This window comes from Citrobacter cronae (genome assembly GCF_016893685.1).
GTDB lineage: Bacteria > Pseudomonadota > Gammaproteobacteria > Enterobacterales > Enterobacteriaceae > Citrobacter > Citrobacter werkmanii.
Map to the genome: position 1 here is coordinate 4,616,731 of NZ_CP069763.1, position 57,671 is coordinate 4,674,401.

Consider the following 57,671-nt stretch of genomic DNA (forward strand, 5'->3'; position numbering starts at 1 on the left):
AACTTATTCAGTAAACAGATGATTTATAATAGTTTAATTTTAAAGGATTCAGAATTTATCCCGGAAAGAAACATTCCCAATGCTTTAGGGTAGGAGTACCATTAGCGCATAAAACAATACAAATAATATGGATATACTATGTCCGTAAACGGAACAATAAATCCCACGTCGGGAACTCCTATAGCCCCCGGAGGGGTCAGGCTACTTACAATAGGAGAGATTGCACTAGCCAGGACGCTGTTTGGTGAGAGCATTATCTATAGCAAGGTGTGGGTACACCGTGAAAGCTATCTCCCCTTCAACTTACAACCCGTAGATATTGCCATGACACCAAACGGTGAACTTTGGTTTAGAGAGGGTACGTATTCACCTGATTTTTCATTAGATATACTAGAGAAAAAACACAGATTCATGCATGAGATGGTTCACGCCTGGCAAGCACAGAAAGGTATGTTTGTTAGAACCAGAGGTTTATTCTCTCGTTTCGCTGATTACAGTTACAGTTTAGATAAGGCTGACTTTCTTCATTACGGATTAGAACAGCAAGCATCAATAGCCAGTGATTATTGGTTGATACAAGCATTTGGGCTTAACAGAGATACTTACGCCCTGGTTAAATACCGTAACCTCAATTCTAATGACTCTATTCATTCAATATTATCTATATATAAATCTGTTATGAAAGGATTCCCTGGATGAAAAGATTAATAATAATGCCATTGGTATTAATGCTATCTGGATGCCCCGGAGGTATGCCTGCACCACACCCAAGAGTTACTTTTATAAATGGCAATTATCTTTGTTTTAGCACTGATCAAAAAGATGTATTGAACTACTACCGAATCGAATCGAGTCGGAGCAAGGGATATCACATTGAAAAATCCGAATATGACTTACAACTTTCATATCCGAGTGATTGCATTGATTTTAAATGGAGTTATGGTTATTCCTATACAGTGTCATATGGATTGAATGGCAAGGACTATGTACATAAATTTTTTATTGATAATAATGGACAGCTAACAAATATGGTGTATTAATTATGTCATTACCAGCTTATTTATTTTTATATGATGAAAACGGAATGCAGATTCCGGGAGATTGTTTATCCTTAGGCCGTGAAGGTGCTATTGAAGTCATGAATAGTAGTTACGGTGTGAGACAGCCTGTTGATAGCAACACTGGCAGCATGACAGGCTGTAGGCAGCATAATCCCGTAATTGTGCATAAGCAACTTGATAAAGTCAGCCCTTACCTGGCTGTAGCTGTTTGTGAAGGGAAGAGACTGCAAAAGGCAGTCATTAAATATTATGAGACTATAGAAGCAGGGATCGAAGTAGAGATTTATAATATTACTCTGGAAGATGTCGTTATATCCTCTGTAGATTTTACACATGTCTACTATCCCGGTAGTTCATCTCCTAATATGCATGAGGTAGTAGGTCTTAGATTCCGTGACATTGAATGGAATTATGTTAGAGGGAATATTAAATACAATGATGCCTGGATGAAACCAGCAAAAAAAGAACAGCAACAATAAATAAACGGGCATCACGCGCCCTCTATTTCATCAATCAATTTTAAACTCAACAATATCAGAACGTGGGTAACGTTTTTGTACCTGGGTACCCATTCCTGATGAAGAACGACGGCTGATGCGTAAAGACGTACGGGTCGATCCTCAATGCTCCAGATTGTTACACCATAACCATTTGTGAACGTTGGTTCTCAGTAAGTCGCTGTAACTATACATTACTGACAGAACCGTAACCGTATGCAGGATCGGCCCGATTACAGACACTGAAAAGTTATGCCATAGCCTGATCCCATTTTCCCCCGCCCCCCAGCACCCTCACGGCGTCTTACCGTTCTCGAACCTCACATTGTCCATGTATTCTCCCTCTCTTCAGCACAGGTTTTACTACTTACCCATGCACAAATTGGGGTAAAATTTATCCTCTCATCAGCGCGATGAATCTGGACGATTGATGCGCTGAAAACAATAATGATACTAATAAAACTCAGGAGAATAGTATGCCTGAAGCAACGCCTTTTCGGGTGCTGATTGTCGATGACCACCCACTGATGCGGCGGGGAATTAGTCAATTATTGCAACTGGATCCCGCATTTAACGTAGTAGCTGAAGCAGGTGACGGCGCAAGTGCGATCGATCTGGCAAACCGTCTGGACCTTGACGTGATCCTGTTGGATCTCAATATGAAAGGTATGAGTGGGCTGGATACCCTGAATGCGCTGCGTCGGGACGGTGTGACCGCACAAATTATCATTCTGACCGTTTCGGATGCCGCCAGCGATGTATACGCCCTAATTGACGCGGGTGCGGATGGTTATTTGCTCAAAGACAGCGATCCTGAAGTCCTGCTGGAGGCCATTCGCAGCGGAGCCAAAGGCGGTAAAGCGTTCAGTACACGCGTCAGTGAATATCTGCGCGAACGCGACCTGTTCGGCGCACAAGAAGATCCGTTCAGCATTCTCACCGAACGCGAGCTGGATGTCTTGCATGAACTGGCTCAGGGGCTGTCGAATAAACAGATTGCTTCAGTGCTGAATATTTCCGAACAGACGGTGAAGGTGCATATTCGCAACCTGCTGCGCAAACTCAACGTGCGCTCTCGCGTTGCTGCCACTATTCTGTTTTTGCAAACGCGCGGTATGCAATAACCAGATATTGCCCGATAGCGCTACGCTTATCGGGCCTACACGTCATGTGCATCGCCAGGCCGGATAAGACGCGTTGCGTCGCCATCCGGCATCTTCCACTCTTACTTCTCCTGCGGCGTTAGCTGCTCCATCGCCTGTTTAATACTGCGCTCGATTACCGCCCGACGGGTATCGTTGGCGGGTAATAATTTCAGCATCATCTCCCACGCCGCAACCGCTTCGCCGAAGCGCTGCTGTTCGAAAGCGTTAAACGCGTACATGCTCAATACGCGCACGTTGGCATGTTCGCCGCGTATTAGTTGACGTAACAGCTCCCCGCCCCGACGGTTATCATCAGGATCGGATGAACGGGTCAGCGCTTCCGCATAGCCCAGCGCCGCATCGCTGTTTTTCGGATCCAGCCGATAAGCATTGGCATAGGCTTCAGTAGCCGTGCTGGCGTTGCCGAGCACCATGCCAATGCGTCCAAGCATAATCCAGCCTTCAACGTTTGCGGGATCGGCCTGTAAGCGAGTGCGCAGCCCCAACGCCAGACGCATCATGTCTTCTTCATTCAACGGGTCGGCTTTTGGATCCAATGCCCGCTCCAGCAGCGCTGGGGCCTGAGCGGTGGCCTGCTGCCAGACCTGCACCTGTTTATAGTTCCCGGTTTGATAATAGCTCACCGCGCCGACCACCAGCGCCACCACGATGCCGGGCACAAAGAGTCCGAATCCACCGCGCTTGCCATCCGGGATGATGTCATCAGGAAACTCTTCTTGTTTCACCCGCACGCGTCGGCGAGTACGGGCGAAAATAATCCAGCCCCCGAGACCAATGGCTACCACCGGCATCACCCACAGCAGCACGGTCAGCGGAGTTAACGGCGGATCGTAAGTGACGAAGTTACCGTAGCGCGCCACCATATAGTCAACAATTTCTTTCTGACTTTTGCCTTCCTGCATCAGTTCGTACACTTTCTGCCGCAGGTCGGTGGCAATCATTGAGTTAGAGTCGGCAATGCTGTTGTTCTGACACTTAGGACAACGCAGTTGCTCGGTAAGCTGGCGGAACTGCTGCTCCTGCGCTTCATCCTTAAACTGCATTACGTCGATAGTCGCCAGCGCGGATCCCGAGATAACCAGCATCAGCAGGCCCAATAAAAATCTCATTGCGCAGCCTCCTTACTGTACTTGTCCCACAACGGTTTGATCTCGCTTTCCCACACCCGGGCGTTAAGATCACCGGCATGGCGATAGCGAATAATACCTTTCCCGTCGATCAGGAATGTCTCCGGCGCGCCGTACACGCCAAGATCGAGGCCGAGCATACCGTCGCCGTCAAACAGACTTAATGAGTAAGGATTGCCCAGCTCTTTCAGCCAGACAATGGCTTTCTGACGATCGTCTTTATAGTTCAGACCCACTACCCTTACGCCTTGCGCAGACAGCTGATTCAGATACTGATGCTCGGCGCGACAGGTCGGACACCAGGTCGCCCAGACGTTCAGCAACACTGGCTTGCCCTGCGTCAGCACATCGGCCTGATAATGCTGACCCGGGTTTTCCAGCGATTCCAGGCGGAACGTCGGAACAGGTTTGCCGATCAACGCCGACTCCAGATTGGTAGGGTCGTCTCCCTGCGCGTTACGCGCTAACTGCCACAGCAGCGCCGCCGCAATAATGAGAAAAATAATAAACGGAATTAACAGTGCGTTGCGCTTCATACAGCCTCCGACGCATTTTTTTGCACCGCGGCGCGAGGGCGCGTGCGCTGGCGATAGCGTGGATCAAACAGGCAGAACACCCCGCCCAGCGCCATCAGCAATCCTCCGGCCCAAATCCAGCGAATAAACGGTTTGTAATACAAACGTACAGCCCATGCGCCGTTATCCAGCTCTTCACCCAGCGCAGCATACAGATCGCGCGTGAACCCGCCGTCAATCGCCGCTTCAGTCATCATCGAACTGGTGCTGTTATAGAAACGTTTTTCCGCATGCAGCGTGGCTGCCGGTTTACCATCACGCGTGACGCCAATAATGGCGACCCCGCCCCGGTAGTTTGGTCCGGTAATATCTTTCACTTCACGGAAAGTAAACTGATAGTCATGGATGCTGACGCTATCACCCGCTTTCATACGGACATCGCGTTCCACGCTGTAATTCTGGCTAAAGGCAATACCAACAATGGTAATCGCCAGCCCAACGTGAGCCGATACCATCCCCCAGTAGCTGGGCGTCAGCTTCGTTCCACGAGAAATGCGCAGGTACGCTTCGGACATGGCCAGCACAAAAATCCAGCACGCCATCGCCAGCCCCACCACCGTCATGGCGGCAATACGATCCTCAAACAGCCACGGCAGCAGCAGCGACAGAATAAGCGTGGTGACAAACGCGATAATCAGTAACGTTTTCAGTTTACGCGGTCGGTCACGGCCCCAGCGCACTAATGGCCCAATGCCCAGCAGCAGCGCAAACGGCGCCATCAGCCAGGTAAACATGGTATTGAAGAACGGCTCGCCAATCGAAATGCTGCCCAGCCCAAGCTGTTTGTGCACCAGCGGCAGTAGCGTGCCCAATAACACCACCAGCATAGCGGCGATCAGCAGGACGTTGTTGCCCAACAGCAGCGATTCACGCGACCACAGCGCGTTGTTTACCCGCGAGCGAACCTTATGCCCACGCACTGCAAACAGCAGCAGGGAACCGCCAATCACCAGCACCATGAAGGCCAGTATAAACATCCCTCGCGACGGGTCTGAGGCGAAAGCATGCACCGAAACCAGTACGCCGGAGCGCACCAGGAAAGTCCCCAACAGGCACAGCGAGAAGGCGCTGATTGACAGCAGCAGGGTCCAGGCTTTGAAGCTGGCGCGCTGTTCGGTTACCGACAGCGAGTGCATCAGGGCTGTGCCCACCAGCCATGGCATAAAGGAGGCGTTCTCAACCGGATCCCAGAACCACCAGCCGCCCCAGCCCAGCTCGTAATAGGCCCAGGCCGAACCGAGTACAATCCCCAGCGTCAGAAACACCCACGCCGCCAGCGTCCATGGACGCGAAAAGCGAGCGAAGGTGCTGTCCAGACGCCCGCTCATCAACGCGGCGATCGCAAACGCGAAAGCTACCGAGAAACCGACATACCCCATGTACAGCAACGGCGGATGGAAAATCAGTCCCGGATCCTGCAACAGCGGATTCAGATCTCGCCCTTCAACAGGGAAATTGGGCAACGTGCGGGCAAACGGATTAGAGGTAAACAGGATAAACAGCAGGAAGCCGACGCTGACCATCCCCATCACCGCCAACACGCGGGCGACGATATCCAGCGGCATGCGCTGGCTGAACGCCGCGACGGCGAACGTCCAGCCGCTCATCAGCAGCACCCACAGCAGCAGCGAGCCTTCATGCGCGCCCCATGTCGCTGCCACCCGGTACCAGACAGGAAGCTGGGTATTGGAGTTACTGGCGACGTAGGTCACGGTAAAGTCATTAACCACGAAGGCATTAACCAGAATCAGGAACGCCCCCATCACGCAGATAAACAAGACCCAGGCAAAGGGCCGTGCGGAGGCCATCATCCGCACGTCGCCGCGCGCCACGCCCCACAACGGATAGACCGACAGCAGTAGTGCAACGCCAAGCGCAAGGCACAACAGCGCATTGCCAATTTCCGGCATCATGACGTTTTATCCTTATAAACACTTTCCGGGCGACGGTGGTTTTCCTGCATCGCTTTTTCGACTTCCGGCGGGGTGTAATTTTCATCATGTTTGGCCAGAACCTCTTTAGCCTGCACATGATTTCCCTTGTCCAGCTCGCCCTGAACAACAACCCCCTGCCCTTCGCGGAACAGGTCCGGCAAAATGCCTTCATAGGTCACATCCACCACACCTTCGGCGTCATAGATGCTGAAAGTTACTTTAAGCGATTGCGGGTCGCGCTTCACGCTGCCCGGCATCACCATCCCACCCACGCGCAGACGCTGACCGACTTCAGGCATCTGCTGTGTCTCGCGCTTACCGTAGAGTATCTCTCCCGGGGTGTAGAACAGATCGATATTGGAACGCAGCGCGTAGAGCACCAGCGAAATGGTCAACGCCAGACCTGCCAGTACCGCGCAGGCTATCCATAGCCGATTTTTACGTCGAATATTCACGCCGCCTCCCGTTGTACTTGCGCTGCGCGCATGCGCGCTTCCCTCGCCCGCTGCTGGGCCACGCCGCGTAAGATTGCGCGATGCTGTAATGTTGAATGCAGCACCAACACCAGCAGCGGAATAACGCTCATGGCAACAGCCAGCCAGACATACAAGGCGTAACCGCCCATCGCGAAAAAATCACTCCATGATGCAAATGCAGGGGTCATTGGCGGCCTCTTTTTAAGATCAGTTCACTCACCCACGGGCGGCGTTTTTCCATCATCAAAATCAGGTTACGCATGCGCATTAGCGCCAGCGTGACAAACAGCAACAGGTAACCGACAATCGCCAGACGCAGCGGTGCGCGCATTGCCGGATCGATGCTTTGCTGCATACGGGTTGACCCCTGATGCAGCGTGTTCCACCACTCGACCGAGTAGTGAATAATCGGTAAGTTGACCACACCAATCAACACCAGAATACCGGCGGCACGCCCTGCCAGGCGGCGGTCGTCAAACGCATGCCACAATGCAATGACGCCAACGTAGAGAAACAGCAACACCAGTTCAGAGGTGAGTCGGGCATCCCAGACCCACCAGGTTCCCCACATCGGTTTGCCCCATGCGGACCCCGTCACCAGCGCAATAAAGGTAAACACAGCGCCAATGGGCGCCATCGCAGCCAGCGCCAGATTGGCCATTTTCATCTGCCAGACCAGGCCGATAAACGCCGCAACAGCCATCGAGGCATAAATTCCCATCGACCAGATTGCCGCCGGAACGTGCAGATAAATGATGCGATAGCTCTGTCCCTGCTGATAATCAGCTGGCGCGAAGCCAAAGCCCCACACCCATCCGGTTATCAGTACCACCGCGCTGGCAATCGCCAGCCACGGAATAAACCAGCCGCAGATCTGATAGAGCCGAGGGGGCATCGCCAATTGATGAAGTGTTTTCCACATAGTTCAGTCACCAGACTCCATTAATTAATATCCGTTTTGCCGGAGCGCCTTGCCCGGCCTGCAAATCCTGTCGCATTACTGCACGCTGATCCGTAACGCCGCAGCCGTGGCAAACGGGCTTAACGTGGCGCTGCCTACCAACAACGCCCCCAGAATCGCCATGTATCCTTCAACAGGCAAGTGCATGGAGGCCGCATCCATCGCCGCGGTCGCAAAAATCAGTAGTGGAATAGTAAGCGGGAGAACCAGCACGCTTAACAGCACGCCGCCGCGCTTTAAACCCACCGTCAGACCTACGCCAGGCGCGCCGAGAAAACCCAACGTCGGCGTGCCGAGCAGCAAAGTCAGCGCCATAATTTTCCAGCCGTACATATCCATGCCCAGCAGTAATGCCACCAGCGGAGAGAGGATTAACAGCGGCAAACCGGTTACGACCCAGTGCGCCATCACTTTCGCCAGCACGACCGCCGGAAGCGGCAGCGACAGCAGCATCAACTGCTCAAGGCTGCCGTCCTGTAAGTCATCACGAAACAAGCGCTCCAGCGCCAGCAATGACGCCAGCAGCGCCGCAACCCAGATAATGCCCGGCGCAATACGCGCCAGCAGCTGTGGCTCCGGCCCAATGCTCAGAGGAAACAACGTGATAACAATCAGAAAGAACCATAAAGGATTGGCGATTTCCGCACTATGACGAAACGCAACTCGCAGTTCTAAACGGAAGATTCGCCACATCATTGCGTTGCCCTCTCGCTGGTCAGCGCAATACGTCGCACTTTATTGGTCTCAACATTAAGCGGCTGGTGGGTAGTGAGAATGACAATACCGCCCTGTTCCGTATGCTGTGCCATACGCTGAGTCAGTCGCTCAACGCCGTTTACATCAATGGCGGTAAAGGGTTCATCGAGGATCCACAGCCGGGCGCGGGTCAGCCACAAACGGGCCAGCGCCACGCGCCGCTGTTGTCCGGCGGAAAGTTGATTCACCGGAATATCTTCGTATCCGGCAAGTCCCGCCTGCGCCAGCGCGTCCAGACACTGTGCGATGTCGCCATCGTGATGGAAAAAACGCAGGTTCTCCAACGCCGAAAGCCGGGTTTTTATCCCCGGCTGATGTCCGATCCACAGCAATTGCTGATGGTAGCTGTCCCGCACGTGATGCAGGGGTTGCTCTTGCCAGCAAACCTCCCCTGCGTCGGGACGCGCCAGCCCGGTAAGCAACCGCAGCAAAGTGGTTTTCCCCGCGCCGTTGCTGCCGGTAATTTGTACCCATTCCCCTGCGTTGACGCGAAATGACAGATCGCTGAACAGTATTCTGTCATCCCGCTCGCAAAGTAATTCTCTGGCTTCAAGCATACCTGGTTATCTACATCCTGTTAAAAGCCCGGTTTGACTTCGCGCATATCAGGCAGTTTGTGCGCTATCCCTTTATGACAGTCAATACAGGTTTGCCCGTCTTTCACGGCCTGGTCATGCATTTTGGCCGCAACGCCTTTCTGGGCGGTTAAATCCATAAACTCGAAGTTGTGACAGTTGCGACACTCTTGCGAATTATTATCTTTCATACGCCGCCACTCATTTTGCGCCATCGTCAGACGATGATCTTCAAATTTCTGCGGTGTATCTATTAACCCCAGCGCCTTCGCGTACAGCTCTTTACTGGCCTTGATCTTACGGATCATTTTCGGGCCCCACTCATGTGGGACGTGGCAATCAGGACAAGTCGCACGCACACCGCTGCGGTTGTTGTAGTGTACGGTTTCCATATATTCCTGGTACACCGTATTGCGCATTTCGTGACAGCTAATGCAGAACTCTTCCGTATTGGCCTTTTCCATACCGGTATTAAAGCCGCCCCAGAAAATAATGCCGCCCACAAAGCCGATTAACAACAGCGTGCCGAGCGCCAGACGGCTGGGGCGACGCCACCATTGCCAGACGCGCTTAATCCAGCCTGGTTTACGGTTAGAATTTTCCATAATGACCTCTTATTTCCCGTAACCTTTCGAGGGGGTGAAGGTATTTTCAACAATCGGCGCAGCGTCAGCCTGCGGGACGTGACATTGCAGACAGAAATAACGACGCGGCGCGACTTCAGCCAATACCTTGCCGTCGCTGTCCATAAAGTGCGTCGGACTGATGCGCGGCGCGCCGGTGGTGCGATAGCTTTCCACACCGTGGCACTGCAGGCAGCGGTTAGTATTGGTCGTCACCTGATACCCTTCAACGCTGTGCGGAACCATTGGCGGTTGATTCACATAGTTCAGCGGCATACGCTCCTGCTCTTTCGGCATGCGAATCGCCCCTTCCTGCGTCCCTGAGACTTCCGGTGACTGGCTTAGGTCCACTCCATTTGCAGCCCAAACGGCCCCACTAACGACCAGGGCAAGCAGGGCCGTCCATTGACTCAGCTTTTTAATCAGGTCATGGCTTTTCATGATTTCGCTCCCGAACTCCATCGTGTTGTTATTGTAAAAACATCCTCAGAACAGACATCCACGCAGCGACCGCAGGCCATGCAATCGCGACTGGTTACCTGCACCGGGCTTTGCTCATCCAGCACCGGCGCACGTAGCACATGCGGTTCCGGGCAAACATGAAAACAATCCATACAGCGGTTACATCTGTTACGTTCTTTTGCCGAAACGGTTAATGCGCCTTTACTTCCCACTACGCTATACAGTGCGCCCAGTGGGCAGAGATGCCCGCACCAGCCATGCTCAACGACCAGTAGATCAAATAAAAACAGCGCCAGAATCAGCAGCGCTCCACTGCCAAATCCCATTATCAGACTCCGTCCGAGCAGAGAGACGGGATTTATCCATTCCCACAGCAGCGTACCGGTCAAGGCGGAACCGACCAGGATAACCACCAGCAGGACATACCGTATATAGCGCGGTAGGGTCGCGGACTGATTCAGGTCAAACCTTCTGCGTAACCAACTGGCTAAATCGGTGACCGGGTTCATCGGACAAACCCAGCTGCAAAACAGACGCTTACCCGCAAGGGCATACAGCACCGTGATGACGACCGCCCCCGTTAACGCAACCGTTGCCGGCAGGTGTCCGCTGGCCAGGCTTTGCAACGTAATTAGCGGATCGGTGAATGGGACAGTATCCAACAGCAGGCTGCCACTGTAATTGCCATGCAGGATCCATACGCCAAACCACGGGCCGCTCAGGAACATCGCCAGTATCAGAAACTGACTCAGACGACGCAGCAGCAGCCAGCGATGACTCTTCCACCACCCTTTTTTTGCCTGCGCTTCACGCCCGGCGTCACGTTTACGATTTGCCATTGTTCCCCTCCAGCCAGCCGAAGCGGTAATGGTGTCCTAACTCCCCTTTCGCCAGCGACAGCGGCAGCACTTTTATTGCTGGCTGCTCCAGTACGCAGACTTTTTCGCATTTCCCGCAGCCGGTACAGGCATCGCTATGGACGGTTGGAATAAACCGCGCATGCTTGCCGGTACGCATATTGCGGTCCAGCTCAAGGGTGATAGCCTCATCGATTTTCGGGCACTCGCGATAGCAAACATCGCAGCGTAGCCCTTGATAGTTGAGGCAGTTTTCGTGATCCAGCAGTACCGCCAGCCCCATACGCGAATCGTCAATGGATTCAATTTCCTTGTCCAACGCGCCGCTGGGGCAGACTTTGGCGCACGGAATGTCCTCACACATTTCGCAAGGAATATCGCGGGCGACAAAATACGGTGTACCTGCTGCCAGCCCGGAGGCCAGCGTCGCCAGTTTCAGCGTGTCATACGGGCATGCCTGAACGCACTGACCGCAGCGCACACAGGCGCTGGCGAATGCCTCCTCGCTCAATGCGCCAGGCGGGCGTAACCGCACGCCGGTTGCACGTGCGGTTTGCTGTTGTAACCCCAGCGCCACGCCAACGACGGCCAGCCCGCCCGCCGCGCGAACCATATCGCGCAGAAAGCGGCGGCGGCCATTTTGGGGTTTTGCTGACCGGGACATAACGCGTTACACCTTCGCCAGTTTCACAGCGCACTTCTTGAAATCCGTCTCTTTGGAGAGCGGATCCGTCGCATCCAGCGTCAGATTGTTCACCAGTTGTGCGGCATCGAAGAACGGCATGTATACCAGCCCCTGCGGCGGACGGTTACGCCCGCGCGTTTCAACAATCGAGATAACTTCGCCACGGCGGGAAACCACTTTGACTTTATCGCCACGGCGCAGATCGCGCGCTTTTGCATCCAGCGGGTGGATAAACAGCACCGCTTCCGGGAAGGCGCGGTGCAGTTCAGGCACACGACGCGTCATGCTGCCGGTATGCCAGTGCTCCAGCACACGTCCAGTGGAAAGCCACAGGTCATACTCTTTATCCGGCGCTTCAGCGGCAGGTTCAAATGGCAGCGCGAAGATGACTGCTTTGCCGTCCGGCTTACCATAGAACTTGTAGCTTTCCCCCGCTTTCACGTACGGGTCGTTGCCTTCGCTGTAGCGCCACTGGGTCTCTTTGCCCTCAACGACCGGCCAGCGTAAACCGCGCGCTTTGTGGTAATCGTCGAATGGTGCGAGATCGTGCCCGTGGCCACGGCCAAACCAGGCGTACTCTTCGAACAGCCCTTTTTGCAGATAGAAGCCCAGCTCGCGGGATTCATCGTTGAGCTGATCTTCAGCCAGTTCAGCTACCGGGAATTTGGTCACGGCTGGCGTGGCGAACAGCACGTCATACAGCGTTTTGCCGCGCAGCTCCGGTTTCTGCGCCAGTAGTTCTTCCGGCCATACCTCTTCTGTTTTGAAGCGACGGGAAAACTGCACCAGTTGCCACAGATCCGATTTCGATTCACCCGGCGCTTTAATCTGCTGACGCCAGAACTGAGTGCGGCGTTCCGCGTTACCGTAAGCCCCTTCTTTCTCTACCCACATTGCGGTCGGTAGGATCAGATCGGCTGACAGGGCGCTGACCGTCGGGTACGGATCGGAGACGATGATGAAGTTGCGCGGATCGCGCCAGCCCGGCATACGCTCTTCGTTGATGTTCGGACCGGCCTGCATGTTGTTGGTGCACATCGTCCAGTAGACATTGAGTTTGCCATCTTTCAGCGCACGGTCTTGCGCCACGGCATGCAGCCCGACTTTTGCCGGAATGGTCCCTGATGGGATATTCCAGTGCTTCTCACAGATATCGCGGTGTTTTTCGTTGGTGACCACCATGTCCGCAGGCAGACGATGGGAGAACGTCCCAACTTCACGCGCGGTACCGCAGGCGGAAGGCTGACCGGTCAATGAGAACGGACCACAGCCTGGCTGAGAAATTTTACCGGTCAGCAGGTGCAGGTTATAGACCAGGTTGTTGGCCCACACGCCGCGGGTATGCTGGTTAAAGCCCATCGTCCAGTAGGAGATGACTTTTTTCTTCGGATCGGCATACAACTGCGCCAACTGTTCCAGTTGATCTTTCGGTACGCCGGTCATTTCGGCGGTTTTATCCAGCGTGTACTCAGCAACGAAGGCTTTGTAATCCTCAAAGCTCATCGGTTCAGAGGCATCGGAACCTGGATTCTTCGCCGCTTTTTCCAGCGGATGAGTTGGACGCAGGCCGTAGCCGATGTCCGTCACCCCTTTACGCAGGTTAACGTGCTTGCTAAAGAAATCCTGGTTGATCGCATTGTTTTGAATGATGTAGTTTGCGATGTAGTTGAGGATCACCAGATCGGTTTGCGGCGTGAAGACCATACCGTTATCCGCCAGCTCAAAACTACGATGCTGGAAGGTGGAGAGCACCGCGACGGTAACATTCGGATCGGACAGACGACGGTTGGTGATGCGCGACCACAGAATCGGGTGCATCTCCGCCATATTCGCGCCCCACAAGACGAAAGCATCGGCATGCTCAATATCGTCATAACAGCCCATCGGCTCATCCATACCAAAGGTACGCATAAAACCAACCACCGCTGACGCCATGCAGTGACGCGCGTTCGGGTCGATGTTATTAGAACGGAAGCCGGCTTTAAACAATTTGGCGGCGGCGTAACCTTCCCAAATCGTCCACTGACCCGAGCCGAACATGCCGATAGACTCTGGGCCTTTTTCTTTCATGGACGTTTTGAATTTCTCTTCCATCACGTCAAAGGCCTGCTCCCAGCTAATCGGCGTGAATTCACCTTCTTTGTGATACTTCCCGTCCTTCATGCGCAGCATCGGCTGTGTTAAACGGTCTTTTCCGTACATGATTTTCGGCAGGAAGTAACCTTTGATGCAGTTAAGCCCACGGTTAACCGGCGCATCCGGATCGCCCTGGCATGCCACTACACGCCCTTGCTGCGTCCCGACCAATACGCCACAGCCTGTCCCGCAGAAACGGCACGGGGCTTTGTCCCATTTGATGGCTTCTTGCTGACCGACTACCGCGCGGGCTACGCCCGGCACGCTTAACCCGGCAGCCGCCGCAGCGGCCGCAACGGCGTTAGCTTTCATAAAGCTACGACGACTGAGTTTCATGGTGTTTCCTCACCTTGCTCATCCTGCTGGTGATAAACCAGCGACACCGCCAGCACGCCCGCAACGTTGCGCACTGACTCAATAGTTTTCATTAGCGTTTCACTTTGCTCTGCTTCCACCACCACAATGAGCTGGCCGCTTTCCACATCGCTAAGTGCAACTTCGCAACCCGGAAACGAACGCAACTGCGTGGCGATATCATTGATATGCTGACTTTTGGCCTGAACGACCAGGCTGCAGACCTGCCAGTTACTGTCCATGGTTGTACTCCGCATTAATGGCTGATACCGGGCAAATCGCGACACACGCGCCGCATCCGTTACAGGCCTGATTGTCGAGCTGTGGCTGATAAATACCGGACAGCATGGGGCGAAAGGTTATGGCCATGGGTTCACAGCTATCCTGACAGCGATGACACTCAACTGATTGGTGTGCGAGACAGTTTTCCCCGATCCTAAAATTCAGATCCCATGCCCTGGTGTGGCGCGGAAGAAAAAGTGATTCGGGACAGGCCTCTGCGCAGGCATAACAAAAGCTGCACTCGCCGTGTTTGAAATTTACGCTCGGATAACCACCCTGGCCTCGCTGCAGGATGTCGGTTTCACACGCCTGGATGCAGGCGTCACAACGAAGGCAATGGGCCAGAAAGTGAGAGTCTTCCTTGCTCCACGGCGGACGGATCCCTGCGTTGGCGTTACGCCAACTGCCTGTCAACATGCCTCGACGGGATAAATCAACCATGACATTGTCCTTCCATAATGACGCTCTCCCCCGGCGGGTTGAACGACATAAAAAACTGCACTATTTATGAGTAGTTATTTTTAGTCGTAAGATATTTCAGGATGTGTAAGAGGAGCATACCCCGATCGGGGTAAATGCTGTTGCCGGATCAAAAGAGTGTTGAGTTGACGGGAAAAAATGCGCTTTTGCTCACGTTTCAATGAGTTATATAATAAATTATATAACGAAAACACTATAAAGAGAATAATCTTAAAATTAAGATAAACCTTAGAATATATCACTACACACAACCGACAACACTCAAATACTCACTGAAAATATAAGTAAATAAAGATTAATAGATAATGCAAATATGTTAACCTGCCCCAGACTCGTTCATAAGACAGAAGAAAGGAAACACTGTGAACAATAAGATGAAGACAATTGTCCCTGCCGTGCTTTTCGCCGCCTTTGCCAGCACCTCTGCCTGGGCTGGCAGTAACGATACCGGTGCTCAGCCGCTGGAAAAAGTCGCCCCGTATCCTAAAGCGGAAAAGGGTATGAAGCGCCAGGTAATCCAGCTTCCCCCTGAGAAAGATGAATCTACCCTGAAAGTAGAACTATTGATCGGCCAGACGCTGGAGGTCGACTGCAACCAACATCGCCTGGGCGGAGAACTGGATAGCAAAACGCTGGAAGGTTGGGGATACGACTACTATGTTTTCGACAAAGTCACCTCTCCGGTTTCAACCATGATGGCCTGCCCTGACGGTAAAAAAGAGAAGAAATTTATTACCGCGTATCTGGGTGATGACGGTATGCTGCGCTACAACAGCAAGTTGCCGATTGTGGTCTACACCCCGGAAAACGTGGAAGTGAAATACCGTATCTGGAAAGCGGAAGAGAAGATTCAGGACGCAGTCGCGCGCTAAGTGAGAATGTGCCGGATGGCGGCGTTCCGCCTTATCCGGCCTACAGACGCGTGAACCAGGCCGGATAAGCGCAGCGCTTATCCGGCATTTTATTTACAGCGCAATATCCGCCACAGCTTTCTGCTCAGGCTGCGGTTGAGCCTGAGGTTTCAACTGCGGTTTTGGCGCTTCATCGGCAACCTGCGGCTTGTCGTATTTCAGACCCAGAACTTCGCTGGTGTATTGCAGCTCTTGTTCAGTTGCCTCAACGTTTCCGTTCAGCTTAGTACCATAAGATGGAATAATCGTTTTCAGCTTCGCCTGCCACTCGGGGCTGGCGACTTTATCTTTAAACACTTTTTCCATCAGATGCAGCATGATCGGCGCCGCGGTTGATGCACCAGGCGAAGCGCCCAGCAGTGCAGCAATCGTACCTTCTTTATCGCTGACCACTTCAGTTCCCAGACGTAGCACGCCGCCCTTTTCTGCATCACTTTTAATGATCTGCACACGCTGACCCGCCTGCCATAGACGCCAGTCCTCTTTTTTCGCCTGCGGATAGTATTCTTGCAGTGCGGCAAAACGGTCGTCATCGCTCAGCATCACCTGACTTACCAGATATTTCACCAGATCGAAGTTATCCAGACCTACGTTGACCATCGGCATAAAGTTCGACGTCGTGGTCGAGCTGAGCAGATCCCACAATGAACCGTTTTTCAGGAACTTGGTGGAGAATGTCGCGAATGGCCCAAACAGCACGACACGCTTGCCATCCAGGATACGGGTATCGATGTGCGGTACCGACATCGGCGGCGCGCCCACAGAGGCCTGACCATACACTTTCGCCAGGTGGCGATTCACTACGTCCGGGTTTTCCGCCACCAGGAACTGGCCGCCAACCGGGAATCCGGCATAGCCTTTCGCTTCTGGAATGTCGGTTTCCTGCAACAGCTTCAGCGCCGCGCCACCGGCACCGATAAAGACAAACTTCGCCTTGATATCATGTTCCGCTTCGTTGTTTTTCAGATCGGCGACCGTAACGGTCCAGCTATTGTCTGCATTACGCTTAAAGCCTCGTACTTCGGTGCTCAGTTGCAGCGCAAAGTTGGGCTTCTTCTGCAACGAGGCAATCAGTTGGCGCGTGATTTCACCATAGTTAACGTCAGTACCAATATCGGTGCGCGTTGCCGCGACTTTCTGTTTCGGATCGCGACCTTCCATAACCAGCGGCGCCCACTCTTTAATCTGCGCGTGATCTTCGGAATAACGCATACCACGGAATAAAGTGCTCTGCTGCAGTGCGGTGTAACGGGCGCGCAGGAAATTCACGTTCTCGTCGCCCCAGACAAAACTCATATGCGGGACGGTAGTGATAAATGAGCGTGGTTCATGCATCACGCCATTATTGACCTGATAAGCCCAAAACTGACGGGAAATCTGGAAGGCTTCGTTGATTTCGACTGCCTTTTCAATGCTGATGCTACCGTCGGCCTTTTTAGGCGTGTAGTTCAGCTCCATCAGTGCGGAGTGGCCGGTTCCGGCGTTGTTCCAGCCGTTCGAACTTTCCTGAGCGACGCCATCCAGTCGCTCGACCATGGTCATTGACCATTGTGGCTCCAGCTCTTGTAAATAGGTTCCCAGCGTGGCGCTCATGATACCGCCGCCAATCAACAGTACATCCGTTTCCTGCTCTTCCGCCGCTTTCGCTTTTGCTGCCATTGAGACAACGTTCAGCCCTACAGCCATGGTGAAGAGCATGGCAGTCACTTTTTTCATAATGTTAATGCCTTACTTTTAGTATCGCTTTTTGCTTTTAATGCAGGTGAAAATCGAGCGGCACCAACGGTAACACTTAAGTAAAAATAATTAAATATTGTTTATAAATTATATTTTAATTTTAAAAATGTTATTAATACGTTGATAAGTTATACGGTTATTGACAATCACTTCTGGAAACCTGCCCGTCAGACGCGTACTATGCTGCGCTTTGCTATTCACGCACGGATGCCTGTCGGTCTGCTGTTATCAGGCCCTTTCTGACCTGAGAGTTACTATGTCTGCAACACACTCCTCCCCTGCGGTGACAGAACAGAGCACCCGCGCCGTACTGCGACAACCCCGCCTGTTGGTACGAGAAACGCTGGCGGGGGTGGTAACCGCCCTGGCGCTGATCCCGGAAGTGATCTCTTTTTCCGTTATTGCGGGCGTCGATCCTAAAGTCAGCCTGATAGCTTCCGTCGTGTTGTGCCTGGCAATGTCTTTTTTAGGCGGCCGTCCGGCAATGGTTACCGCCGCGGCAGGGTCGGTTGCGCTGGTGATTGGTCCGATGGTGCATCAACATGGCGTGCAGTACATTCTGCCTGCGGTGGTGCTGGCTGGGATGATTCAGATCCTGTTTGGCGTATCAGGGATGGCGCGTCTGATGCGATTCATTCCTACAGCCGTCATGACCGGCTTTGTCAACGCCCTGGGCATTTTGATTTTCTTTGCCCAGGTCCCGCATTTCTGGGGGAAAAGCCCGCTAATCTGGGGACTGTTTATCCTGACGCTGCTGATTGTGCTGTGGGTTCCGCGATTGATTAAAACAATCCCCGCGCCGCTTATCGCCATCGTGCTGCTGACGATATTTACTGTAAGCAGTGGGCAACTGTTACCAACCGTCGGTGATGGAGGTTCAATGAGCGATAGCCTTCCGGGGTTAACGCAGTTGTTAGTGCCGCTCAACCTGCAAACATTGGCCATTATCTGGCCCTGTGCGCTGAGCATCGCTTTTGTCGGTTTGATGGAGTCGCTGTTAACCGCCCGTCTGGTGGATGATCTGACGGTGACACCGTCGAATAAGAATCGAGAGAGCACTGGACTGGGGATAGCCAATATTCTGGCCGGATTTTATGGCGGCATTGCCGGGTGCGCGATGATTGGTCAAACCATCGTTAACGTCGAGATGGGCAAAGGACGCAGCCGCGTTTCGACGATTGCCGCCGGGCTGGTGTTGCTGCTGCTAGTCACCGCGTTGAGCGAAGTCATGGCGAAAATACCCATGTCGGTGCTGGCGGGAATTATGGTGATTGTGGCGGTGAAAACCTTCAGTTGGCAGAGTATCCAGCCCGCGACACTGACAAAAATCCCCGTTACTGAAACGCTGGTCATGCTGATAACCGTCGGCGCAACGGTCGCTACCGGCAACCTGGCGATTGGCGTGGTTGCCGGGGTGATGACGATGTTCATCCTGCCGCGCATCGTCAGACGTAAACGCGCGGCTACATCAGAAATAGCGTTGCCAGACCGAGAAAAATAAAGAAACCGCCGGTATCGGTGATTGCCGTAATCATGACGCTTGAGCCGACCGCCGGGTCGCGCCCGAGCTTCACCATCGTCATGGGAATAATCACCCCCATCAACGCCGCCATCAGCAGATTAAGCATCATCGCCAGGGTCATCACGCCGCCGAGCGCCATATCATCGTACAGCCACCAGGTAATGCCGCCCATAATCCCACCCCAGACGAGGCCATTTACCAGCGCCACGCCCATCTCGCGCAGGATCAAAAATGTCAGGTTTCCCGGCTGAATATTTTGTAGCGCCAGCGCGCGAACGATCATGGTGATAGTTTGATTTCCGGTATTGCCGCCGATCCCTGCCACAATCGGCATCAGCGAGGCCAGCGCCACCAGTTGCGAGATCGTATGTTCAAAGCCATCAATGACCCGCGAGGCGATAAAGGCGGTACAGAGATTAATGGCCAACCATGCCCAGCGGGTTTTTACCGCTTTGGTAACAGGAGCAAACACATCCTCTTCGGCGCTCAAGCCCCCCATTCGACGCAGATCGGTATCGGTTTCTTCGTATACCACATCAACGATCTCATCAATGGTCAAACGGCCCATCAACTTACCGGCAGGATCAACCACCGCGGCACTGACCAGGTTGTCACGTTCGAATGTACGCGCGGCGTTTTCGGCAATGTCTTCCGGGGAAAAGGTGAGTGGGTCATCTTCCATCACCTCGCTGACTTTACGCTGCACATCATTGAGCAGGATACAGGTTAGCGTCAGTTCGCCGACCAGCACCTTATTGCGATCGGTCACGAAAAGTTTATCGGTGTTCTCCGGCATCCTGCCCAGCCGCCGTAAATAGCGCTGCACCACTTCCAGCGTCACGTCCGGGCGCACGGTGATGACTTCGAACTCCATAATCGCACCGACGCGATTCTTCTCGTAGTGCAGTACCTGGCGCACGCGCGCCCGCTCCTCTGCGGGTAACGTTGCCAGCAGACGGCCTGTGAGATTACGCGGCAGATGCTGGACCAGATAAATCTGTTCATCGATGTCGAGATATTGCAGGGCATCCAGCAGCTCGCGGTCGCTCATCTCATCAATCAGATCGTCCCAGACGTTTTCTGACGCCTCAAGCAGGACGTTACCGCGTTTTTCATTTTGGACCAGCCGCCACAGGGCGTGGCGCTCTTCAGAAGGTAATGCTTCGAGGGTATCGGCCAGATCGGGCGGCGGCAGGTGCGCCACCAGCGCCCCTACCTCAGCAATATCGTCGGCTAAGGTGCCGACGTCATATTGCTCAGCCAGGGTAAGCTTGCCCAACAGCGTGGAAATAATGGCTTTATCAGTGGTCAGCAGCCAGATGAGGCGCGCGCGCTCTTCATCACGCAGTCTGGCGCTGTTTTTGTTGAATGCGGACATTAATCATAAATCCATGATATGAAATATCATTAATCATGATGCCGATTTATGTAAATAACAATAAACGCAACCGCCGGGCGGCTAAAAAACCGGCGGTTGCAGGGATTACGCAGTACGAGCGACGGCATCTCGCGAGGCGGCGTCACGCTCATCGCCCACTAATTCACTTAACTGTCCGTTACGCATCTCCAACAGACGATCGGCGTGAATAAAATAGTGATCGTCATGGCTAATAGCGAAGATGGTTTTACCCATTTCCTGCATCAGCGGCAATAACACCTGATAGAACTCACGGCGAAAGTGCGGGTCCTGATCGGCAGCCCATTCATCCAGCAGAATAATGTCACGCTCCTCCGCCAGCGCCAGCAGCAGCGCTACGCGTTTTTTCTGCCCTTTCGACAGCTTGAGATTGAGAATACGCCCATCGTTCAGCTCAAGCTTGTGCCCCATCTTCAGATGTTCCAGCCACTTCGCCACCAGCGCCGGATCGGCCTCTTTACCTTCCGGACCGAGCAGTTTGTCGAACAACCAGACGTCGGTAAACACGGCGGAGAACAGCTTGCGATAGTCCTCTGGTTTTTCGACAGCAACCGCTTTGCCGTCGAGCAGGATCTCGCCTGACTGCGGCTGATACAACCCGGTGAGTAACATAGCCAGTGTGGATTTCCCGCTACCATTGCCGCCAATCAGGAAGATCAGTTCCCCGCGACGAATAGTCAGATTTACCGGTCCGACAGAGAACGCATTATCCTGATAGTGGAATACCACGTTACGCAGCTCCAGCGTTTGCCAGTCCGGGAACGCGGTTGGTCGCGGGAATTCGGCCTTAAAGGGCGCCAGTGAGAACTTATTCAGCTTGTTAAAAGCGACCTGTGCGGTGAGCAGCGTCGGCAATGCGCCAACGGCAGAAAGCAGCGGCGTACGCAGGAATAACAGCGTCAGCGAATAGGTCGCCGCCACGGCGGTATCCGCCCAGCCCAGACTGTTAGCCATCCAGAACACCAGGCCAATGGCGCCCAGCATCATAATGTTCGACCAGTTCACCGCGCTGAGGTGGAAGGTATCGGCACGGATAATATGGTGACGATATTCTTTAGCGTCCGGGACGTATAATTGATTAAAGATATGCTCGGCGCGCTCGCGGTTGAGCGTCAACTCTTTGCGCCCTTCCAGCACCGTCTGGTAATCGTTGTACAATTTGTCTTCTGTTTCGCGCAGGGTCGCCATATGTTTATATACCCGCGCGACCAGCACAAACCCGCCCCAGATGGTGATTGCCATCCAGATTGCCGTCACCAGCAGCATTTTGGTTGATAGCATCGCCAGATACGCCGCCGACCCGATGGTCAGGATAATCCCCTGCACCAGCTCAGGCAGACGAACAAAAGCAATGGTGATGTTGCGGATATCGCTGGTTAAACCGGCCAGCAACGAGGCGCTGCCAAGCTGTTCGATACGCTCGACGTGGGTGTCCAGAATACGCTTGATAAATTCACTACGCAGGCGGTAAACAAAGTGGTGTCCCAGCGTGGTTAACGCCAACTGTGAGCCGAGGGTGACAATCATCAACAATAGCAGCAGGCCAAGAAACTCCGGCAGCACCATCAATGTGGTGTCGACCGTTTCAATCAGGCGCTGGTTAATAAACGCAATCAGCCCAATTCCCAATGCAGCGCTGGCGAGGCTGAGCGCCATGACGCTGATAAATGGCCAGCGATACTGCCGCCAGACAAGAAATAAAAGTTCCATGCAAACAACCCGGACAAGTAATAACAGCCCGCAGTTTAAACATCTCTTTGCCGACAGCAATAATAATTCTTATTTTTATTCTTTTTTACCAGCCTGGCGAAACGTCAGATTGTAACGACAGTCACCGGTTAACGGATGATACCCTGTCTTAAGTGGCTGGATCCCATGATAAAACAACCGTGAGTTCCCACCCCATACCACGACATCGCCATGCTCCAGCAGTAAACGTTTTAAAGGGTCATTACGGCGCAAACCGCCAAACTGAAAGATGGCCGGTAACCCCAGCGAGACAGAAACGATAGGCGCCCGCAGGTCAGGTTCGTCTTTATCCTGATGTAATGACAGTTTCGCCCCTGGCGTGTAGCGGTTAATAAGGCAGGCATCGGGTTGAAAATCGGCATAGCCCGCCGCCGTTGCCGCCTGCTGGCACAGTGCAGCGAAAGCATCCGGCATCGGCGGCCATGGCGCACCGGAAAGCGGGTCAAACGGAGAATAAAGGTAACCATGTTGATCCGTCGTCCAGCCCAAATGACCGCAGTTGGTCATCGCCACCGACATCGTGTAACCGCCGGGCGTCACCATCTGGCGAAACGGCGACTGTCGGGCGACAGCCGCGATCGCCTGCAGCAAAGACGGCGCGGACTCAAAGGCAAAACGCCGCAAAATTACCGCGCCGGATGCCAGCGGTTCCTGCCAGGGTTTCTCATCCGCAAAGAGATCAAGCATTACGTTTCCTCCCCAGTAGTTTCTCGTTGCAGTAACTGCGCCTTGCGCGCAATACCCCAGCGGTAGCCCGAAAGCGCGCCATCATTACGGATCACCCGGTGACACGGGATGACAATCGCCAGTTTGTTGGCTCCGCAGGCGCTGGCCACCGCGCGCACCGCTTTCGGTTTACCGATGGCGCTGGCTAACTGCTGGTAACTAACCGTCTTCCCACATGGGATTGCGCGCAGCGCCTGCCACACCTGCAGTTGGAATGCGGTCCCGCGGACATCCAGCGGCAGCGACAGCGGCGTATTGCGCGTATTAATCACGGCGATGACCTCACGCACATGCTGCTGGAAATCGGCATCGGCTGCTTCATCCTGAGCGGCGGGAAACAGCTCATGCAGTTCCGCGACCAATGTAGCATCATCATCACCCAGCAAGATCGCGCAGATACCGCGTTCGCTTTCCGCCACCAGGCAACGACCCAGGGCGCAATCTGCCAAGGTATAGCGCACAGAAACGTTGTCGCCGCCTTTGCGAAATTGCCTGGCGGTCATCCCTAGTGCCTGATCCGCTTGCCGGTAATAGCTGCTGCTGTCGGGGAATCCGGCGTTCAGAATCGCCTCGGTTACTGGTGCTCCTTTTGCCAGGGCATCGCGCAGACGACGAGCGCGCCAGGACTGCTGCCACGCTTTCGGGGTCATGCCCGTCGTGGCTTTAAACAGACGGTGCAAGTGATACGGGCTCATCGCCACCTGCTGCGCCAGCTCATCCAGCGTGAGGGGCGACTCCTGCTCCAGCAACTGACAGGCGTGGGCTATTTTGTCCAGCCGATGCTGCTGCGCGCTGTCTTTATCCGGCTGGCAGCGTTTACAGGGCCGAAACCCGGCGGCCTGCGCCTGCTGGGCATCAGCAAAGAAACTGACATTTTTGCGCAGCGCATGTTTCGCCCGACAGGACGGACGGCAGAAAATACCGGTGGTGTGAACGGCGAAAACAAACTGACCGTCGGCGTCAGCATCACGATCCACAACAGACTGCCAGCGGTCATCATCAGTTATGTGTAAACGACTTTTCATTATGGACTCCTTTGTTAAGCATAGCGCTTAGCCTCAGTGTGTCCTGATAGCCAGGTATAAAAACCCGCAATCTTGCTTTTTAATTTTTTTCGCTGAGCAGAAAGCTTTTAAACTGCGGCGACATCCAGGTTTTAAACCCTTGCCCCTCTTTCACAATCATATACACCGCCAGCCCTTCACGACGCACCACTTCTTTAGCCTTTTCCGGGCCGAGCACCATCAAACCGGTATCCCAGCCGTCAGCCTCCAGCGCCGTAGGGGCTATCACCGTCACAGACACCAGATTGTGTTCGATCGGACGACCGGTTTGCGGATCGATAACATGCGACAGGCGTTTACCGTCCAGCTCGTAATAGTTACGGTAGCTACCGGAGGTGCTGATGCCGTGCCCGTTAATGTCGACAACCGCTTGCACCGCGTTTTCTCGATCGGTGGGTTTCTGGATCGCCACCCGCCATGGATGGCCTTCCGCATTCATACCACGGCTGTTTAGCGCACCGCCAACGGAAACCAGATAACGGGCGATCCCCTCTTGCTCCATCAGTCGCGCCAGATGATCGGCGGCATAACCTTCACCAACGGTAGACAGATCCACATACAGATCCGGCAAGTCTTTTTGCAGGTAATCCCGATGAGCCTCATTAATCACTTTCAAATGTGAAAGTCCGGTTTGCGCTTTTGCGGCGTCAATTTGCGCCTGAGTGGGAATGTGTACGGGTTGCTGATCCGGACCGAAACCCCACAGGTTGACCAACGGTCCCACGGTGATATCCATCGCCCCATCGGTTTTCGCGCCAATTCGCAGCGCCGACGTGACGATATCCGCCATAGCGTCATTGACCGGCCACGGCGACAGACTTTTCGACAGATTAAAGCGCATCAGGGCAGAATCATTTTTATAGGTTGAAAGAAGCTGATCGTCAGCATCAAGCTGAGTCTGGATCTTCGCCTGCAACTCCCTGGCGCGTTTGGCATCCACGCCCACCGCGCTGACCCGCCAGAAAGTGCCCATCGTTTTACCTTCCAGAACGGTGGCGGATTGTGCGGTCTGAGCCGGTTTCGGGGCCTCATCGCACCCGACAAAAAAGATCGTCACAGCCAGCAGCGCTGCGCGATAAAAATTCATTTCCATACGTAATTATCCTCATGCGAACGGGCGCAAGAGTACACCAAAAATCGTTGTTTGTACGGCGAAAAAAAAGCATTAAAAAAGGCCCCGCAGGGCCTTTTAACAACATGAACGCAGATTAGAACTGGTAAACCAGGCCCAGTGCTACGATGTCATCGGTAGAGATACCGGCACGTTGGGTGAACTGGTTGTCATCCAGCAGGTTGATTTTGTAATCAACATAAGTGGACATGTTTTTGTTGAAGTAGTAGGTTGCGCCAACATCAACATATTTCACGATGTCCTGGTCACCGTAACCATTGTTCAGGTCTTTACCTTTAGACTGCAGGTAAGCCACAGACGGACGCAGACCGAAGTCGAACTGGTACTGCGCAACAGCTTCGAAGTTCTGCGCTTTGTTAGCCCAGCCCAGGTTACCCGCACGCGTTGCGTTGTAGGTCTGGGTGTACTGTGCTGCCAGGTACACGTTGTTCGCGTCGTATTTCAGACCACCAGTGTAAGTTTCAGCACGATCGCCAGTACCGAAATTCAGCTTGTTCTGCTCGTCAGTACGTTTAGAGCTGGTGACTGCAGTACCCAGGGAGAAGCCTTCACCGATATCATAAGTGATAGATCCGCCAACGCCGTCGCCGTTCTGATTCAGTGCATCACGACCGTTGCCGGTCACACCCGTCATGCCTTCGCCTTCCGGGCTACCGTTTTTACCCTGGTACTGAATGGCAAAGTTCAGGCCATCAACCAGACCGAAGAAGTCGGTGTTACGGTAGGTCGCGAAGCCGTTACCACGCTGCTGCATGAAGTTGTCCGCACCATAGGTGTCACCGCCGAATTCCGGCAGAACGTCGGTCCAGGAGGTTACGTCGTAAACCACGCCGTAGTTACGACCGTAGTCGAAAGAACCTGCATCAGCGAACTTCAGACCAGCAAACGCCACACGGGTCCAGGCGTTGTTTTCGTTTTCAGAGGAGTTACCCATGATCTGGTATTCCCACTGGCCGTAACCGGTCAGTTGGTCGTTAACCTGGGTTTCGCCTTTGAAGCCGATACGCATATAGGTCTGATCACCATCTTTAGAAGAGTCATCAGAGAAATAGTGCAGACCATCGACTTTACCGTACAGGTCTAATTTGTTGCCGTCTTTGTTGTAAATTTCAGCCGCATTTGCTGCGCCTGCTACCAGCAGAGCCGGTACCAGGAGGGACAGTACTTTAACTTTCATGTTATTAACCCTCTGTTATATGCCTTTATTGCTTTTTTATGCCACTGCTCACTGGCTAACCCTCATTAACCAGTCGGCAACTTCATTCTCCGCAAAAACACAGAATAATCCAACACGAATATGATACTAATACTTTAAAGATGTTTCATTTATCTATGTAGATGTTTCAAAATATTAACAAAAGGGAACTTTTTTTAATTAAGAAAATGGAGAGAATAAGCACAAATAGTCAAGAATTATTATAAAATATATATAAATCAATAAATTAAACAAAGAGCAACCATAGCACTGAATGATAAAAAAAAATCTTCACTCGCAACTAAAATAGACTCGCTATCATCATTAACTTTATTTATTACCGTCATTCATTCATGAATGTCTGTTTACCCCTATTTCAACCGAATGCTCTGCGTTCGGTTTTTTTTTACTCTTCTTTACACAAAGCTGACTGCTCTGTGCTACCGATGAAAAACTATCACGTCTATTAATCACCCCGTCACGTCGAGATCAGAAATAAACCTTATTATTAATTTCTTGTTATTTAATGCTAAATGTATACATTCACTACAAAATATTTGTACCCGTTATTATCCACTGTACACTTTTGCACCATCGGGGGTTGCAGCAAAATGTGACGTAGACAATGCAAACTCTGTGGCATGGTCCAGGTATGGCAATTCATACATTACCCTTTATACTGCCCCTTCAACTTTCGCGTCGTTTAACAGGTCATAAACACGAATGAGTCAGTCTGACACAACGGCTTCTACCCGATTCTCCCTACTACCGGGAAATATTACCCGTTACTTCTTATTACTGATCGTGGTGCTGTTGGTGATGATGGGCGTCATGGTCCAGAGCGCCGTCAATACCTGGCTAAAGGATAAGAGCTATCAGATTGTCGATATCACCCATGCCATTCATAAAAGGGTCGATACCTGGCGATACGTGACCTGGCAAATTTATGACAATATTGCCGCCACGCCGAGCTCGCCTGGCGCAGAAGGGCTGCAGGAAACTCGCCTGAAACAAGATGTCTACTATCTTGAAAAACCTCGCAGAAAAACCGAGGCGCTGATTTTCGGCTCGCATGACAGCTCTACGCTGGAGATGACCCAACGAATCTCAACCTATCTGGATACGCTGTGGGGCGCGGAAAATATTCCATGGTCAATGTATTACCTTAATGGTCAGGACAATAGCCTGATCCTTATCTCAACATTGCCGCTAAAAGATCTGACTTCCGGCTTTAAGGAATCGACGATCGGTAATATTGTCGACTCCCGGCGCGCTGAAATGTTGCAGCAGGCCAATGCGCTGGATGAGCGCGAAAGCTTCTCGTCGTTGCGCCGTCTGGTCTGGCAAAACGGACATTACTTCACGCTGCGCACGACCTTTAATCAGCCGGGACATCTGGCAACGGTTGTCGCCTTTGACCTGCCGATTAATGACCTGATCCCTGCCGGCATGCCGCTGGACAGTTTCCATCTGGTCCCTGATGCCAGTTCAACGACTGAACACGTCAATGAAAAAGAGTCGCCTGACAGCGTCAGTATTAGCTTCAACAACAGTAAAATTGAGATCTCATCGGCGCTGGACACGACGGATATGCGGCTGGTCTGGCAGGTTCCATTTGGCTCATTGCTACTCGATACGCTGCAAAACATTCTGCTGCCGCTGTTACTGAACATCGCGTTGCTGGCCCTGGCGCTGTTTGGTTATACCACCTTTCGTCACCTCCCTGCCCGTTCAACCGAAGTGGCGCCAAATCATGCGGCAAATAATGAACTGCGGATCCTGCGTGCGATCAATGAAGAGATTGTTTCCCTGCTGCCGCTGGGATTGTTGGTGCACGATCAAGAAGCCAACCGCACGGTAATTAGCAATAAAATTGCCGACCACCTGCTGCCGCATTTAAATCTGCAAAATATTACCAGTATGGCGGAACAACATCAGGGCGTTATTCAGGCCACTATCAATAATGAACTGTATGAAATCAGGCTGTTTCGCAGCCAGATCTCATCGCGAACGCAGATCTTTATCATTCGTGACCAGGACCGTGAAGTACTGGTTAATAAGAAGTTGAAGCAAGCGCAGCGGCTGTATGAGAAAAACCAGCAGGCCCGCGCGGCCTTTATGCAGAATATTGGTAATGCGCTGAAGGACCCGGCTAAAACACTGGCTGCTAATGCCGCCGCGCTCAATACCCCCGACAGCCAAAAACTGGCCAATCAGGCCGACGTTCTGGTTCGCATGGTGGATGAAATCCAGTTGGCTAACTTGCTGGAAAGCGACGCCTGGAAAGGTGAATCGACGCTGTTTTCCGTGCAGGCCTTGATTGACGACGTGGTCCCGGAGGTGTTGCCGGCCATTAAGCGTAAAGGGCTGCAGCTACTGATTAAAAATCACCTTAGCGCTCATGACGAACGCCGTGGCGACCGCGATGCCCTGCGTCGTATTTTGCTGTTGCTGATTCAATATGCGGTAACCACCACGCAGATTGGTAAAATCACACTGGAGGTCGACCAGGATGAATCGGAAGCTGAACGTCTGACTTTCCGCATTCTGGACACCGGGGAAGGCGTCACGTTACAGGAAGTTGATAACCTGCATTTCCCGTTCATTAATGACACACAAGGCGATCGTTATGGCAAAGCCAACCCGTTAACGTTTTGGCTGTGCGATCAGTTAGCCCGTAAGCTGGGTGGACACCTGAACATTAAAGCGCGGGAAGAGCTTGGAACACGTTATATAGTCCATGTTAAAATGCCACTGCACGATCAACATGCTGATAGTGAAGAGCGCCTGTTAGATGACGTCTGCGTGATGGTTGATGTGACCTCTAATGACGTACGGAGCATCGTATTACGTCAACTGGAAAACTGGGGGGCAACCTGCATCACGCCCGACGAACGGTTGAATAGTCAAGAATATGATCTCTTTTTAACAGATAATCCGTCTAATCTTACTGCCTCGGGCTTGCTTTTAAGCGATGATGAGTCTGGCGTACGGAAAATTGGCCCCGGCCAGCTGCGCGTCAACTTTAATATGAGCAATGCTATGCAGGAAGCTGTCCTCGAGCTGATAGAAGAGCAGTTGGCACAAGAAGAGCTCCAGGAGCTCCCCCTCGGCGGAGATGCAAACGCCGAACTTCATGCCAGCGGTTACTATGCACTCTTTGTAGACACAGTACCGGATGATGTTAAGAGGTTGTATACTGAGGCAGCAATCAGTGATTTCGCTGCGTTAGCCCAAACGGCTCATCGCCTGAAAGGCGTGTTTGCCATGCTTAATCTGGTACCCGGCAAGCAGTTATGTGAAGCGCTGGAACATCTTATTCAAGAGAAAGATGCTCCAGGTATAGAAAAATACATCAGCGACATTGACGCATACGTCAAGAGCTTGCTGTAGCAAGGTAGCCCAATACATGAACACTATGAACGTAATTATTGCCGATGACCACCCGATTGTACTGTTCGGTATTCGTAAATCACTTGAACAGATCGAGTGGGTTAATGTTGTCGGCGAATTTGAAGACTCCACAGCACTGATCAACAATTTGCCTAAGTTAGATGCTCATGTGTTGATTACCGACCTCTCCATGCCGGGAGATAAATACGGTGATGGGATCACGTTAATAAAATACATCAAGCGCCATTTCCCGAGCCTGTCGATTATTGTACTGACCATGAACAATAACCCGGCCATCCTGAGCGCGGTGCTGGATCTCGATATTGAAGGGATTGTCCTGAAGCAAGGCGCGCCAACAGACCTGCCGAAAGCGCTGGCCGCGCTGCAAAAGGGGAAGAAATTTACTCCGGAAAGCGTTTCTCGTCTGCTGGAAAAAATCAGCGCCAGTGGCTATGGCGACAAACGCCTGTCACCGAAAGAGAGCGAAGTTCTGCGCCTGTTTGCCGAAGGTTTCCTGGTGACTGAAATTGCCAAAAAGCTCAACCGCAGTATTAAAACCATCAGCAGCCAGAAAAAATCGGCGATGATGAAACTCGGTGTGGAAAACGATATCGCGCTGTTGAATTACCTCTCTTCCGTGACGCTGAGTCCTTCAGATAAAGAGTAATTAACTGCCTGATGGCACTGCGTTTACCAGGCCTACGAACAGTTTGTTCCGTAGGCCTGGTAAGGCAAACCCCGCTATCCGGCATCTTTATCCCCGCGCCTTCCTCACTCTTTCCGCATAGACCGTCAGCGTTTGCTTCAATACATCTAATGTCACTGGCTTGGAAAGACAGCTATCCATACCGGATTCCAGACACCGCTGCTTCTCTTCAGCCAGCGCGTTTGCCGTCACGCCCACAACCGGCAACGTTAAACCTAACTGGCGGATGCGCTGAGTCAGGCGATAACCATCCATGTTTGGCATGTTGACGTCGCTCAGCACGATGTCGATATGGTTTTTACTCAGTACATTGAGGGCATCGACACCGTCATTCGCCGTTTTACACTGATATCCCAACGATCCCAGTTGATCGGCCAGTAAACGCCGGTTGATAGGATGATCGTCGACCACCAGTATCATCATGTCATCGTTGGTAGCGCCGACTTTATCCGGGGCGGGTAGCGCCGTCGAGAGTTCTTCACTCCCCAGATCAACGCTGTAAATATGCGCCAGCAGCGCGGGCAGTTCGTGCGGTGACGCCACGCTGTGCACCCACTCCCCTGGCCCCCTTTCCAACGGAATCCCAATATGGCGACGGCATAAAATCACCGCGGCACGTCCTTGCCACGCCTGTTCCAGCACATCATCGGCAACCAACAAGTCATCAGCATCCGGGCGCTGCCCCTCATAACGCAGCACGGTCACCCCGCTACGCATCAAACTGGATTCGACAAAGCGATACAGCGATGCGTTACGCACCGCCAGCCAGCAACGGGTGCCAGCCAGTCCTTCTACGCCTTTTTTCTGCGGATACTGGGCGCCATAAAGAGGAATACGGAGCGTAAACTGGCTGCCCATTCCCGGTTCTGAATCAACGGAAATGTCGCCATCCATCATGCTGATCAGTTTTTCACAGATAGCCAAACCGAGCCCGGTTCCCTGGAAATTACGCTGTACGCCAGTGCCCACCTGGAAGAAAGGATCGAACAAACGGACCACTTCTTTGGCGGGGATACCCACCCCGGTATCACGCACACGGATACTGAGGTAATCACCGTCACACTGCACATGCAGCACAATGCAGCCGGTATCGGTAAACTTGATCGCGTTACTCAGCAGATTGGAGATCACCTGCTGTAAACGCATAGGATCGCCATTCAACGCGACGGGCACATCCGGGTCGATAAAACAGTACAATCCCAACTGCTTACGCACCACCAGCGGCAGATAGTTTGCCGTAATATGGCTCATCACTTCACGCGGTGAGAACTCGCGCGGTTCAATCTTCAACTGTTCAGATTCAATTTTCGAGAAATCGAGAATATCGCTGATAATTTTCAACAGCAGGCTGGAAGAGTTATTCATCGCCGTCACCAGGCGATCCACCCCGTTGGGTAACTCTTTGGTTTGCAACAAATCGAGGTTACCGATAATGCCATACAGCGGCGTACGCAGCTCATGGCTCACTGTCGCAAGGAACATCGATTTGGACTGACTCGCCTGTTCCGCCGCCTGGGCCATCTCCTGCAACGACTCTTCCATTTTAACGCGCGCACTGACGTCAACCAGGACGCAAATTGCCACGTTTTCATTGCGATAGCGCGAATGCACAAAGCTGATTTGCAGATTGGTATTGTTACTGGTCAGCACATCGACAAAATTAACCTGCTGGCCGCAGATGATCTGCGTTAACCGTTGCCGGTCTTCATGCGTCAGCATGTTCAGATAGGTATGCGCCAGTTCATTACTCAGGATGTTAATGCCATCCAGCGTGCGCAAAATACAAATCCCCACCGGCGCGGAAGCCACGATTTTACGGTTAAATTGCTCGTGTTCCTCCAGGCGCTGAGCATCGCTTTCCGCAGGAATAAAAATACGCCGCTCATACATACGCGTAAGCATAAACAATGCCGCGCCGACCAGCACATTCAGCAGAATAGCGTTCAGGATCATCATGCGGATCCGCTCCAGCACCAGATCAACCGGAACAGAGTACACAATGCTCAGCGATGACGGCGGGAGATTTTTCTTCAGCACCAGATCGCGAAAACCCGGCGTATAACCAAACCAGGAACGCTCCTGCATCCAGCGTGGTTCAGCCTTAATATTCCCCTCAGGGCCGGTGAGCGAAATCAGCGCATGACCATTTTCATCGAGAATGGTCACCCCCATAGGCAAACTGCCCGGCGTGAAGAAGTTCTCCATGCGAATAGGTTGTTCCACGCCCAGCAGCGCCTGCAGACGGTTGGCAAGATAAACCGGCGTCAGCGCATAGAAATAGCCCACTCCAGGACGCGGCCCCTGGCTAATCCAGAACAGGTTATTACCGTTTTCATCCTGCGGCGCATTGCGATACTTAATAATGCGCTCATGCAGCGCTTTCAGGGCCTGGTCACGTTCGACGGGCATCTCACGCAGACCAAAGTTCGCCATACAGAGATTATCGCTGCCGATCAGGAATATGCGATTCAAATCATAGGCAGCAGAAAAATTGTCGCGCCAGTAGCGCATAAACCACGCCAGCGACTCCAGAGAACCTCGCCAGGCGTTGCCCATCACCGAACAGTCGGAGTCGGCAAACAGCGGCTCAAAATTAGGTACGACGGTTTTGTCATCCCGCGCCCGCAGCGACATCACGCCGTTTTCCGCCGTTAAGCGATTCTCGGCAATATATTTCAGCTCTTTAATAACATCCGATGTGCGCTGGATATAACGCTGGGCCTGATCGGAGCTGAGGTTAAGTTCCTGATGGATCTCAGACTCTCTCTGGTGCAGCGCGTTCACAATGTAGAACACGGAGGCAAAAGCGATCAGACACCAGATCAGGAGCGCCAACGCTCTGAACAGGTAGCGTGAGACTTTTAGGGTTGAATGAACGGAAGCAAGGTATTTCAAAGGGGCGAAGCTCCGCCTCAGGGCATTAATAGAGTGTGGTTAAGGTAGCGGTAAATGTCCGGCGTCGCAATGCCCTCTCTTTACGGGAATATGATACACCGCTCTGAAACCGTTGTCTTAACCCGTGATAATCGTCGTTTGCCTGAAACACACAGCACGGATGTCAGAATGCGCGACCTGAGATGGCTGGCTCGTCGGTTATATCCACGACGATTACGCAACCAAATGATCATGATGGCCATTCTGATGGTCATCATTCCGACGATATCCATAGGTTATATCGTAGAAACTGAAGGCCGTTCAGCAGTCTTATCTGAAAAAGAGAAAAAACTGTCATCAGTCATAGCGCTGCTAAATGATGCACTGGGCGACAGCTTTAACGACTACGATAACCTGCCGCGCGAAGAGCGCATTCGGGCGCTTAATCATGAGTTAGCTCCTGTTACCGAGCGAATTACCCGGGCGTTTCCCGGCGTTGGCGCAGGGTATTACCACAAAGCGCTGGATGCCATTATCACCTACGCGCCCTCTGCGCTGTATCAGAGCAATGTAGGTATCACTATCACCGACGATCATCCGGGACGCGAAGTGATGAGTAGCAATGCGCCAGTGGTCTATTCAGGGCGACAGGTGCGTGGCGACATACTCAACTCCATGATCCCAATAGAGCGCCAGGGAGAGGTTATTGGGTATATCTGGGCCAATGAACTAACCCAAGATATTCGCCAGCAGGCCTGGAGAATGGACGTCAGGATAATTGCCGTACTGGTTACCGGGCTCATTTTTAGCCTGCTGCTGATCGTGCATTTTTCACGCCGACTCAGCGCGAATATCGACATTATCACTGATGGACTCTCAACGCTGGCACAAAAAACGCCCGCCCGACTGCCTGAACTCCCCGGCGAGTTGGGACAAATCAGCCGTAGCGTTAATGCGCTGGCGCAAACGCTACGGGACACCAAAACCCTCAACGATCTGATTATTGAAAATGCCGCAGATGGTGTGATCGCCATCGACAGACAAGGCGACGTCACCACCATGAACCCGGCGGCAGAGCAGATAACGGGCTACTCGCTGCATGAGCTGGTGGGTCAATCTTATGCGACGCTGTTTGCCAATACGCAGTTTCATAGCCCGGTACTGGATACTCTCGAGCACGGTACTGAGCACGTGGCTCAGGAGATTAGCTTTCCGGGACGTGAACGCACCATCGAGATAAGTGTTACCACCAGCCGGATCCATAACGCACACGGCGAACTGATTGGCGCGCTGGTTATTTTCTCCGATTTAACTGCCCGGAAAGAGACCCAGCGTCGGTTGGCGCAAACCGAAAGGCTCGCCACTCTGGGTGAACTGATGGCCGGAGTCGCGCATGAAGTGAGAAACCCGCTGACCGCAATCCGTGGCTACGTCCAGATCATCCGCCAGCAAACCTCCCTACCGGAACATCAGGAGTATTTATCTGTTGTGCTTAACGAAATTGATTCCATCAATAAAGTTATTCAACAGCTGTTAGATTTTTCACGTCCGCGACAAAGCCAGTGGCAGCAGATTCAGCTCAATGCGTTGATTGAAGAGACGCTAATCCTGGTGCAAACCGCCGGCCTTCAGGCACGGATTGGTTTTACCACGGAATTAGATCCCAGCCTGCCGCCGATCGTCGCCGATCGCGAACTCCTCAAGCAGGTGATCCTCAACATTTTAATCAATGCAGTACAGGCGATCGCTGCGCGAGGCGAAATTCGCATTCGCACCTGGCAATACTCGGCCTCACAACAGGCCGTGATGATTGAAGATAATGGCAATGGTATCGATCTCGCCATTCAGAAGAAAATATTCGATCCCTTTTTTACGACGAAAGCATCAGGCACTGGTCTTGGACTGGCGCTGAGCCAGCGCATTATCAATGCGCATCAGGGGGATATCCACGTAACCAGCCAGCCTGGCTGTGGGGCGATATTTACCCTGATTTTACCTCTTAACCCGCTGGGAAATCCGTCAGAATGAAAACGACATACCGTATTCTCATCGTTGATGATGAAGAAAATGTTCGCCGTATGCTTGCCACCGCATTTTCCCTGCAAGGACATGAAACGCATTGCGCCAGCGACGGGAAAGCCGCGCTGAGCCTGTTTAGCGAAACGCAGCCAGACGTCGTGCTGATGGATATTCGCATGCCGGAGATGGACGGCATCGACGCGCTGAAAGTGATGCGCGCCCAGCAACCCCGTATCCCTGTCATTCTGATGACCGCGTATGCCGAAGTCGAAACCGCCGTAGAAGCGCTACGTAGCGGCGCATTTGATTACGTGATTAAGCCCTTTGATCTCGACGAGCTAAGCATGGTGATTCAACGCGCATTGCAACTGCAGGAGATGAAACAGGAAATCCGCAATCTACACAAAGCGTTGAGCACCAGCTGGCAGTGGGGGCATATTCTGACCAACAGTCCGCGTATGATGGATATCTGTAAAGACACGGCGAAAATCGCCCTCTCACAGGCCAATGTTCTGATAAGCGGTGAAAGCGGCACAGGAAAAGAGCTGATCGCCCGCGCCATTCACTACAACAGCAAACGCGCCAATGGCCCATTTATCAAAGTTAACTGCGCGGCTCTGCCGGAGTCGCTGCTGGAAAGCGAGCTATTTGGTCACGAAAAAGGCGCTTTCACCGGAGCACAGACGTTGCGTCAGGGGTTATTCGAGCGCGCTCATCAGGGAACGCTGTTGCTTGATGAAATTGGTGAGATGCCGCTGGTGTTGCAGGCCAAACTGCTGCGTATTTTGCAGGAGAGAGAGTTTGAACGCATCGGCGGGCACCAGACCATTCGCGTTGATATTCGTATCGTCGCCGCCACCAACCGCTGCCTGCAAACCATGGTGAAGGAAGGAACGTTTCGCGAAGACCTGTTTTACCGGCTCAACGTTATCCATTTAACTTTGCCTCCCTTACGCGAGCGTCGTGAAGACATTGCCTTACTCGCCAACCACTTTTTACAAAAATTCAGCGCTGAAAATCAGCGCGATATTATCGAGATCGACCCGACGGCAATGTCGATGCTCACCGCCTGGTCCTGGCCGGGTAACATTCGTGAACTGTCAAACGTCATCGAACGTGCCGTCATTATGAATACTGGCGCGATAATTTTTGCCGACGATCTCCCCGACGCTTTCCGCAACCCGGTGAGCGCCACGACAGAGACAAAACCGACTCACTCCGGGGAGCGCAATCTGAAAGAAGAGATTAAGCGTGAGGAAAAACGCATTATCCTCGAAGTCCTCGACAGTCAGGACGGCAACCGCACCCGCACGGCGTTGATGCTGGGGATTAGCCGACGCGCCCTGATGTATAAATTACAAGAGTACGGCATCGACCCTTCGGGTTCCTGATACGCAAATTTGCTATGCAGAATTTTGCACACTGCGCAAAATCCTGCATAGCCCCTCGCTTTACCTCCCCGTTAGAAATATAGAAATACATTAATAAATTCAAACGATTAAAGATTAATACGTCTTTTAAAGCATCCTGGCATTCTGCTTGCACTTCCCTGAGCGTACCCAAAATGGAGTATGCAAAAGGGAAACATAATGAAAACAAAACTGATTACCTTACAAGACGCTGCAGGCTTCTTTCGTGACGGCATGACCATCATGGTCGGTGGTTTTATGGGGGTTGGCACACCGCCTCGCCTGGTTGAAGCCCTACTGGAATCCGGCGTCAGAGATCTGACGCTGATTGCTAACGATACTGCATTTGTCGATACCGGTATCGGGCCACTGATCGTCAATGGGCGGGTGAGCAAAGTCATTGCCTCGCACATTGGCACCAACCCGGAAACCGGTCGTCGCATGATTGCTGGCGAGATGGACGTACAGTTGGTTCCGCAAGGTACCCTGATCGAGCAAATTCGCTGCGGCGGCGCGGGTCTTGGTGGTTTTCTGACGCCTACCGGCGTTGGCACCATCGTGGAAGATGGTAAGCAGACCATCACGCTCGAGGGCAAAACCTGGCTTCTTGAACGCCCATTGCGCGCCGATTTAGCGCTTATTCGCGCCCATCGCTCTGACATGCTTGGCAACCTCACCTACCAGCTCAGCGCCCGAAACTTTAACCCTCTGATTGCTCTCGCCGCTGACATCACGCTGGTTGAACCGGATGAAATGGTTGAAACAGGCGAGCTGCAGCCTGACCAGATTGTTACCCCCGGCGCCGTTATCGACCATATCGTCATTCCACAGGAGAGCTAATCATGGATGCTAAACACCGTATTGCGCGCCGGGTGGCGCAAGAGCTTCGCGATGGCGATATCGTCAACTTAGGTATTGGCCTGCCAACCATGGTAGCCAACTACTTGCCTGCAGATATTCACATTACGCTGCAATCTGAGAATGGTTTTCTGGGACTGGGCCCAGTGACCACCGCGCATCCTGACCTGGTAAACGCGGGCGGCCAACCGTGCGGTATTTTGCCAGGCGCGGCGATGTTTGATAGCGCCATGTCGTTCGCGTTGATTCGCGGCGGTCACGTTGATGCCTGTGTGCTGGGTGGGTTACAGGTCGATGAGCAGGCAAACCTTGCCAACTGGGTGGTTCCCGGCAAGATGGTGCCCGGCATGGGGGGCGCTATGGATCTGGTGACCGGTGCACGGAAAGTCATTATTGCCATGGAGCATTGCGCGAAAGACGGCTCAGCAAAAATCCTGCGGCAATGCACCATGCCACTCACCGCGCAGCATGCTGTGCACATGCTGGTCACTGAACTTGCCGTATTCCGCTTTATTGACGGCAAAATGTGGCTAACTGAAATTGTCGAAGGATGTGATATCGCCACGCTGCGTGAAAAAACCGAAGCGCAGTTTGCTATTGCCGACGATCTGCTCATCCTGCGAGGTGACGCATGATTGGCCGCATCGCTCGCTTTATGACACGGGTGGTCAGCCGCTGGCTGCCCGACCCGCTGATTTTCGCCATGTTGTTAACATTGCTGACCTTCGGCATCGCGCTATGGTTAACGCCACAGACGCCCATCAGCATGGTGAAATTCTGGGGTGACGGTTTCTGGAACCTGCTGGCGTTTGGTATGCAGATGGCGCTAATCATCGTGACCGGCCATGCGTTAGCCAGTTCCGGGCCGGTGAAAAGCCTGCTGCGTACGGCGGCATCCGCTGCCAAAACCCCCGCCCAGGGCGTAATGCTGGTCACTTTTTTTGGTTCGGTTGCCTGCGTTATCAACTGGGGATTCGGTCTGGTGGTCGGGGCGATGTTCGCCCGCGAAGTCGCTCGTCGGGTACCGGGTTCCGATTATCCGTTACTGATTGCCTGCGCCTACATCGGCTTCCTGACCTGGGGCGGTGGTTTTTCCGGCTCAATGCCTTTGTTGGCGGCAACGCCTGGCAACCCGGTCGAGCACATAGCGGGATTAATTCCCGTCGCGGATACCCTGTTCACCGGCTTCAATATCTTCATCACCGTGGCGCTGATTGTGGTAATGCCGTTCATCACGCGCATGATGACGCCAAAACCTACAGATGTGGTGAGCATCGATCCGAAACTATTACTGGAAGAAGCTGATTTTCAGAAGAAGCTGCCGCCAGACGCGCCGCCGTCGGAAAAACTGGAAGAAAGCCGCATTCTGGCACTGATCATCGGTGCATTAGGTATTGCCTATCTGGGCATCTACTTTGCTGAGAAAGGTTTCAACATCACCATCAATACCGTCAACCTGATGTTTATGATTGCCGGTCTGCTGCTGCATAAAACACCGATGGCCTATATGCGCGCCGTCAGCGCTGCCGCACGTAGCACCGCCGGGATTCTGGTGCAATTCCCCTTCTACGCCGGTATTCAGTTGATGATGGAGCACTCCGGTCTCGGCGGGCTTATTACCGAATTTTTCATTAACGTCGCCAACAAAGATACCTTCCCGCTGATGACCTTCTTCAGTTCAGCGCTGATTAACTTTGCCGTGCCGTCCGGCGGCGGCCATTGGGTTATTCAGGGACCGTTCGTCATGCCTGCGGCGCAGGCGCTGGGTGCCGATCTTGGCAAATCAGTGATGGCCATCGCCTACGGGGAGCAGTGGATGAACATGGCACAACCATTCTGGGCGCTACCGGCTCTGGCCATCGCCGGGCTGGGCGTGCGCGACATTATGGGGTACTGCATCACCGCCCTGCTCTTCTCCGGCGTCATTTTTGTTATTGGATTGACCCTGTTCTGACGGCAACAACTTCTTAAAAGGAACTGAAAAATGAAAAACTGTGTCATCGTCAGCGCGGCACGTACCGCAATCGGCAGTTTTAACGGCGCACTGGCAACAACGGGTGCCGTCGAGCTTGGAGCCACCGTCATTAGAGCCGCCCTTGAGCGTGCTCACCTTGACCCTCAACGCGTGGACGAGGTGATTATGGGCAACGTGTTGCAGTCAGGACTCGGACAAAATCCGGCGCGTCAGGCATTGTTAAAAAGCGGCCTGTCCGACACCGTTTGCGGCTTTACCGTCAACAAAGTGTGCGGCTCGGGCCTGAAAAGCGTAGCGCTTGCTGCCCTCGCAATTAAGGCAGGACAAGCTCAGGCGATCGTGGCGGGAGGGATGGAAAACATGAGCCAGGCCCCCTACCTGTTAGACGCAAAGGCCCGCTGGGGATATCGTCTTGGTGATGGGCAATTGTCAGACGTTATTCTGCGCGACGGCCTGATCTGCGCCGAGCATGGGTACCACATGGGGATCACCGCAGAAAATGTCGCCAAAGAGTACGGCATCAGCCGCGAAATGCAGGATGAACTGGCACTGCAGTCACAACGTAAAGCCGTGGCTGCCATCACATCCGGCGCATTCGAGGCTGAAATCGTGCCCGTCAGCGTGTCGTCCCGTAAAAAAACCATCATCTTTGAGCGCGACGAGTTCCCCAAAGCTGACTCAACGGCGGAAGGGCTCGCCGCCTTACGCCCGGCCTTTGATAAAACAGGAACCGTCACCGCAGGCAACGCTTCGGGGATCAACGACGGTGCGGCGGCATTAGTGGTAATGGAAGAGTCTGCGGCACTGGCGGCAGGGCTGAAACCGCTGGCGCGGATCAAAGCCTGGGCCAGCGGCGGCGTGGCACCGGCGATGATGGGGATGGGGCCGGTTCCGGCCACGCAAAAAGCGCTACAGCTGAGCGGGCTGCAGCTGTCCGATATCGATCTTATCGAAGCCAACGAGGCATTTGCCGCGCAGTTTCTTGCCGTCGGCAAAACGCTGGGGTTCGATCCGCAAAAGGTTAACGTCAACGGCGGGGCCATTGCGCTGGGACATCCTATTGGCGCCAGCGGCGCACGAATTCTGGTTACGCTGCTGCATGCGCTACAGGCACGCGATCAAACGCTTGGGCTTGCCACGCTGTGCATTGGCGGCGGTCAGGGAATCGCAATGATTGTGGAACGCATGAATTAAAAAAAGGGCCGGATTTCTCCGGCCCTTTTCATAACATCTCAATTACTCGTCAGCGTCATCCGCTGCATCATCATCGGTTTCTGCTTCAGGCGCGATATCCTCGTCGCCCTCAGCGGCACTTCCGTCGATGGAGTCGAGTTCTTCATCATCAACCGGCTCAGCAACGCGTTGCAGACCCACAACGTTTTCATCTTCCGCAGTACGGATGAGGATCACGCCCTGGGTGTTACGCCCTACTACGCTGATTTCCGACACGCGAGTACGCACCAGCGTACCTGCATCGGTGATCATCATGATCTGGTCGGTATCTTCAACCTGTACCGCGCCAACAACAGAGCCGTTGCGCTCGGTCACTTTGATGGAGATAACGCCCTGAGTCGCACGAGACTTGGTCGGATACTCTTCTGCCGCGGTACGCTTACCGTAGCCGTTTTGCGTCACGGTCAGGATAGCGCCTTCGCCGCGCGGAATAATCAGAGAAACGACTTTGTCTTCGCCTGCCAGCTTGATACCGCGTACGCCGGTCGCGGTACGACCCATCGCACGAACGGCATCTTCTTTAAAGCGCACTACTTTACCCGCGGCAGAGAACAGCATGACTTCGTCACTACCGGACGTCAGGTCAACGCCAATCAGCTCGTCGCCTTCGTTCAGGTTAACCGCAATGATACCGGCGGAACGCGGACGGCTGAACTCGGTCAGCGCGGTTTTCTTCACGGTACCGCTGGCGGTCGCCATAAAGACGTTCACACCTTCTTCGTACTCGCGTACCGGCAGAATAGCGGTGATACGTTCGTTCGCTTCCAATGGCAGCAGGTTGACGATTGGACGTCCACGCGCGCCACGGCTGGCTTCCGGCAACTGATAAACCTTCATCCAGTACAAACGACCACGGCTGGAGAAGCAGAGGATCGTGTCATGGGTGTTGGCCACCAGCAGGCGGTCAATAAAGTCTTCTTCTTTAATACGTGCTGCTGATTTGCCTTTACCGCCACGACGCTGTGCTTCGTAATCGGTTAACGGCTGATATTTCACGTAGCCCTGATGAGACAAGGTCACGACAACATCTTCCTGGCTAATCAGATCTTCGATATTGATGTCAGCGCTGTTGGCGGTGATTTCGGTACGACGTTCGTCGCCGAACTGCTCGCGAATCAGCTCCATCTCTTCACGGATAACTTCCATCAGACGATCTGCGCTGCCCAGAATATGCAGCAGTTCAGCGATCTGCTCCAGCAGCTCTTTGTATTCGTCGAGCAGTTTTTCATGCTCAAGGCCGGTCAGTTTCTGCAAACGCAGATCCAGAATCGCCTGGGCCTGCTGTTCAGTCAGGTAGTACTGACCGTCACGCACGCCAAATTCCGGCTCCAGCCATTCAGGACGCGCGGCGTCATCACCGGCACGTTCCAGCATGGCGGACACGTTACCCAGCTCCCAAGAACGCGCAACCAACGCAGCTTTCGCTTCTGCCGGGGTCGGCGCGCGGCGGATCAGTTCAATGATTGGGTCAATGTTCGCCAGCGCAATCGCCAACGCTTCAAGGATATGCGCACGGTCGCGGGCTTTACGCAGTTCAAAGATAGTACGACGCGTTACGACTTCACGACGGTGGCGTACAAACGCGGCAATAATATCTTTCAGGTTCATGATCTTCGGTTGACCATGGTGCAGCGCAACCATGTTGATACCGAAAGAAACCTGCAGTTGGGTCTGGGAATAAAGGTTGTTCAGAACCACTTCCCCGACCGCATCGCGTTTCACTTCAATCACGATGCGCATACCGTCTTTATCAGACTCGTCACGCAGCGCACTGATGCCTTCAACGCGTTTGTCTTTTACCAGCTCGGCGATTTTCTCGATCAGGCGCGCTTTGTTCACCTGATACGGAATTTCATGGACGATGATGGTTTCACGGCCGGTTTTGGCGTCGGCTTCGACTTCCGCGCGGGCGCGAATGTACACTTTGCCGCGACCGGTACGGTAGGCTTCTTCGATACCACGACGACCGTTAATGATCGCGGCGGTCGGGAAGTCCGGACCCGGAATATGCTCCATCAGCCCTTCAATGCTGATGTCTTCATCGTCAATGTATGCCAGACAGCCGTTGATCACTTCCGTCAGGTTGTGCGGCGGAATGTTGGTTGCCATACCTACCGCGATACCGGACGAACCGTTCACCAGCAGGTTAGGAATTTTGGTCGGCATGACGTCAGGAATTTGTTCGGTGCCGTCGTAGTTATCGACGAAATCAACCGTTTCTTTTTCCAGGTCAGCCATCAGCTCATGGGCGATTTTCGACATACGGATTTCCGTATAACGCATCGCCGCTGCGGAGTCGCCATCGACAGAACCAAAGTTACCCTGACCATCTACCAGCATGTAACGCAAGGAGAATGGCTGCGCCATACGAACAATGGTGTCGTAAACGGCGGTATCACCATGAGGGTGGTATTTACCGATTACGTCACCAACGACACGGGCAGATTTTTTATAGGCTTTATTCCAGTCGTTGCCCAATACGTTCATGGCGTAAAGTACGCGACGGTGAACCGGTTTCAGGCCATCTCGGACGTCTGGCAGCGCACGGCCAACAATGACCGACATCGCATAATCCAGATATGAGCTCTTCAGCTCTTCCTCAATGTTGACCGGTGTAATTTCTCTCGCAAGGTCGCTCATCTAACCGCTATCCCTCTACTGTATCCCGGATTCAAAGGTCGCAAATTATAACACATTCGCACAGATTCAGGTAAATGGATTCCCCCTGACAGAGGCTTTATTCATCCCGTCAGGCTGATATACTCATTTGCATCGCAAATTTAGGAGTAGAAGCCCCAATGAATGCCGAAAAACCCCCGGTAAGTCACAACGTTGACCATGAAGAAATTGCCAAGTTTGAAGCAGTCGCGTCACGCTGGTGGGACCTTGAGGGGGAATTTAAGCCACTGCACCGCATTAACCCGCTGCGTCTGGGCTACATCACGGAGCGCTCAGGCGGCCTGTTTGGTAAAAAGGTACTCGACGTCGGCTGCGGCGGCGGCATTCTGGCGGAAAGTATGGCGCGCGAAGGCGCAACCGTCACGGGCCTGGATATGGGCTTTGAACCGTTACAGGTAGCAAAACTGCATGCGCTGGAGAGCGGTATCCAGGTCGAGTACGTCCAGGAAACCGTCGAAGAGCACGCGGAAAAACATGCGCACCAGTATGACGTGGTGACCTGCATGGAAATGCTGGAGCACGTGCCGGACCCGCAGTCGGTGGTCAGCGCCTGCGCCAGGCTGGTCAAACCGGGCGGCGAAGTGTTTTTCTCCACGCTTAACCGCAACGGCAAATCCTGGCTGATGGCCGTGGTCGGAGCGGAATATATTTTGCGCATGGTGCCGAAAGGCACGCATGATGTGAAAAAATTTATTAAGCCTGCAGAGTTATTACAGTGGGTAGATCAGACCGTGCTGAAAGAGCGTCATATGACCGGCCTGCATTACAACCCGATCACCAACAGCTTTAAACTCGGTCCGGGCGTAGATGTGAACTATATGGTCCATACCACTGCCAGCGTTGATTAACCGCTTCCTGTAGGCCGGATAAGGCGTCCAACGCTGCTATTCGGCATGCTGACAGGAACAGGGCCTGATGGCGCTTCGCTTATCAGGCCTACAATTCCTGTGCCAGATCATAAGAACTTTCTTCGCCTTAGATGAAGAAATCAGCACTCGATCAAATTTTCTATTTTTTTTCTCAATTATTGACATCCCCGCCAGGCCTTATAAGACGCGCACTTAGCGATTCTTACCCTTTTGCAACCTCAATTTAACGTCAAAATCAACTCTTGTGCTGAAAAGAATCCCTACTAGAATACTCACCATATAGCGTCTATTTTATCAAACAACCCCTACATATAGTATTTATCCACAGACTTAGTCACAACATGACTCTGTGGATAATATGGGGGATATTTTTTCTTTCACGGACAGGTAAAAAACCACATGAATCAGAGTCTGCTGGTGACAAAGCGTGATGGTAGTACAGAGCGCATCAATCTCGACAAAATCCACCGAGTTCTGGATTGGGCGGCAGAAGGACTGAATAACGTATCGATTTCTCAGGTCGAGCTGCGCTCTCATATTCAGTTTTATGACGGTATCAAAACGTCCGATATCCATGAGACGATCATCAAAGCAGCCGCCGACCTGATCTCCCGCGAGGCACCGGATTATCAGTACCTGGCTGCCCGCCTGGCCATTTTCCACCTGCGTAAAAAAGCCTACGGCGAGTTTGAACCGCCTGCACTTTACGACCATGTCGTGAAAATGGTTGAAATGGGCAAATACGACAATCATCTGCTGGAAGACTACACGGAAGAAGAGTTCAAGCAGATGGACTCGTTCATCGTACACGACCGTGATATGACCTTCTCCTACGCTGCGGTGAAGCAGTTAGAAGGTAAATATCTGGTGCAAAACCGTGTCACCGGTGAGATTTATGAAAGCGCGCAGTTCCTCTACATTCTGGTAGCGGCCTGCCTGTTCTCTAACTATCCGCGTGAAACGCGTCTGCAATATGTAAAACGTTTCTACGATGCCGTTTCAACGTTCAAAATTTCTCTGCCGACGCCAATTATGTCCGGCGTGCGTACCCCAACCCGTCAGTTCAGCTCCTGCGTACTGATCGAGTGCGGCGACAGCCTGGATTCCATCAACGCCACCTCCAGCGCTATTGTGAAATACGTTTCTCAGCGCGCCGGTATCGGTATCAACGCCGGCCGCATCCGTGCGCTGGGTAGCCCGATTCGTGGCGGTGAAGCGTTCCACACTGGCTGTATTCCGTTCTACAAGCACTTCCAGACCGCGGTGAAATCCTGCTCGCAAGGCGGCGTGCGCGGCGGTGCGGCCACCCTGTTCTACCCGATGTGGCATCTGGAAGTCGAAAGCCTGCTGGTGCTGAAAAACAACCGCGGCGTTGAAGGCAACCGCGTGCGTCATATGGACTACGGCGTGCAGATCAACAAGCTGATGTATACCCGTCTGCTGAAAGGCGGTGACATCACCCTGTTCAGCCCGTCCGACGTCCCGGGCCTGTATGATGCGTTCTTCGCCGACCAGGACGAGTTCGAACGTCTGTACACCCAATATGAAAACGACGACAGCATCCGTAAACAGCGCGTGAAAGCGGTTGAACTTTTCTCCCTAATGATGCAGGAACGTGCCTCTACCGGCCGTATCTACATTCAGAACGTTGACCACTGCAACACCCACAGCCCGTTTGATCCGGTTGTTGCGCCGGTGCGCCAGTCCAACCTGTGTCTGGAAATCGCCCTGCCGACCAAACCACTGACCGACGTGAACGACGAAAACGGCGAAATTGCGCTGTGTACGCTATCCGCATTTAACCTGGGTGCTATCAACAGTCTGGACGAGCTGGAAGAGCTGGCCGTACTGGCGGTACGCGCGCTGGATGCACTGCTGGATTATCAGGATTACCCAATCCCGGCCGCCAAACGCGGCGCAATGGGCCGTCGTACGCTGGGTATTGGCGTCATCAACTACGCCTACTGGCTGGCGAAAAACGGTAAGCGTTATTCTGACGGTAGCGCCAATAACCTGACCCACAAAACCTTCGAAGCCATTCAGTATTACCTGCTGAAAGCTTCTAACGAGCTGGCTATCGAGCAAGGCGCGTGCCCGTGGTTTAACGAAACAACTTACTCCCAGGGTATTTTACCGATCGATACCTATAAAAAAGACCTTGATGCTATCTCTGACGAGCCGCTGCATCTGGACTGGGAAGCGTTKCGCGAGTCCATCAAGACGCACGGCCTGCGTAACTCCACGCTCTCTGCGCTGATGCCGTCGGAAACCTCTTCGCAGATCTCTAATGCGACCAACGGTATTGAACCACCGCGCGGCTACGTGAGCATCAAAGCGTCTAAAGATGGGATTCTGCGTCAGGTCGTGCCGGACTACGAACACTTGCACGACGCCTACGAACTGCTGTGGGAAATGCCGAGCAACGACGGTTATCTGCAACTGGTAGGTATCATGCAGAAGTTTATCGATCAGTCGATTTCCGCCAACACCAACTATGATCCGACGCGTTTCCCATCAGGAAAAGTGCCGATGCAGCAGTTGCTGAAAGACCTGCTCACCGCCTACAAATTTGGCGTCAAAACGCTGTATTATCAGAACACCCGCGATGGCGCGGAAGATACTCAGGACGATCTGGTGCCGTCCATTCAGGACGATGGCTGCGAAAGCGGCGCATGTAAGATCTGATGAATATTGCCGGGTGGCGCTACGCTTACCCGGCCTACGATTGCACGGTTTGTAGGCCGGATAAGGTGTTTGTACCACATCCGGCGCTCATCCCACAAAGGATTCACATTAATGGCATACACCACTTTTTCACAGACGAAAAATGATCAGCTTCTGGAACCGATGTTCTTCGGCCAGCCGGTGAACGTCGCCCGCTACGATCAGCAAAAATATGACATCTTCGAAAAACTGATCGAAAAGCAGCTCTCTTTCTTCTGGCGTCCGGAAGAGGTCGATGTTTCCCGCGATCGCATCGACTTCCAGGCGCTGCCGGAGCATGAAAAGCATATCTTCATCAGCAACCTGAAGTATCAGACGCTGCTGGACTCCATTCAGGGACGTAGCCCGAACGTCGCGCTGCTGCCGTTAATCTCGATTCCTGAACTGGAAACCTGGGTCGAAACGTGGGCGTTTTCTGAAACGATCCACTCGCGTTCTTATACCCATATCATCCGTAACATCGTGAACGATCCGGCGGTGGTGTTTGACGATATCGTCACCAATGAGCAGATCCAGAAGCGCGCGGAAGGCATTTCCAGCTACTATGACGAATTGATCGAGATGACCAGCTATTGGCATCTTCTCGGTGAAGGCACCCATACAGTTAATGGCAAAACGGTTGTCGTGAACCTGCGTGAGCTGAAGAAAAAGCTGTACCTGTGCCTGATGAGCGTGAACGCGCTGGAAGCCATTCGCTTCTACGTCAGCTTCGCCTGCTCCTTCGCCTTCGCCGAACGTGAACTGATGGAAGGTAACGCGAAAATTATTCGTCTGATCGCCCGCGACGAAGCCCTGCATCTGACCGGTACACAGCACATGCTGAACCTGCTGCGCAGCGGTGTAGACGATCCAGAGATGGCGGAAATCGCAGAAGAATGTAAGCAAGAGTGCTACGACCTGTTCGTGCAGGCCGCGCTGCAAGAGAAAGAGTGGGCGGACTATCTGTTCCGTGACGGTTCGATGATCGGCCTGAACAAAGATATTCTGTGCCAGTACGTTGAGTACATCACCAACATTCGTATGCAGGCTGTTGGGCTGGATCTGCCGTTCCAGACGCGTTCTAACCCGATCCCATGGATCAACACCTGGCTGGTGTCCGATAACGTACAGGTTGCGCCGCAGGAAGTGGAAGTCAGCTCCTATCTGGTCGGCCAGATCGACTCCGAGGTTGATACCGACGATCTGAGTAACTTCCAGCTCTGATGGGCCGCGTTACTCTGCGCATCTCTGGCACACAGCTGCTGTGCCAGGATGAACACCCCTCCCTGCTTGCCGCACTCGAATCGCACAATGTTGAAGTCGAATACCAGTGTCGTGAGGGTTACTGTGGTTCCTGCCGTACCCGCCTGGTGGCGGGACAGGTGGACTGGATCGCCGAACCTCTGGCCTTTATTCAGCCGGGCGAAATATTGCCCTGCTGTTGCCGGGCAAAAGGCGATATTGAAATCGAGCTGTAACGGTTAGTGCACTTCGTGTGCGCTAACTAACGGCATCGCCCCGCGGCGCTTCATCTGCGCAATGTACAGCGCCCCGGCTAAAACCACCAGCAGGGCCCCTACCAGATAAATCGCCCGATAGCCCACGCCCTCGACCATCATCCCCATAATGAACGCGCCGATCGCCATTCCCGCATCCATCGCATTGAAGAAAAGCGAATTGGCGATGCCAATTTTATGCGGCTCCACCGAGCTAATAATTTGTGTCTGGAATACCGGCGTGACTGAGCCGTAACCAATGCCGATTAATCCCCCGGCAATAATCATCATGATACTGCCGTTGGTGTAGCCAAGCGCCACCAGTCCGATGGTAAAGGCCAGCAAACACGGATATACCACGTATTTCGGCCCCTTTTTATCACAAATGTTGCCGGTAAAGGTTCGACAGATCATCAGACAAATGGCGTAGCACAACAGGAAATTACTGGCGGCGGCCATCAGATCCAACTCGCGCGCATACAGCGCGAGAAAAGCAGAAACACCCGCATAGGAGAAAGTCATGAAAAACGTCACCATCGCGAAAGGCAGCGCGGCGCGATCAAACATTGCCGCAAATCCCAGCTTCGGTTTTGAGCCGTCGGCATGACGGATGACCGGCGGTACGGCGACGATCAATGACAGGATAATACCCAGTACGGCAACCGCGCTACACAGCCAGAATGCGGTGGTAAAAGCTTCCCAGCGTGCCATATTCAGCCCTACCCACGGCCCCACAACCATTGCCAGTCCCATGGCCAAAGAGAAAAAACTGATGCCCTCCCCACGTCGGGAGGCCGGTATCAGCCGCGCGGAAATCGTTCCTTTTACCGTGGTAATGACGCCAAACGTCACCCCATGAAGCACCCGAATAAACAGCAGCGATTCAATTGAGTGGCAAACAGGATACAGCGCAGTGACAACCAAAAAGGCCAGAGAAGAGAGCACCAGAATCGTTTTATTCGAATATTTCCCCACCCATTGCCCGGCGAACGGACGCACAACAATTGCGGCGCCTAAAAAGAAGGTGACCAATAAGCCGGCTTTATCTGGCGTGGCGTGCAGGCGATCCGAAATATAGATCGGTAATAACGTGAGCAGGACATAAAACACAAAGAATATAATGAAGCTAATTATCGTGATTGCCCAAAAATCTTTCGTCCACAGTTTTTCTTTCATATTCGACAGCCTGTCCAGACGGCGCACGCAGGCAACGCTCAGCTCAACTGAGCAACGGAGAGGTGCGTCAAAATGTGATTTATACGGTAGACCGCAAGTGTAAACAGATTCATCATATTAGAGAAATTAATCGTTTTAATATTGTTAATTAGAAGGAACTAATGACATTAACCCAGATCCACGCCCTGCTTACCGTGCTTGAATGCGGCGGTTTTACCGAAGCCAGTAAGCGGTTGTATATGACCCAATCCGCTGTGAGCCAGGCCATTTCGGCGCTTGAAGAAGAGTTGGGAGTCGAATGTCTTATCCGCGAGCGCCGTAAAGACATTCAGCTCACCCCGGTTGGAAGGCGGATCGTTCCGCACCTGCGCATGATCGTTGCAGAAACCAACGCGGTGAAAGAGATTGCCGAGCAGGAGCGAAAAAACCCAGCCCGAACCCTGCGCATCGGCTGCTTTCCCAGCGCCTGCGCCTGCATTTTACCGGGCATTATCCACCACTTCGAGCAGCATCATCCGCACATCAAAATCATTCCCTTCGAAGAGAACAGCACGGCGATCGTTGATTCCCTGCGCAGTGGGGACATTGATGCCGGATTTGTGCATTTTCCGGTGAGCGGCATGTACTGCGTACCGGTCTATCGCGATAAATTTACCGTTGTGGTTCCCGAAAGCCATCCTCTGGCAGCCAATACCGCGGTTACGGTTGAACAACTGGTGGGAGAACCGCTGATTATCAGTAAAGGTCGCTATGAATTAAGCATCATGACGTTATTTAAAGAGAAGGGTATCGAGCCGGTTATTAAATACGAATTTAACCATCCGGATACCGCGATGAGTTTTATTCGTCAGGGGCTGGGTATTGCGTTATTACCGGAGTTAACGCTGAAAGCCGTTGGCGGGGAGATACGCTCGGTGGCGCTGGAGCCGACGTTCTATCGACAGATATCGTTACTGGCAAAAGAGCCGCCGGTGGACGGCAGCCCTTTATTTCTCCTGCAGGCTTGTATGGAAACGTTGACAGCAGACGGCCTTATCTAACAGTTTATAACGTTATCCAATAAGGCCTGTGACCGGAGGTGCATCACAGGCCTTGTGCCATTACTCTTTATTCAGGAATTTCACTGCTTTGTCGGGGAAGTCGGTGAACAACCCGTCAACGCCCGCCTTGTTATACAGAATGTCATACAGTTGGTTTACGTCAGTAGTGTAATCCGGTAGCTGATCGGCACGAACAGTATAAGGATGCACCACCATCTTGTTCTGATGCGCGTCCTGAACCATGCCAGTTAACGAGATATTGCCTTTTTTCGACTTCTCATCAACCAGCATGTGGTAGTCCGGCCCAATGCCGTCCGCATACTGCGCCACCTGCTTCATGGCACCCGGTTTAAACATCCAGTCATAGTTGTAATTAACCCAACTACCGTCCGGCTTTTTCTCCTGGGTTTCATTCCAGTCAGTGTACGCAATCAACTGCACCAGATTGAGATCCATCCCCATCTTTGGTTCCAGTTCATTTTTAATGCGCTTTAACTCCGCGACATCAAAACACTGTAGGTAAACCTTGTCGTTTTTGCTGGTATACCCGTACTTTTTCAGCACTTCCAGCGTTTTCGCTGCGATGTCCTTCCCTTCCTGGTGATGGAACCACGGCGCCTTCATTTCCGGGTAAATGCCGATGTTTTTACCGGTTGAATGATTCAGTCCCTGAACGAACTCTATCTCTTCTTCGAAGGTGTGCACGCGGAAATCAGATTTACCCATCGGGAAGCGCCCAGGGTAAGTCTGTACCTTTTTGCCATTCTCGATATCAAAGCCTTCGGTAAATTTCAGCGATTTGATCTCGTCCAGCGTAAAGTCGATGGCGTAATAACGTCCATCTTTACGCGCACGATTTGGAAAACGCTCAGCGACATCGGTGACGCGGTCCAGGTAGTGGTCATGCAGGACGACCAGATGGTCATCCTTGGTCATTACCAAATCCTGCTCCAGATAATCCGCGCCCTGAGCATAGGCCATCGCTTTCGCGGGCAGCGTATGCTCCGGTAAATAACCGCTTGCCCCACGATGCGCAATCACGATTTTATCGGCGGCGACCGCCGCGCTGCTAACGACCATACCAGCCAGCATCAGCGCCACGCTGAGACTTTTCAATGTGGTTTTCATTAATTAGCCCCCGTTACGTTTCAGCTGTACTTCTTCGTGGTGACGTTTTTCACCAATCATGACGACCACCAGCAGAATGACCGCCAGCACGCTACCGCCAATCATCACCATAAAGCCGCCGTCCCAGCCGAAGAAGTCAACGGTGTAGCCGACAATGGCGCTCGCCGCCACAGAACCGCCGAGATAACCGAACAGTCCGGTAAAGCCTGCCGCCGTGCCCGCCGCTTTTTTCGGCGCCAGTTCCAGCGCGTGCAGACCGATCAACATGACCGGGCCGTAGATCAGGAAGCCGATGATAATCATACAAGCCATATCAACGTTCGGGTTACCTGCCGGGTTCATCCAGTAAACGATGGTCGCGATAGTCACCAGCGTCATAAAGAACACGCCGGTCGCGCCACGGTTGCCACGGAAGACTTTATCCGACATCCAACCACACAGCAGCGTGCCTGGAATACCCGCGTATTCATACAGGAAGTAGGCCCAGGATGATTTATCGAGTGCGAAATGCTTCACTTCTTTCAGGTAGGTTGGTGACCAGTCCAGGATGCCGTAGCGCAGCAGATAAACGAACACGTTGGCGATAGCGATGTACCACAACAGTTTGTTTGGCAGTACGTACTGCATGAAGATCTGCTTGGCGGTCAGCTCTTCTTCGGCTTTCTCGTTGTAATCATCCGGGTAGTCGTTCTTATACTCTTCGATAGGCGGCAGACCGCAAGACTGCGGCGTATCGCGCATCATCGCAAAGGCGAACAGCGCAACCACAATCGCACCGAAAGCAGGCATATACAGCGCCGCTTTCCAGTCATTGAACCAGGCCATACCGAGCAGGAACAGCAGAGGAGGCAGACCGCCGCCCACGTTGTGCGCACAGTTCCAGACGGAAACAATGCCGCCACGTTCTTTCTGCGACCACCAGTGCACCATGGTACGGCCACACGGCGGCCACCCCATCCCCTGGAACCATCCGCAGAGGAACAGCAGCACAAACATAATCGCAATGCTCGATGTCGCCCACGGCACAAAGCCCATAAACAACATCACTGCGGCAGCCAGAATCAAACCTGCTGGCAGGAAAACGCGCGGATTCGAGCGATCCGAAACGGACCCCATGATGAATTTCGAAAATCCGTAAGCGATGGAGATACCGGACAAGGCAAAACCCAGATCGCCGCGAGAGAAACCCTGCTCAACCAGATATGGCATCGCCAGGGCAAAGTTCTTACGTACCAGATAGTACGCGGCATAACCAAAGAAAATCCCCAGGAAAATCTGCCAACGCAATCGACGATATGTCGGGTCGATCTCCGTAGCAGGCAAACGCGCCTTATGTGGCGCTGGTTTAAAAATACTCAACATAGCGTAGCCTCCGTGGCCGTCTTTCATTCGAAGTAAACACTGCAGTTCGTCATTACTACCCTACCGCTTCCAGTGTGGCCGCGATGTTAAGGAAAGATACCTAACAAAAATGTGAAACGCAGCACAAATTGTTACAGATTTATGACAAATGTTCATAAAGGCGCACGAAATCACGTTTCATTTTCGAATAATGAGCGATTATGCGCGAAATCAAACAATCCATGTTTTTTATGTGGCTAAATGATAAAAAACGAACTGTGAGGAAAAACAATGAAAACTCGCGACTCGCAAACAAGTGACGTGATTATCATTGGTGGAGGAGCAACAGGTGCAGGGATCGCACGCGACTGTGCGCTGCGCGGGTTGCGCGTCATCTTAGTGGAACGCCACGATATCGCCACGGGCGCGACCGGACGTAACCATGGCCTGCTGCACAGCGGTGCGCGCTACGCCGTCACCGACGCTGAATCTGCCCGTGAGTGCATCAGCGAAAACCAGATTCTGAAACGTATCGCCCGTCATTGCGTTGAGCCGACGGACGGTCTGTTTATTACCCTGCCGGAGGATGAGCTCTCCTTCCAGGCTACCTTCATTCGCGCCTGTGAAGAGGCCGGTATTCGCGCAGAAGCGATTGACCCTCAGCAGGCGCGCATTATCGAACCCTCCGTCAACCCACAGCTGATTGGCGCGGTCAAAGTGCCGGACGGTACGGTCGATCCCTTCCGCTTAACCGCCGCCAACATGCTGGATGCGCGTGAGCATGGCGCGGTTATCTTAACGGCCCATGAAGTGACGGGGCTGATTCGCGAAGGGACAACGGTTTGCGGCGTTAACGTGCGCAATCATCTGACGGGTGAGATGCAGTCCCTGCATGCGCCGGTGGTGGTGAATGCCGCCGGGATCTGGGGCCAGCGCATTGCCGAATATGCCGATCTGAGTATCCGGATGTTCCCGGCCAAAGGATCGCTGCTGATTATGGATCATCGCATAAACCAGCATGTCATTAACCGCTGCCGTAAACCCTCTGACGCCGATATTCTGGTGCCTGGCGATACCATTTCGCTCATTGGTACCACCTCGCAGCACATTGATTACGACGATATCGACAGCAACCGCGTCACCGCAGAAGAGGTCGATATTCTGCTGCGCGAAGGTGAGAAACTGGCGCCGATTATGGCGAAAACACGCATTTTACGCGCCTACTCCGGTGTGCGACCGCTGGTCGCCAGCGACGACGATCCAAGCGGTCGTAACGTCAGCCGCGGTATTGTGCTGTTCGATCACGCTGAACGTGACGGACTGGATGGGTTTATCACCATTACTGGCGGCAAACTGATGACCTACCGTCTGATGGCGGAATGGGCCACCGATGCCGTTTGCCGTAAGCTGGGCAATTCTCAACCTTGCACCACAGCAGACACCGCGCTGCCCGGCTCGCAGGAATCCACCGAGCACACGCTGAAACGCGTAATTTCTTTGCCCGCGCCGTTGCGCGGTTCGGCGGTCTACCGTCACGGCGATCGCACCCCGGCATGGCTTAGCGAAGGTCGTCAGCACCGTAGCCTGGTCTGTGAATGTGAAGCGGTCACTGCGGGCGAAGTGCAATACGCCGTCGAGAATTTAACCGTCAACAGTCTGCTGGATTTACGTCGCCGTACCCGCGTTGGTATGGGGACCTGCCAGGGCGAATTGTGCGCCTGCCGCGCCGCAGGTTTGCTGCAACGTTTTAATGTCACCACCGCTGCGCAATCTATTACCCAGCTTTCCGATTTCCTCAACGAGCGCTGGAAAGGCGTGCAGCCTATCGCCTGGGGCGACGCGCTGCGCGAAAGCGAATTCACGCGCTGGGTCTATCAGGGATTGTGCGGTCTGGAAAAGGAGCACCAGGATGAAATTTGATACCGTCATTATCGGCGGCGGCCTGGCAGGACTGCTGTGCGGCCTGCAACTGCAAAAAAGCGGGTTGCGCTGTACGATTGTCACGCGCGGCCAAAGCGCCTTGCATTTTTCCTCCGGCTCACTGGATTTGCTCAGCAACTTGCCCGATGGTCAACCGGTGATGGAGATAGAAGCCGGTCTGAATGCGCTGCGTACTCAGGCGCCCACGCATCCGTATAGCATCATCGGAACACAGAACGTCCTGGATCTTGCCCAGCAGGCGCAGGATCTGCTGGAAGAATGCGGAACGCATTTGCAGGGCAAAGTACACCAGTCACATCAACGCGTAACCCCGTTGGGAACCCTGCGCTCAACCTGGTTAAGTTCCCCAGAAGTTCCGGTGTGGCCACTGTCCGCACAGCGTATCTGCGTTGTCGGTATCAGCGGTTTACTGGATTTTCAGGCGCATCTCGCCGCGGCCTCGCTGCGCCAGCGCAATCTCAGCGTCGAGACGGCGGAAATCGATCTGCCTGAACTGGATGTCCTACGTGATAATCCAACCGAGTTTCGCGCTGTCAATATTGCGCGCCTGCTGGACAACGAAGATAAATGGTCGCTGCTCTATGATGCTTTACTGCCACTGGCAAAAACCTGCGACATGATTATTATGCCAGCCTGTTTCGGCCTGGCGGATGAGCGCCTTTGGCACTGGCTTAACGAGCGCCTTCCCTGCTCGTTGACGCTGTTACCGACTCTACCGCCTTCGGTACTGGGTATGCGTCTGCACAACAAATTACAGCGCCAGTTTGTACGCCAGGGCGGTGTCTGGATGCCGGGTGATGAAGTGAAGAAAATCACCTGTCAGGATGGCGTCGTCAATGAAGTCTGGACCCGTAACCATGCCGATATCCCGTTGCGTCCACGCTTCGCCGTGCTCGCCAGCGGCAGCTTTTTTAGCAGCGGTCTGGTCGCCACGCGCGAGGCCATTCACGAACCGATCCTCGGACTGGATGTACAGCAAACCGCCACCCGCGCCGAGTGGTATCAGCGTGATGTCTTCGATCCGCAACCGTGGCAACAGTTTGGCGTCACAACCGATGCCACTTTGCGCCCGTCGCTGGCGGGGAAAACGGTAGAGAACATGTATGCCATCGGTTCTGTTCTCGGTGGTTTTGACCCTATTGCCGAGGGTTGCGGAGGCGGCGTATGCGCAGTCAGCGCCTTACACGCCGCACATGACATTGCGAAACGTGCAGGAGGACAGCAATGAGCGACACACGTTTTGAAAGTTGTATCAAGTGCACGGTGTGCACCACCGCCTGCCCGGTAAGCCGCGTCAATCCGGGCTACCCTGGCCCAAAACAGGCCGGACCGGACGGCGAGCGTCTGCGTCTGAAAGATGGCGCGTTATACGACGATGCGCTGAAATACTGCATCAACTGTAAGCGCTGCGAAGTGGCGTGTCCGTCAGATGTGAAAATTGGCGATATCATCCAGCGTGCGCGCGCCAAATATGACACTACGCGTCCATCGCTGCGTAATTTTGTTTTAAGCCATACGGATTTAATGGGAAGTGTATCCACCCCGTTCGCGCCGATAGTGAATACCGCCACCTCGCTGAAACCGGTACGCCAGTTGCTGGACTACGCGCTGAAAATCGACCATCGCCGTACGCTGCCGAAATACTCCTTTGGTACGTTCCGCCGCTGGTATCGCAGCGTTGCCGCACAGCAGGCGCAGTATCCGGAGCAGGTCGCCTTTTTCCACGGCTGTTTTGTTAATTACAACCATCCGCAACTCGGCAAAGACCTGATCAAGGTCCTGAACGCCATGGGAACCGGCGTACAGCTGCTGAGCAAAGAGAAATGCTGCGGCGTACCGCTGATCGCCAACGGCTTTACCGATAAAGCGCGCAAACAGGCGGTCAGCAACGTGGCCTCGCTCAGGGAAGCAATTGACGGGAAAGGTATTCCGGTGATCGCCACCTCATCAACCTGTACCTTTGCACTCCGCGATGAGTACCCGGAAGTGCTGGACGTCGACAACACCGGCCTGCGCGAACATATTGAGCTGGCGACCCGCTGGCTGTGGCGCAAGCTGGATGAAGGCAAAACGTTGCCGCTGAAGACGCTACCGCTGAAAGTGGTCTATCACACGCCTTGCCATATGGAGAAAATGGGCTGGACGCTCTACACGCTGGAGCTGCTGCGCCAAATTCCGGGACTGGAGCTGACGGTGTTAGATTCTCAGTGTTGCGGAATCGCCGGAACATACGGCTTTAAAAAGGAAAACTACCCGACGTCACAATCGATTGGCGCACCGTTATTCCGCCAGATAGAAGAAAGCGGTGCCGATATCGTTGTCACCGACTGTGAAACCTGTAAATGGCAGATAGAGATGTCTACAAGCCTTC

General features: G+C 53.2%; 49 protein-coding genes (1 of these 49 running past the window's edge). 22 read left to right on the forward strand and 27 right to left on the reverse strand.

All coding sequences use genetic code 11. The features are described 5' to 3' along the window. The first annotated feature begins 138 nt into the window (after positions 1 to 138). The 4 genes from JSN25_RS19970 to narP all read left to right on the forward strand — a co-directional run bounded on the left by JSN25_RS19970 (position 139) and on the right by narP (position 2,682). Positions 139 to 699: a type IV secretion protein Rhs gene (locus JSN25_RS19970; protein WP_137350853.1), complete on the forward strand. Its 561-nt coding sequence runs from the start codon at positions 139 to 141 to the stop codon at positions 697 to 699. Continuing rightward, positions 696 to 1,040, forward strand: coding sequence for a putative T6SS immunity periplasmic lipoprotein (locus JSN25_RS19975; protein WP_071888157.1), 345 nt, complete (start codon positions 696 to 698; stop codon positions 1,038 to 1,040). The genes JSN25_RS19970 and JSN25_RS19975 overlap by 4 nt, the downstream gene beginning before the upstream one ends. Before the next feature lie 2 nt (positions 1,041 to 1,042). Beyond that, complete coding sequence (locus tag JSN25_RS19980) at positions 1,043 to 1,540, forward strand: Hcp family type VI secretion system effector (RefSeq protein WP_121529294.1); 498 nt, start codon at positions 1,043 to 1,045, stop codon at positions 1,538 to 1,540. Between the two features lie 494 nt (positions 1,541 to 2,034). Then, on the forward strand, positions 2,035 to 2,682 hold the full coding sequence (gene narP / locus JSN25_RS19985; RefSeq protein ID WP_016153764.1) for a nitrate/nitrite response regulator protein NarP: 648 nt from the start codon (positions 2,035 to 2,037) through the stop codon (positions 2,680 to 2,682). 101 nt (positions 2,683 to 2,783) lie between these two features. On the opposite strand, the gene JSN25_RS19990 is transcribed toward narP, so the two are convergent. From JSN25_RS19990 to napF, 15 genes are all read right to left on the reverse strand, one after another. Next, positions 2,784 to 3,833, reverse strand: coding sequence for a cytochrome c-type biogenesis protein CcmH (locus JSN25_RS19990; RefSeq protein WP_204525286.1), 1,050 nt, complete (start codon positions 3,831 to 3,833; stop codon positions 2,784 to 2,786). Then, positions 3,830 to 4,387, reverse strand: a complete 558-nt coding sequence (gene dsbE / locus JSN25_RS19995) for a thiol:disulfide interchange protein DsbE (protein WP_003834613.1) — start codon at positions 4,385 to 4,387, stop codon at positions 3,830 to 3,832. Before dsbE ends, JSN25_RS19990 begins: the two co-directional genes overlap by 4 nt. After that, the gene (locus JSN25_RS20000) at positions 4,384 to 6,339 is read right to left on the reverse strand and encodes a heme lyase CcmF/NrfE family subunit (protein WP_085047854.1); all 1,956 of its coding nucleotides are present in this window, start codon (positions 6,337 to 6,339) and stop codon (positions 4,384 to 4,386) included. The genes dsbE and JSN25_RS20000 overlap by 4 nt, the downstream gene beginning before the upstream one ends. After that, positions 6,336 to 6,815 (reverse strand): cytochrome c maturation protein CcmE, encoded by a 480-nt coding sequence (gene ccmE / locus JSN25_RS20005; RefSeq protein ID WP_038642175.1) that lies wholly within the window; start codon positions 6,813 to 6,815, stop codon positions 6,336 to 6,338. Before ccmE ends, JSN25_RS20000 begins: the two co-directional genes overlap by 4 nt. Continuing rightward, positions 6,812 to 7,024 carry a heme exporter protein CcmD gene (gene ccmD / locus JSN25_RS20010; RefSeq protein WP_085047853.1) on the reverse strand — a complete coding sequence of 71 codons (213 nt, stop codon included), beginning with the start codon at positions 7,022 to 7,024 and terminating at the stop codon, positions 6,812 to 6,814. Before ccmD ends, ccmE begins: the two co-directional genes overlap by 4 nt. Further along, positions 7,021 to 7,758, reverse strand: coding sequence for a heme ABC transporter permease (locus JSN25_RS20015; RefSeq protein ID WP_204525287.1), 738 nt, complete (start codon positions 7,756 to 7,758; stop codon positions 7,021 to 7,023). The genes ccmD and JSN25_RS20015 overlap by 4 nt, the downstream gene beginning before the upstream one ends. A gap of 75 nt (positions 7,759 to 7,833) precedes the next feature. Then, positions 7,834 to 8,493 (reverse strand): heme exporter protein CcmB, encoded by a 660-nt coding sequence (gene ccmB, locus JSN25_RS20020; protein WP_038642180.1) that lies wholly within the window; start codon positions 8,491 to 8,493, stop codon positions 7,834 to 7,836. Further along, complete coding sequence (ccmA, locus tag JSN25_RS20025) at positions 8,490 to 9,110, reverse strand: cytochrome c biogenesis heme-transporting ATPase CcmA (RefSeq protein WP_038642182.1); 621 nt, start codon at positions 9,108 to 9,110, stop codon at positions 8,490 to 8,492. Before ccmA ends, ccmB begins: the two co-directional genes overlap by 4 nt. A gap of 20 nt (positions 9,111 to 9,130) precedes the next feature. Then, the gene (napC, locus tag JSN25_RS20030) at positions 9,131 to 9,733 is read right to left on the reverse strand and encodes a cytochrome c-type protein NapC (RefSeq protein ID WP_003027548.1); all 603 of its coding nucleotides are present in this window, start codon (positions 9,731 to 9,733) and stop codon (positions 9,131 to 9,133) included. Between the two features lie 9 nt (positions 9,734 to 9,742). After that, on the reverse strand, positions 9,743 to 10,192 hold the full coding sequence (gene napB, locus JSN25_RS20035) for a nitrate reductase cytochrome c-type subunit (protein WP_038642185.1): 450 nt from the start codon (positions 10,190 to 10,192) through the stop codon (positions 9,743 to 9,745). Next, the gene (gene napH / locus JSN25_RS20040) at positions 10,189 to 11,052 is read right to left on the reverse strand and encodes a quinol dehydrogenase ferredoxin subunit NapH (protein ID WP_085047852.1); all 864 of its coding nucleotides are present in this window, start codon (positions 11,050 to 11,052) and stop codon (positions 10,189 to 10,191) included. The genes napB and napH overlap by 4 nt, the downstream gene beginning before the upstream one ends. Further along, positions 11,039 to 11,734 (reverse strand): ferredoxin-type protein NapG, encoded by a 696-nt coding sequence (gene napG, locus JSN25_RS20045; RefSeq protein ID WP_038642189.1) that lies wholly within the window; start codon positions 11,732 to 11,734, stop codon positions 11,039 to 11,041. The genes napH and napG overlap by 14 nt, the downstream gene beginning before the upstream one ends. A 6-nt stretch (positions 11,735 to 11,740) precedes the next feature. Continuing rightward, a complete protein-coding gene (napA, locus tag JSN25_RS20050) occupies positions 11,741 to 14,227 on the reverse strand; it encodes a nitrate reductase catalytic subunit NapA (protein WP_038642191.1) in 2,487 nt (828 codons plus the stop codon). Continuing rightward, the gene (gene napD / locus JSN25_RS20055) at positions 14,224 to 14,487 is read right to left on the reverse strand and encodes a chaperone NapD (protein ID WP_038642193.1); all 264 of its coding nucleotides are present in this window, start codon (positions 14,485 to 14,487) and stop codon (positions 14,224 to 14,226) included. The genes napA and napD overlap by 4 nt, the downstream gene beginning before the upstream one ends. Further along, positions 14,477 to 14,968 carry a ferredoxin-type protein NapF gene (gene napF / locus JSN25_RS20060; RefSeq protein ID WP_137347671.1) on the reverse strand — a complete coding sequence of 164 codons (492 nt, stop codon included), beginning with the start codon at positions 14,966 to 14,968 and terminating at the stop codon, positions 14,477 to 14,479. The genes napD and napF overlap by 11 nt, the downstream gene beginning before the upstream one ends. 413 nt (positions 14,969 to 15,381) lie before the next feature. On the opposite strand from napF, the gene eco reads away from it, so the two are divergent. Then, positions 15,382 to 15,879: a serine protease inhibitor ecotin gene (eco, locus tag JSN25_RS20065; RefSeq protein ID WP_038643271.1), complete on the forward strand. Its 498-nt coding sequence runs from the start codon at positions 15,382 to 15,384 to the stop codon at positions 15,877 to 15,879. 93 nt (positions 15,880 to 15,972) lie between these two features. Here the strand turns inward: eco and mqo are convergent, their stop codons facing one another. Continuing rightward, the gene (gene mqo, locus JSN25_RS20070) at positions 15,973 to 17,634 is read right to left on the reverse strand and encodes a malate dehydrogenase (quinone) (protein WP_204525288.1); all 1,662 of its coding nucleotides are present in this window, start codon (positions 17,632 to 17,634) and stop codon (positions 15,973 to 15,975) included. 277 nt (positions 17,635 to 17,911) lie between these two features. On the opposite strand from mqo, the gene JSN25_RS20075 reads away from it, so the two are divergent. Further along, positions 17,912 to 19,156, forward strand: coding sequence for a SulP family inorganic anion transporter (locus JSN25_RS20075; RefSeq protein WP_204525289.1), 1,245 nt, complete (start codon positions 17,912 to 17,914; stop codon positions 19,154 to 19,156). Here JSN25_RS20075 and mgtE read toward each other — a convergent pair. The 6 genes from mgtE to JSN25_RS20105 form a co-directional block, all read right to left on the reverse strand. Then, positions 19,119 to 20,555: a magnesium transporter gene (gene mgtE, locus JSN25_RS20080; RefSeq protein ID WP_069323415.1), complete on the reverse strand. Its 1,437-nt coding sequence runs from the start codon at positions 20,553 to 20,555 to the stop codon at positions 19,119 to 19,121. The genes JSN25_RS20075 and mgtE overlap by 38 nt on opposite strands. Positions 20,556 to 20,660: 105 nt before the next feature. Continuing rightward, positions 20,661 to 22,304 (reverse strand): multidrug ABC transporter permease/ATP-binding protein, encoded by a 1,644-nt coding sequence (locus JSN25_RS20085; RefSeq protein ID WP_204525290.1) that lies wholly within the window; start codon positions 22,302 to 22,304, stop codon positions 20,661 to 20,663. A gap of 75 nt (positions 22,305 to 22,379) precedes the next feature. Next, positions 22,380 to 23,030: a DNA oxidative demethylase AlkB gene (alkB, locus tag JSN25_RS20090; RefSeq protein ID WP_137347674.1), complete on the reverse strand. Its 651-nt coding sequence runs from the start codon at positions 23,028 to 23,030 to the stop codon at positions 22,380 to 22,382. Next, positions 23,030 to 24,094 carry a bifunctional DNA-binding transcriptional regulator/O6-methylguanine-DNA methyltransferase Ada gene (gene ada, locus JSN25_RS20095; protein WP_199952646.1) on the reverse strand — a complete coding sequence of 355 codons (1,065 nt, stop codon included), beginning with the start codon at positions 24,092 to 24,094 and terminating at the stop codon, positions 23,030 to 23,032. Before ada ends, alkB begins: the two co-directional genes overlap by 1 nt. Before the next feature lie 79 nt (positions 24,095 to 24,173). Continuing rightward, positions 24,174 to 25,226, reverse strand: coding sequence for an FAD:protein FMN transferase ApbE (gene apbE, locus JSN25_RS20100; protein WP_199965641.1), 1,053 nt, complete (start codon positions 25,224 to 25,226; stop codon positions 24,174 to 24,176). Positions 25,227 to 25,341: 115 nt separating this feature from the next. Continuing rightward, positions 25,342 to 26,442 (reverse strand): porin OmpC, encoded by a 1,101-nt coding sequence (locus JSN25_RS20105; RefSeq protein WP_204525291.1) that lies wholly within the window; start codon positions 26,440 to 26,442, stop codon positions 25,342 to 25,344. Between the two features lie 741 nt (positions 26,443 to 27,183). On the opposite strand from JSN25_RS20105, the gene rcsD reads away from it, so the two are divergent. Both rcsD and rcsB read left to right on the forward strand, forming a co-directional pair. After that, on the forward strand, positions 27,184 to 29,853 hold the full coding sequence (gene rcsD / locus JSN25_RS20110) for a phosphotransferase RcsD (protein WP_038642214.1): 2,670 nt from the start codon (positions 27,184 to 27,186) through the stop codon (positions 29,851 to 29,853). Positions 29,854 to 29,869: 16 nt separating this feature from the next. After that, positions 29,870 to 30,520 (forward strand): response regulator transcription factor RcsB, encoded by a 651-nt coding sequence (gene rcsB / locus JSN25_RS20115; RefSeq protein WP_003027592.1) that lies wholly within the window; start codon positions 29,870 to 29,872, stop codon positions 30,518 to 30,520. Between the two features lie 87 nt (positions 30,521 to 30,607). Here the strand turns inward: rcsB and rcsC are convergent, their stop codons facing one another. Continuing rightward, positions 30,608 to 33,454 carry a two-component system sensor histidine kinase RcsC gene (rcsC, locus tag JSN25_RS20120; protein ID WP_204525292.1) on the reverse strand — a complete coding sequence of 949 codons (2,847 nt, stop codon included), beginning with the start codon at positions 33,452 to 33,454 and terminating at the stop codon, positions 30,608 to 30,610. A 168-nt stretch (positions 33,455 to 33,622) separates the two neighbouring features. Here rcsC and atoS point away from each other — a divergent pair, with 168 nt between their 5' ends. The 6 genes from atoS (at position 33,623) to JSN25_RS20150 (ending at position 40,888) form a co-directional block, all read left to right on the forward strand. Further along, positions 33,623 to 35,461, forward strand: coding sequence for a two-component system sensor histidine kinase AtoS (atoS, locus tag JSN25_RS20125; protein ID WP_038643273.1), 1,839 nt, complete (start codon positions 33,623 to 33,625; stop codon positions 35,459 to 35,461). Beyond that, complete coding sequence (gene atoC / locus JSN25_RS20130; RefSeq protein ID WP_110497366.1) at positions 35,458 to 36,843, forward strand: acetoacetate metabolism transcriptional regulator AtoC; 1,386 nt, start codon at positions 35,458 to 35,460, stop codon at positions 36,841 to 36,843. Before atoS ends, atoC begins: the two co-directional genes overlap by 4 nt. 198 nt (positions 36,844 to 37,041) lie before the next feature. Beyond that, positions 37,042 to 37,701: an acetate CoA-transferase subunit alpha gene (gene atoD, locus JSN25_RS20135; RefSeq protein WP_038642220.1), complete on the forward strand. Its 660-nt coding sequence runs from the start codon at positions 37,042 to 37,044 to the stop codon at positions 37,699 to 37,701. A gap of 2 nt (positions 37,702 to 37,703) precedes the next feature. Continuing rightward, the gene (locus tag JSN25_RS20140) at positions 37,704 to 38,354 is read left to right on the forward strand and encodes a 3-oxoacid CoA-transferase subunit B (RefSeq protein ID WP_087857377.1); all 651 of its coding nucleotides are present in this window, start codon (positions 37,704 to 37,706) and stop codon (positions 38,352 to 38,354) included. Continuing rightward, positions 38,351 to 39,673 (forward strand): TIGR00366 family protein, encoded by a 1,323-nt coding sequence (locus JSN25_RS20145; RefSeq protein ID WP_038642224.1) that lies wholly within the window; start codon positions 38,351 to 38,353, stop codon positions 39,671 to 39,673. The genes JSN25_RS20140 and JSN25_RS20145 overlap by 4 nt, the downstream gene beginning before the upstream one ends. 30 nt (positions 39,674 to 39,703) lie before the next feature. Continuing rightward, positions 39,704 to 40,888 carry an acetyl-CoA C-acetyltransferase gene (locus JSN25_RS20150; protein WP_085047839.1) on the forward strand — a complete coding sequence of 395 codons (1,185 nt, stop codon included), beginning with the start codon at positions 39,704 to 39,706 and terminating at the stop codon, positions 40,886 to 40,888. A gap of 42 nt (positions 40,889 to 40,930) precedes the next feature. Here the strand turns inward: JSN25_RS20150 and gyrA are convergent, their stop codons facing one another. After that, on the reverse strand, positions 40,931 to 43,567 hold the full coding sequence (gene gyrA, locus JSN25_RS20155) for a DNA topoisomerase (ATP-hydrolyzing) subunit A (RefSeq protein ID WP_087857376.1): 2,637 nt from the start codon (positions 43,565 to 43,567) through the stop codon (positions 40,931 to 40,933). A 158-nt stretch (positions 43,568 to 43,725) separates the two neighbouring features. Between gyrA and ubiG the strand changes: the two genes are divergently transcribed. From ubiG to yfaE, 4 genes are all read left to right on the forward strand, one after another. Further along, complete coding sequence (gene ubiG / locus JSN25_RS20160) at positions 43,726 to 44,454, forward strand: bifunctional 2-polyprenyl-6-hydroxyphenol methylase/3-demethylubiquinol 3-O-methyltransferase UbiG (RefSeq protein ID WP_038642230.1); 729 nt, start codon at positions 43,726 to 43,728, stop codon at positions 44,452 to 44,454. Between the two features lie 420 nt (positions 44,455 to 44,874). Beyond that, on the forward strand, positions 44,875 to 47,160 hold the full coding sequence (gene nrdA / locus JSN25_RS20165) for a class 1a ribonucleoside-diphosphate reductase subunit alpha (RefSeq protein WP_204525293.1): 2,286 nt from the start codon (positions 44,875 to 44,877) through the stop codon (positions 47,158 to 47,160). Positions 47,161 to 47,271: 111 nt separating this feature from the next. Then, positions 47,272 to 48,402: a class Ia ribonucleoside-diphosphate reductase subunit beta gene (gene nrdB / locus JSN25_RS20170; protein WP_003027605.1), complete on the forward strand. Its 1,131-nt coding sequence runs from the start codon at positions 47,272 to 47,274 to the stop codon at positions 48,400 to 48,402. Continuing rightward, positions 48,402 to 48,656, forward strand: coding sequence for a ferredoxin-like diferric-tyrosyl radical cofactor maintenance protein YfaE (yfaE, locus tag JSN25_RS20175; protein WP_038642236.1), 255 nt, complete (start codon positions 48,402 to 48,404; stop codon positions 48,654 to 48,656). Before nrdB ends, yfaE begins: the two co-directional genes overlap by 1 nt. A 3-nt stretch (positions 48,657 to 48,659) precedes the next feature. On the opposite strand, the gene JSN25_RS20180 is transcribed toward yfaE, so the two are convergent. Then, positions 48,660 to 49,850, reverse strand: coding sequence for an MFS transporter (locus tag JSN25_RS20180; protein ID WP_038642238.1), 1,191 nt, complete (start codon positions 49,848 to 49,850; stop codon positions 48,660 to 48,662). A 161-nt stretch (positions 49,851 to 50,011) separates the two neighbouring features. Between JSN25_RS20180 and JSN25_RS20185 the strand changes: the two genes are divergently transcribed. Next, the gene (locus tag JSN25_RS20185) at positions 50,012 to 50,890 is read left to right on the forward strand and encodes a LysR family transcriptional regulator (RefSeq protein ID WP_069323403.1); all 879 of its coding nucleotides are present in this window, start codon (positions 50,012 to 50,014) and stop codon (positions 50,888 to 50,890) included. A 60-nt stretch (positions 50,891 to 50,950) separates the two neighbouring features. Here JSN25_RS20185 and glpQ read toward each other — a convergent pair whose 3' ends face one another. Together glpQ and glpT are read right to left on the reverse strand one after the other, a co-directional pair. Beyond that, positions 50,951 to 52,018: a glycerophosphodiester phosphodiesterase gene (gene glpQ / locus JSN25_RS20190; RefSeq protein WP_038642242.1), complete on the reverse strand. Its 1,068-nt coding sequence runs from the start codon at positions 52,016 to 52,018 to the stop codon at positions 50,951 to 50,953. Between the two features lie 3 nt (positions 52,019 to 52,021). Further along, a complete protein-coding gene (gene glpT / locus JSN25_RS20195) occupies positions 52,022 to 53,380 on the reverse strand; it encodes a glycerol-3-phosphate transporter (protein ID WP_038642244.1) in 1,359 nt (452 codons plus the stop codon). 270 nt (positions 53,381 to 53,650) lie between these two features. Between glpT and glpA the strand changes: the two genes are divergently transcribed. The 3 genes in view from glpA to glpC are tightly spaced (each overlapping or abutting the next) and all read left to right on the forward strand, a layout consistent with a single transcriptional unit that may run on beyond the window. After that, positions 53,651 to 55,279 carry an anaerobic glycerol-3-phosphate dehydrogenase subunit A gene (gene glpA, locus JSN25_RS20200; RefSeq protein ID WP_038642246.1) on the forward strand — a complete coding sequence of 543 codons (1,629 nt, stop codon included), beginning with the start codon at positions 53,651 to 53,653 and terminating at the stop codon, positions 55,277 to 55,279. Next, positions 55,269 to 56,528: a glycerol-3-phosphate dehydrogenase subunit GlpB gene (gene glpB, locus JSN25_RS20205; protein ID WP_110497358.1), complete on the forward strand. Its 1,260-nt coding sequence runs from the start codon at positions 55,269 to 55,271 to the stop codon at positions 56,526 to 56,528. Before glpA ends, glpB begins: the two co-directional genes overlap by 11 nt. Then, positions 56,525 to 57,671, forward strand: the 5' portion of a protein-coding gene (gene glpC, locus JSN25_RS20210; protein ID WP_038642250.1) for an anaerobic glycerol-3-phosphate dehydrogenase subunit GlpC. It continues 44 nt past the right edge of the window; 1,147 of the gene's 1,191 nt are visible here — the first part of the coding sequence; its start codon is at positions 56,525 to 56,527; the stop codon falls past the right edge of the window. The genes glpB and glpC overlap by 4 nt, the downstream gene beginning before the upstream one ends.

Bases quoted from the DNA above. Each gene is read 5' to 3' on its own strand.
- JSN25_RS19970 (WP_137350853.1), top strand. From the start codon at position 139: ATGTCCGTAAACGGAACAATAAATCCCACGTCGGGAACTCCTATAGCC.
- JSN25_RS19975 (WP_071888157.1), top strand. From the start codon at position 696: ATGAAAAGATTAATAATAATGCCATTGGTATTAATGCTATCTGGATGC.
- JSN25_RS19980 (WP_121529294.1), top strand. From the start codon at position 1,043: ATGTCATTACCAGCTTATTTATTTTTATATGATGAAAACGGAATGCAG.
- narP (WP_016153764.1), top strand. From the start codon at position 2,035: ATGCCTGAAGCAACGCCTTTTCGGGTGCTGATTGTCGATGACCACCCA.
- JSN25_RS19990 (WP_204525286.1), bottom strand. From the start codon at position 3,833: ATGAGATTTTTATTGGGCCTGCTGATGCTGGTTATCTCGGGATCCGCG.
- dsbE (WP_003834613.1), bottom strand. From the start codon at position 4,387: ATGAAGCGCAACGCACTGTTAATTCCGTTTATTATTTTTCTCATTATT.
- JSN25_RS20000 (WP_085047854.1), bottom strand. From the start codon at position 6,339: ATGATGCCGGAAATTGGCAATGCGCTGTTGTGCCTTGCGCTTGGCGTT.
- ccmD (WP_085047853.1), bottom strand. From the start codon at position 7,024: ATGACCCCTGCATTTGCATCATGGAGTGATTTTTTCGCGATGGGCGGT.
- JSN25_RS20015 (WP_204525287.1), bottom strand. From the start codon at position 7,758: ATGTGGAAAACACTTCATCAATTGGCGATGCCCCCTCGGCTCTATCAG.
- ccmB (WP_038642180.1), bottom strand. From the start codon at position 8,493: ATGATGTGGCGAATCTTCCGTTTAGAACTGCGAGTTGCGTTTCGTCAT.
- ccmA (WP_038642182.1), bottom strand. From the start codon at position 9,110: ATGCTTGAAGCCAGAGAATTACTTTGCGAGCGGGATGACAGAATACTG.
- napC (WP_003027548.1), bottom strand. From the start codon at position 9,733: ATGGAAAATTCTAACCGTAAACCAGGCTGGATTAAGCGCGTCTGGCAA.
- napB (WP_038642185.1), bottom strand. From the start codon at position 10,192: ATGAAAAGCCATGACCTGATTAAAAAGCTGAGTCAATGGACGGCCCTG.
- napH (WP_085047852.1), bottom strand. From the start codon at position 11,052: ATGGCAAATCGTAAACGTGACGCCGGGCGTGAAGCGCAGGCAAAAAAA.
- napG (WP_038642189.1), bottom strand. From the start codon at position 11,734: ATGTCCCGGTCAGCAAAACCCCAAAATGGCCGCCGCCGCTTTCTGCGC.
- napA (WP_038642191.1), bottom strand. From the start codon at position 14,227: ATGAAACTCAGTCGTCGTAGCTTTATGAAAGCTAACGCCGTTGCGGCC.
- napD (WP_038642193.1), bottom strand. From the start codon at position 14,487: ATGGACAGTAACTGGCAGGTCTGCAGCCTGGTCGTTCAGGCCAAAAGT.
- napF (WP_137347671.1), bottom strand. From the start codon at position 14,968: ATGGTTGATTTATCCCGTCGAGGCATGTTGACAGGCAGTTGGCGTAAC.
- eco (WP_038643271.1), top strand. From the start codon at position 15,382: ATGAAGACAATTGTCCCTGCCGTGCTTTTCGCCGCCTTTGCCAGCACC.
- mqo (WP_204525288.1), bottom strand. From the start codon at position 17,634: ATGAAAAAAGTGACTGCCATGCTCTTCACCATGGCTGTAGGGCTGAAC.
- JSN25_RS20075 (WP_204525289.1), top strand. From the start codon at position 17,912: ATGTCTGCAACACACTCCTCCCCTGCGGTGACAGAACAGAGCACCCGC.
- mgtE (WP_069323415.1), bottom strand. From the start codon at position 20,555: ATGTCCGCATTCAACAAAAACAGCGCCAGACTGCGTGATGAAGAGCGC.
- JSN25_RS20085 (WP_204525290.1), bottom strand. From the start codon at position 22,304: ATGGAACTTTTATTTCTTGTCTGGCGGCAGTATCGCTGGCCATTTATC.
- alkB (WP_137347674.1), bottom strand. From the start codon at position 23,030: ATGCTTGATCTCTTTGCGGATGAGAAACCCTGGCAGGAACCGCTGGCA.
- ada (WP_199952646.1), bottom strand. From the start codon at position 24,094: ATGAAAAGTCGTTTACACATAACTGATGATGACCGCTGGCAGTCTGTT.
- apbE (WP_199965641.1), bottom strand. From the start codon at position 25,226: ATGGAAATGAATTTTTATCGCGCAGCGCTGCTGGCTGTGACGATCTTT.
- JSN25_RS20105 (WP_204525291.1), bottom strand. From the start codon at position 26,442: ATGAAAGTTAAAGTACTGTCCCTCCTGGTACCGGCTCTGCTGGTAGCA.
- rcsD (WP_038642214.1), top strand. From the start codon at position 27,184: ATGAGTCAGTCTGACACAACGGCTTCTACCCGATTCTCCCTACTACCG.
- rcsB (WP_003027592.1), top strand. From the start codon at position 29,870: ATGAACACTATGAACGTAATTATTGCCGATGACCACCCGATTGTACTG.
- atoS (WP_038643273.1), top strand. From the start codon at position 33,623: ATGCGCGACCTGAGATGGCTGGCTCGTCGGTTATATCCACGACGATTA.
- atoC (WP_110497366.1), top strand. From the start codon at position 35,458: ATGAAAACGACATACCGTATTCTCATCGTTGATGATGAAGAAAATGTT.
- atoD (WP_038642220.1), top strand. From the start codon at position 37,042: ATGAAAACAAAACTGATTACCTTACAAGACGCTGCAGGCTTCTTTCGT.
- JSN25_RS20140 (WP_087857377.1), top strand. From the start codon at position 37,704: ATGGATGCTAAACACCGTATTGCGCGCCGGGTGGCGCAAGAGCTTCGC.
- JSN25_RS20145 (WP_038642224.1), top strand. From the start codon at position 38,351: ATGATTGGCCGCATCGCTCGCTTTATGACACGGGTGGTCAGCCGCTGG.
- JSN25_RS20150 (WP_085047839.1), top strand. From the start codon at position 39,704: ATGAAAAACTGTGTCATCGTCAGCGCGGCACGTACCGCAATCGGCAGT.
- gyrA (WP_087857376.1), bottom strand. From the start codon at position 43,567: ATGAGCGACCTTGCGAGAGAAATTACACCGGTCAACATTGAGGAAGAG.
- ubiG (WP_038642230.1), top strand. From the start codon at position 43,726: ATGAATGCCGAAAAACCCCCGGTAAGTCACAACGTTGACCATGAAGAA.
- nrdB (WP_003027605.1), top strand. From the start codon at position 47,272: ATGGCATACACCACTTTTTCACAGACGAAAAATGATCAGCTTCTGGAA.
- yfaE (WP_038642236.1), top strand. From the start codon at position 48,402: ATGGGCCGCGTTACTCTGCGCATCTCTGGCACACAGCTGCTGTGCCAG.
- JSN25_RS20180 (WP_038642238.1), bottom strand. From the start codon at position 49,850: ATGAAAGAAAAACTGTGGACGAAAGATTTTTGGGCAATCACGATAATT.
- JSN25_RS20185 (WP_069323403.1), top strand. From the start codon at position 50,012: ATGACATTAACCCAGATCCACGCCCTGCTTACCGTGCTTGAATGCGGC.
- glpQ (WP_038642242.1), bottom strand. From the start codon at position 52,018: ATGAAAACCACATTGAAAAGTCTCAGCGTGGCGCTGATGCTGGCTGGT.
- glpT (WP_038642244.1), bottom strand. From the start codon at position 53,380: ATGTTGAGTATTTTTAAACCAGCGCCACATAAGGCGCGTTTGCCTGCT.
- glpA (WP_038642246.1), top strand. From the start codon at position 53,651: ATGAAAACTCGCGACTCGCAAACAAGTGACGTGATTATCATTGGTGGA.
- glpB (WP_110497358.1), top strand. From the start codon at position 55,269: ATGAAATTTGATACCGTCATTATCGGCGGCGGCCTGGCAGGACTGCTG.